This window comes from Aquidulcibacter paucihalophilus, from assembly GCA_030285985.1.
Taxonomy (GTDB): Bacteria; Pseudomonadota; Alphaproteobacteria; order Caulobacterales; family Caulobacteraceae; genus Brevundimonas.
On the sequence record CP127384.1, the window covers coordinates 1,667,835 to 1,723,215 of the forward strand.

General features: G+C 65.2%; 58 protein-coding genes, 2 tRNA genes, 1 other RNA gene and 2 pseudogenes (2 of these 63 only partly in view). 28 read left to right on the forward strand and 35 right to left on the reverse strand.

Going from position 1 to position 55,381, the window contains the following annotated elements; genetic code table 11:
* Positions 1–616, forward strand: partial view of an MATE family efflux transporter gene (locus KB221_08015; GenBank protein WIY68057.1) — the end only. The gene continues 758 nt to the left of window position 1, outside the view; 616 of the gene's 1,374 nt are visible here — the last part of the coding sequence; its start codon lies beyond the left edge, outside the window; the stop codon is at positions 614–616.
* Between the two features lie 84 nt (positions 617–700).
* Here KB221_08015 and KB221_08020 read toward each other — a convergent pair whose 3' ends face one another.
* From KB221_08020 to KB221_08035, 4 genes are read right to left on the reverse strand one after another with little or no spacing between them, the layout of a single operon-like run.
* Positions 701–1,081 (reverse strand): GFA family protein, encoded by a 381-nt coding sequence (locus tag KB221_08020; protein WIY68058.1) that lies wholly within the window; start codon positions 1,079–1,081, stop codon positions 701–703.
* A gap of 25 nt (positions 1,082–1,106) precedes the next feature.
* Positions 1,107–3,224 (reverse strand): DNA topoisomerase IV subunit B, encoded by a 2,118-nt coding sequence (parE, locus tag KB221_08025; protein ID WIY68059.1) that lies wholly within the window; start codon positions 3,222–3,224, stop codon positions 1,107–1,109.
* On the reverse strand, positions 3,190–4,542 hold the full coding sequence (locus tag KB221_08030; protein ID WIY68060.1) for an O-antigen ligase: 1,353 nt from the start codon (positions 4,540–4,542) through the stop codon (positions 3,190–3,192). The genes parE and KB221_08030 overlap by 35 nt, the downstream gene beginning before the upstream one ends.
* A 49-nt stretch (positions 4,543–4,591) precedes the next feature.
* Positions 4,592–6,928: a UvrD-helicase domain-containing protein gene (locus KB221_08035; protein WIY68061.1), complete on the reverse strand. Its 2,337-nt coding sequence runs from the start codon at positions 6,926–6,928 to the stop codon at positions 4,592–4,594.
* A gap of 119 nt (positions 6,929–7,047) precedes the next feature.
* On the opposite strand from KB221_08035, the gene KB221_08040 reads away from it, so the two are divergent.
* Together KB221_08040 and KB221_08045 are read left to right on the forward strand one after the other, a co-directional pair.
* Positions 7,048–7,251 (forward strand): hypothetical protein, encoded by a 204-nt coding sequence (locus KB221_08040; GenBank protein ID WIY68062.1) that lies wholly within the window; start codon positions 7,048–7,050, stop codon positions 7,249–7,251.
* Positions 7,252–7,254: 3 nt separating this feature from the next.
* The gene (locus KB221_08045; protein ID WIY68063.1) at positions 7,255–7,569 is read left to right on the forward strand and encodes a hypothetical protein; all 315 of its coding nucleotides are present in this window, start codon (positions 7,255–7,257) and stop codon (positions 7,567–7,569) included.
* A 3-nt stretch (positions 7,570–7,572) separates the two neighbouring features.
* Here the strand turns inward: KB221_08045 and KB221_08050 are convergent, their stop codons facing one another.
* Both KB221_08050 and KB221_08055 read right to left on the reverse strand, forming a co-directional pair.
* A complete protein-coding gene (locus KB221_08050; GenBank protein WIY68064.1) occupies positions 7,573–8,295 on the reverse strand; it encodes an SIMPL domain-containing protein in 723 nt (240 codons plus the stop codon).
* A 48-nt stretch (positions 8,296–8,343) separates the two neighbouring features.
* Entirely contained in the window at positions 8,344–8,580 is a 237-nt protein-coding gene (locus KB221_08055; protein ID WIY68065.1) for a ribbon-helix-helix domain-containing protein, read from the reverse strand.
* A 113-nt stretch (positions 8,581–8,693) separates the two neighbouring features.
* On the opposite strand from KB221_08055, the gene KB221_08060 reads away from it, so the two are divergent.
* Both KB221_08060 and KB221_08065 read left to right on the forward strand, forming a co-directional pair.
* Positions 8,694–9,449 carry a Coq4 family protein gene (locus KB221_08060; GenBank protein ID WIY68066.1) on the forward strand — a complete coding sequence of 252 codons (756 nt, stop codon included), beginning with the start codon at positions 8,694–8,696 and terminating at the stop codon, positions 9,447–9,449.
* A gap of 90 nt (positions 9,450–9,539) precedes the next feature.
* The gene (locus KB221_08065) at positions 9,540–10,478 is read left to right on the forward strand and encodes an EamA family transporter (GenBank protein WIY68067.1); all 939 of its coding nucleotides are present in this window, start codon (positions 9,540–9,542) and stop codon (positions 10,476–10,478) included.
* Here the strand turns inward: KB221_08065 and KB221_08070 are convergent.
* The gene (locus tag KB221_08070; GenBank protein WIY68068.1) at positions 10,475–10,636 is read right to left on the reverse strand and encodes a hypothetical protein; all 162 of its coding nucleotides are present in this window, start codon (positions 10,634–10,636) and stop codon (positions 10,475–10,477) included. The two genes, KB221_08065 and KB221_08070, sit on opposite strands and share 4 nt — an antisense overlap.
* A 2-nt stretch (positions 10,637–10,638) precedes the next feature.
* Positions 10,639–10,815, reverse strand: coding sequence for a DUF4169 family protein (locus tag KB221_08075; GenBank protein WIY68069.1), 177 nt, complete (start codon positions 10,813–10,815; stop codon positions 10,639–10,641).
* Between the two features lie 75 nt (positions 10,816–10,890).
* Between KB221_08075 and KB221_08080 the strand changes: the two genes are divergently transcribed.
* Positions 10,891–11,196 (forward strand): DUF2171 domain-containing protein, encoded by a 306-nt coding sequence (locus KB221_08080; GenBank protein WIY68070.1) that lies wholly within the window; start codon positions 10,891–10,893, stop codon positions 11,194–11,196.
* A gap of 38 nt (positions 11,197–11,234) precedes the next feature.
* Positions 11,235–11,633 (forward strand): YccF domain-containing protein, encoded by a 399-nt coding sequence (locus tag KB221_08085; protein ID WIY68071.1) that lies wholly within the window; start codon positions 11,235–11,237, stop codon positions 11,631–11,633.
* On the opposite strand, the gene KB221_08090 is transcribed toward KB221_08085, so the two are convergent.
* Entirely contained in the window at positions 11,634–12,365 is a 732-nt protein-coding gene (locus KB221_08090) for an AAA family ATPase (protein ID WIY68072.1), read from the reverse strand.
* A gap of 1 nt (position 12,366) precedes the next feature.
* Positions 12,367–13,758: a class II fumarate hydratase gene (fumC, locus tag KB221_08095; GenBank protein ID WIY68073.1), complete on the reverse strand. Its 1,392-nt coding sequence runs from the start codon at positions 13,756–13,758 to the stop codon at positions 12,367–12,369.
* A 91-nt stretch (positions 13,759–13,849) separates the two neighbouring features.
* On the opposite strand from fumC, the gene KB221_08100 reads away from it, so the two are divergent.
* The gene (locus KB221_08100) at positions 13,850–14,488 is read left to right on the forward strand and encodes a peptidylprolyl isomerase (protein WIY68074.1); all 639 of its coding nucleotides are present in this window, start codon (positions 13,850–13,852) and stop codon (positions 14,486–14,488) included.
* Positions 14,476–14,841, forward strand: a complete 366-nt coding sequence (locus KB221_08105; protein WIY68075.1) for a RusA family crossover junction endodeoxyribonuclease — start codon at positions 14,476–14,478, stop codon at positions 14,839–14,841. Before KB221_08100 ends, KB221_08105 begins: the two co-directional genes overlap by 13 nt.
* On the opposite strand, the gene KB221_08110 is transcribed toward KB221_08105, so the two are convergent.
* From KB221_08110 to miaA, 5 genes are all read right to left on the reverse strand, one after another.
* Positions 14,838–15,602: a C13 family peptidase gene (locus KB221_08110; GenBank protein ID WIY68076.1), complete on the reverse strand. Its 765-nt coding sequence runs from the start codon at positions 15,600–15,602 to the stop codon at positions 14,838–14,840. The two genes, KB221_08105 and KB221_08110, sit on opposite strands and share 4 nt — an antisense overlap.
* 60 nt (positions 15,603–15,662) lie before the next feature.
* Positions 15,663–16,154, reverse strand: a complete 492-nt coding sequence (locus KB221_08115; protein WIY68077.1) for a ClpXP protease specificity-enhancing factor SspB — start codon at positions 16,152–16,154, stop codon at positions 15,663–15,665.
* Positions 16,155–16,337: 183 nt separating this feature from the next.
* Positions 16,338–16,704, reverse strand: a transfer-messenger RNA (tmRNA) gene (gene ssrA / locus KB221_08120).
* Positions 16,705–16,724: 20 nt separating this feature from the next.
* The gene (locus KB221_08125) at positions 16,725–17,318 is read right to left on the reverse strand and encodes a hypothetical protein (GenBank protein WIY68078.1); all 594 of its coding nucleotides are present in this window, start codon (positions 17,316–17,318) and stop codon (positions 16,725–16,727) included.
* A gap of 134 nt (positions 17,319–17,452) precedes the next feature.
* On the reverse strand, positions 17,453–18,322 hold the full coding sequence (gene miaA / locus KB221_08130; protein ID WIY68079.1) for a tRNA (adenosine(37)-N6)-dimethylallyltransferase MiaA: 870 nt from the start codon (positions 18,320–18,322) through the stop codon (positions 17,453–17,455).
* 87 nt (positions 18,323–18,409) lie between these two features.
* Here miaA and KB221_08135 point away from each other — a divergent pair, with 87 nt between their 5' ends.
* Both KB221_08135 and KB221_08140 read left to right on the forward strand, forming a co-directional pair.
* On the forward strand, positions 18,410–19,474 hold the full coding sequence (locus tag KB221_08135) for an Mrp/NBP35 family ATP-binding protein (protein ID WIY68080.1): 1,065 nt from the start codon (positions 18,410–18,412) through the stop codon (positions 19,472–19,474).
* Between the two features lie 59 nt (positions 19,475–19,533).
* On the forward strand, positions 19,534–20,631 hold the full coding sequence (locus tag KB221_08140; protein WIY68081.1) for an NADH:flavin oxidoreductase: 1,098 nt from the start codon (positions 19,534–19,536) through the stop codon (positions 20,629–20,631).
* 95 nt (positions 20,632–20,726) lie between these two features.
* Here the strand turns inward: KB221_08140 and KB221_08145 are convergent, their stop codons facing one another.
* The 7 genes from KB221_08145 to KB221_08175 form a co-directional block, all read right to left on the reverse strand.
* A complete protein-coding gene (locus KB221_08145; GenBank protein ID WIY68082.1) occupies positions 20,727–21,044 on the reverse strand; it encodes a YbjQ family protein in 318 nt (105 codons plus the stop codon).
* A gap of 2 nt (positions 21,045–21,046) precedes the next feature.
* Positions 21,047–21,562 (reverse strand): dihydrofolate reductase, encoded by a 516-nt coding sequence (locus KB221_08150; GenBank protein WIY68083.1) that lies wholly within the window; start codon positions 21,560–21,562, stop codon positions 21,047–21,049.
* A gap of 57 nt (positions 21,563–21,619) precedes the next feature.
* On the reverse strand, positions 21,620–22,288 hold the full coding sequence (locus KB221_08155) for an aquaporin (GenBank protein WIY68084.1): 669 nt from the start codon (positions 22,286–22,288) through the stop codon (positions 21,620–21,622).
* 74 nt (positions 22,289–22,362) lie between these two features.
* Entirely contained in the window at positions 22,363–22,683 is a 321-nt protein-coding gene (locus KB221_08160; protein WIY68085.1) for a phosphoribosyl-ATP pyrophosphohydrolase, read from the reverse strand.
* The gene (locus tag KB221_08165; protein ID WIY68086.1) at positions 22,683–23,540 is read right to left on the reverse strand and encodes a thymidylate synthase; all 858 of its coding nucleotides are present in this window, start codon (positions 23,538–23,540) and stop codon (positions 22,683–22,685) included. The genes KB221_08160 and KB221_08165 overlap by 1 nt, the downstream gene beginning before the upstream one ends.
* 82 nt (positions 23,541–23,622) lie before the next feature.
* A complete protein-coding gene (locus tag KB221_08170; GenBank protein ID WIY68087.1) occupies positions 23,623–23,883 on the reverse strand; it encodes a hypothetical protein in 261 nt (86 codons plus the stop codon).
* A 3-nt stretch (positions 23,884–23,886) separates the two neighbouring features.
* A complete protein-coding gene (locus tag KB221_08175) occupies positions 23,887–24,438 on the reverse strand; it encodes a DUF924 family protein (GenBank protein WIY68088.1) in 552 nt (183 codons plus the stop codon).
* Between KB221_08175 and ilvC the strand changes: the two genes are divergently transcribed.
* Positions 24,437–25,453 (forward strand): ketol-acid reductoisomerase, encoded by a 1,017-nt coding sequence (ilvC, locus tag KB221_08180; protein ID WIY68089.1) that lies wholly within the window; start codon positions 24,437–24,439, stop codon positions 25,451–25,453. The two genes, KB221_08175 and ilvC, sit on opposite strands and share 2 nt — an antisense overlap.
* Positions 25,454–25,504: 51 nt before the next feature.
* On the opposite strand, the gene KB221_08185 is transcribed toward ilvC, so the two are convergent.
* Positions 25,505–25,581 (reverse strand) — tRNA-Pro (locus tag KB221_08185).
* Positions 25,582–25,737: 156 nt separating this feature from the next.
* Here KB221_08185 and KB221_08190 point away from each other — a divergent pair.
* From KB221_08190 to KB221_08200, 3 genes are all read left to right on the forward strand, one after another.
* Positions 25,738–25,811, forward strand: a tRNA-Gln gene (locus KB221_08190).
* 86 nt (positions 25,812–25,897) lie between these two features.
* Complete coding sequence (locus KB221_08195; protein ID WIY68090.1) at positions 25,898–27,556, forward strand: site-specific integrase; 1,659 nt, start codon at positions 25,898–25,900, stop codon at positions 27,554–27,556.
* A gap of 127 nt (positions 27,557–27,683) precedes the next feature.
* Positions 27,684–28,202: a hypothetical protein gene (locus KB221_08200; GenBank protein ID WIY68091.1), complete on the forward strand. Its 519-nt coding sequence runs from the start codon at positions 27,684–27,686 to the stop codon at positions 28,200–28,202.
* A 33-nt stretch (positions 28,203–28,235) separates the two neighbouring features.
* Here KB221_08200 and KB221_08205 read toward each other — a convergent pair whose 3' ends face one another.
* The gene (locus KB221_08205; protein ID WIY68092.1) at positions 28,236–29,366 is read right to left on the reverse strand and encodes a hypothetical protein; all 1,131 of its coding nucleotides are present in this window, start codon (positions 29,364–29,366) and stop codon (positions 28,236–28,238) included.
* 386 nt (positions 29,367–29,752) lie between these two features.
* On the opposite strand from KB221_08205, the pseudogene KB221_08210 reads away from it, so the two are divergent.
* Positions 29,753–29,942 (forward strand): annotated as a pseudogene (locus KB221_08210) (hypothetical protein).
* A gap of 18 nt (positions 29,943–29,960) precedes the next feature.
* On the opposite strand, the gene KB221_08215 reads toward KB221_08210, so the two are convergent.
* From KB221_08215 to KB221_08235, 5 genes are all read right to left on the reverse strand, one after another.
* A complete protein-coding gene (locus KB221_08215; protein ID WIY68093.1) occupies positions 29,961–30,452 on the reverse strand; it encodes a MucR family transcriptional regulator in 492 nt (163 codons plus the stop codon).
* 1 nt (position 30,453) lies between these two features.
* Complete coding sequence (locus KB221_08220) at positions 30,454–30,876, reverse strand: hypothetical protein (protein ID WIY68094.1); 423 nt, start codon at positions 30,874–30,876, stop codon at positions 30,454–30,456.
* Positions 30,877–31,357: 481 nt separating this feature from the next.
* Positions 31,358–33,841, reverse strand: a complete 2,484-nt coding sequence (locus tag KB221_08225) for a hypothetical protein (GenBank protein WIY68095.1) — start codon at positions 33,839–33,841, stop codon at positions 31,358–31,360.
* 202 nt (positions 33,842–34,043) lie between these two features.
* Positions 34,044–34,361: a hypothetical protein gene (locus tag KB221_08230; GenBank protein WIY68096.1), complete on the reverse strand. Its 318-nt coding sequence runs from the start codon at positions 34,359–34,361 to the stop codon at positions 34,044–34,046.
* Between the two features lie 948 nt (positions 34,362–35,309).
* Positions 35,310–35,879: a hypothetical protein gene (locus tag KB221_08235; GenBank protein WIY68097.1), complete on the reverse strand. Its 570-nt coding sequence runs from the start codon at positions 35,877–35,879 to the stop codon at positions 35,310–35,312.
* A gap of 4 nt (positions 35,880–35,883) precedes the next feature.
* On the opposite strand from KB221_08235, the gene KB221_08240 reads away from it, so the two are divergent.
* The 4 genes from KB221_08240 (at position 35,884) to KB221_08255 (ending at position 37,792) form a co-directional block, all read left to right on the forward strand.
* Positions 35,884–36,498 carry a recombinase family protein gene (locus KB221_08240; GenBank protein WIY68098.1) on the forward strand — a complete coding sequence of 205 codons (615 nt, stop codon included), beginning with the start codon at positions 35,884–35,886 and terminating at the stop codon, positions 36,496–36,498.
* Between the two features lie 190 nt (positions 36,499–36,688).
* Entirely contained in the window at positions 36,689–37,114 is a 426-nt protein-coding gene (locus tag KB221_08245; GenBank protein WIY68099.1) for a tyrosine-type recombinase/integrase, read from the forward strand.
* A 6-nt stretch (positions 37,115–37,120) separates the two neighbouring features.
* Positions 37,121–37,315: an integrase gene (locus tag KB221_08250; protein ID WIY68100.1), complete on the forward strand. Its 195-nt coding sequence runs from the start codon at positions 37,121–37,123 to the stop codon at positions 37,313–37,315.
* A 114-nt stretch (positions 37,316–37,429) separates the two neighbouring features.
* A complete protein-coding gene (locus KB221_08255) occupies positions 37,430–37,792 on the forward strand; it encodes a hypothetical protein (protein ID WIY68101.1) in 363 nt (120 codons plus the stop codon).
* Positions 37,793–38,155: 363 nt separating this feature from the next.
* On the opposite strand, the gene KB221_08260 is transcribed toward KB221_08255, so the two are convergent.
* The 4 genes from KB221_08260 to KB221_08275 are packed head-to-tail and all read right to left on the reverse strand — an operon-like array spanning position 38,156 to position 43,138.
* The gene (locus KB221_08260) at positions 38,156–38,539 is read right to left on the reverse strand and encodes a DUF302 domain-containing protein (GenBank protein WIY68102.1); all 384 of its coding nucleotides are present in this window, start codon (positions 38,537–38,539) and stop codon (positions 38,156–38,158) included.
* The gene (locus KB221_08265) at positions 38,536–38,880 is read right to left on the reverse strand and encodes a metalloregulator ArsR/SmtB family transcription factor (GenBank protein ID WIY68103.1); all 345 of its coding nucleotides are present in this window, start codon (positions 38,878–38,880) and stop codon (positions 38,536–38,538) included. Before KB221_08265 ends, KB221_08260 begins: the two co-directional genes overlap by 4 nt.
* Positions 38,877–42,107: an efflux RND transporter permease subunit gene (locus tag KB221_08270; GenBank protein WIY68104.1), complete on the reverse strand. Its 3,231-nt coding sequence runs from the start codon at positions 42,105–42,107 to the stop codon at positions 38,877–38,879. Before KB221_08270 ends, KB221_08265 begins: the two co-directional genes overlap by 4 nt.
* Positions 42,104–43,138 (reverse strand): efflux RND transporter periplasmic adaptor subunit, encoded by a 1,035-nt coding sequence (locus tag KB221_08275; GenBank protein WIY68105.1) that lies wholly within the window; start codon positions 43,136–43,138, stop codon positions 42,104–42,106. The genes KB221_08270 and KB221_08275 overlap by 4 nt, the downstream gene beginning before the upstream one ends.
* Before the next feature lie 165 nt (positions 43,139–43,303).
* Here KB221_08275 and KB221_08280 point away from each other — a divergent pair, with 165 nt between their 5' ends.
* The 7 genes from KB221_08280 to KB221_08310 all read left to right on the forward strand — a co-directional run bounded on the left by KB221_08280 (position 43,304) and on the right by KB221_08310 (position 49,339).
* A complete protein-coding gene (locus KB221_08280; GenBank protein ID WIY68106.1) occupies positions 43,304–44,617 on the forward strand; it encodes an FAD-dependent oxidoreductase in 1,314 nt (437 codons plus the stop codon).
* The gene (locus KB221_08285) at positions 44,614–44,817 is read left to right on the forward strand and encodes a DUF2892 domain-containing protein (protein ID WIY68107.1); all 204 of its coding nucleotides are present in this window, start codon (positions 44,614–44,616) and stop codon (positions 44,815–44,817) included. Before KB221_08280 ends, KB221_08285 begins: the two co-directional genes overlap by 4 nt.
* 468 nt (positions 44,818–45,285) lie before the next feature.
* The gene (locus tag KB221_08290; GenBank protein WIY68108.1) at positions 45,286–45,924 is read left to right on the forward strand and encodes a helix-turn-helix domain-containing protein; all 639 of its coding nucleotides are present in this window, start codon (positions 45,286–45,288) and stop codon (positions 45,922–45,924) included.
* A 103-nt stretch (positions 45,925–46,027) separates the two neighbouring features.
* Complete coding sequence (locus KB221_08295; protein WIY68109.1) at positions 46,028–47,458, forward strand: PAS domain S-box protein; 1,431 nt, start codon at positions 46,028–46,030, stop codon at positions 47,456–47,458.
* The gene (gene fixJ / locus KB221_08300; protein WIY68110.1) at positions 47,451–48,050 is read left to right on the forward strand and encodes a response regulator FixJ; all 600 of its coding nucleotides are present in this window, start codon (positions 47,451–47,453) and stop codon (positions 48,048–48,050) included. Before KB221_08295 ends, fixJ begins: the two co-directional genes overlap by 8 nt.
* Positions 48,051–48,169: 119 nt before the next feature.
* On the forward strand, positions 48,170–48,508 hold the full coding sequence (locus KB221_08305) for a response regulator (GenBank protein WIY68111.1): 339 nt from the start codon (positions 48,170–48,172) through the stop codon (positions 48,506–48,508).
* Between the two features lie 126 nt (positions 48,509–48,634).
* A complete protein-coding gene (locus tag KB221_08310; protein WIY68112.1) occupies positions 48,635–49,339 on the forward strand; it encodes a sensor histidine kinase in 705 nt (234 codons plus the stop codon).
* Positions 49,340–49,784: 445 nt separating this feature from the next.
* Here the strand turns inward: KB221_08310 and KB221_08315 are convergent, their stop codons facing one another.
* Entirely contained in the window at positions 49,785–50,321 is a 537-nt protein-coding gene (locus KB221_08315) for a hypothetical protein (GenBank protein ID WIY68113.1), read from the reverse strand.
* Between the two features lie 423 nt (positions 50,322–50,744).
* Positions 50,745–54,809: an autotransporter outer membrane beta-barrel domain-containing protein gene (locus KB221_08320; GenBank protein WIY68114.1), complete on the reverse strand. Its 4,065-nt coding sequence runs from the start codon at positions 54,807–54,809 to the stop codon at positions 50,745–50,747.
* Positions 54,810–55,250: 441 nt separating this feature from the next.
* Between KB221_08320 and KB221_08325 the strand changes: the two are divergent.
* Positions 55,251–55,381 (forward strand): annotated as a pseudogene (locus tag KB221_08325) (hypothetical protein); it runs 136 nt beyond the window's last position.

Consider the following 55,381-nt stretch of genomic DNA (forward strand, 5'->3'; position numbering starts at 1 on the left):
GTTCGTCACCATGGGCGTGGTCTATGCCGTGATCCGCAATTTCGGCAGCGAGGCCCAGGCCGGCTTCGGGGTCGGGTCGCGTGTGATGCAGGCGATCTTCCTGCCGGCGATGGCCATCTCCTTCGCGGTGGCCCCGGTCGCCGGCCAGAATTTCGGCGCGGGCCTGCCGGACCGGGTCCGCAGGACCGTCCGCGACGCCGCCCTGATGAGCTCGGCCCTGATGGCCTGCCTGACCCTGCTCTGCCTGTTCGAGTCGCGCTGGCTGGTCGCGCCCTTCGCACCCGACCCCGCCGTGGCGGAGGTGGCGGCGACCTATCTGCGCATCGTCTCGCTGAACTTTGTGGCTACGGGCCTGATCTTCACCGCCTCCGGCACCTTCCAGGCCCTGGGCGACACGCGGCCCGCCCTCGTCGGTGGCGTGCTGCGCCTGGTCTTCTTCACCTCGGCAGCCTTCTGGCTCTCGGCCCAGCCCTGGGCGCGGCTGGAACACCTCTGGTGGGCCTCCGCCGCCTCGGCCCTGCTGCAGGCCGGCGTGGCGCTTCTGTTCCTGAGAAGCCAGCTGAACCGGAAACTGGCGGGTCTGGTGCCGCGGGAGGCCGTCCCGGCAGGCGTCTGAGCGCCTTGCTCTGTCCTCCGGAACGGTCGGCTTCGGGTCTGTTCGGCAATGGCAAGCTACAGGATCGCCCGCCGAAGGGGCGGCTCAGTCGGGTTTCTGCGGAAGACCATCCGCGATGTCATAGTAGTCGCCCTTGTCCGCGACGAAGATGTGCACCCCGAGCCGGGAGTTCGTCGGAGTGTCGAAGGCCCCCATGGCGACCCCGATCCAGTCCCGGAAAACCGGGTCCCAGAACAGGGAGGAGCCGCACGTCGCGCAGAAGCCGCGGCGCACCTTCTCGGAGGATTGGTGCCAGGCCAGACGGTCTTCGCCCTCGACCCTGAGCGCGGACTTCGGCACGTCGGTTGATGCGAAGAAATGGCCCGAGTGCTTCCGGCATTTCCGACAATGGCAGGCGTCGGGAGCGGCGAGTGCGCCTGAAACCTCGAATGTGACCGCTCCGCAGAGGCAGGATCCCCGGTGCATCTTCGAACTCCCCGGTTGGCCGGCGTCAAACGTCCAGATCGGCCACCGCGAACTGGGCGTTGTCCTGGATGAACTGGAACCGGGCCTCGGCCTTCTTGCCCATCAGCCGCTCGACCAGATCCTCGATTTCGTCCTCGGAGGCCGGCACCGTGACCCGCGCGAGCGTGCGCTTCTTCGGGTCCATGGTGGTCTCCTTGAGCTGGGAGGCCATCATCTCGCCCAGGCCCTTGAACCGCCCGATCTCGGTCTTCTTGCCCTTGAACACCGTGGCCAGAAGCTCGTCGCGGTGGGCGTCGTCGCGGGCGTATTCGGACAGGGGGCCGGCACTGATCCGGTAGAGCGGAGGCAGGGCCATGAACAGCCGGCCCTGACGGATAGTCTCGGGCATCGACCGGTAGAAGAAGGTGATCAGCAGGGCCGCGATATGGGCACCGTCCACGTCGGCGTCGGTCATGATGACGATGCGCTCATAGCGCAGGTCCTCGATGTTGAACCGGCTGCCCGGCTGGACGCCGAGCGCCAGCGCCAGGTCGGACAGTTCGATATTGGCGCGCAGCTTGTCGGCCGTGGCCGAGGCGACGTTCAGGATCTTGCCGCGCAGGGGCAGGATGGCCTGGGTGGTCCGGTCGCGCGCCTGTTTGGCCGAGCCGCCGGCCGAGTCGCCCTCGACGATGAACAGTTCGGTGCCGTTGGCCGACTGGCGTGAACAGTCCGACAGCTTGCCGGGCAGGCGCAGCTTGCGCGTTGCCTGGGCCCGCTGGACCTCCTTGTCCTTGCGCCGCTTCAGACGGTCCTCGGCCCGCTCGATGACGAAGCCCAGCAGGGTGTTGGCCTGTTTCGGACTTTCCGTCAGCCAGTGGTCCAGCGGATCGCGCATCAGCTGTTCGACCAGCCGCTGGGCGTCCGGGGACGACAGGCGGTCCTTGGTCTGGCCCTGGAATTCGGGGTTGCGGATGAACACCGAGATCATGGCCCCGGCGTTGGCGATGACGTCCTCGGCCGTGATCAGTCCGGCGCGCTTCTCGTTTGTCAGCTCGCCATAGGCCTTGAGCCCCTTGACCAGGGCCGCGCGGAAACCGGCCTCGTGCGTGCCGCCATCGGGCGTCGAGACCGTGTTGCAGTAGGAGGAGACGAAGCCGTCGGCCTCGCCGAACCCGATCGGCGACCAGGTCACGGCCCATTCGACCGCTCCGGCCTCGCCCTTGCGCTCGACGCGGCCCGAGAAGGCGGGGGTCACGGTTTCCAGCTCGCCGATCCGCTCGGCCAGGGCGTCGGCCAGTCCGTTGGGGAAGTGGAACACCGCTTCCGTCGGGGTCTGGTCGGTGATCCGCTCGGCCGCGCAGGTCCAGCGGATCTCGACACCGCGGAACAGATAGGCCTTGGACCGCGCCATGCGGAACAGGCGGGCCGGCTTGAAGGCCGCGCCGACGCCGAAGATTTCCTCGTCCGGTTTGAACCGGATCAGGGTGCCCTTCTTCTTCGAGGCTCCGCCCTGGACGATCGAACCGAGCGGCAGGCCGCGGCTGAAGGACTGGGTCCATTCGAAGCCGTCACGCCAGACGGTGACGTCCAGCCGTTCGCTCAGCGCGTTGACGACCGAAACGCCCACGCCGTGCAGACCGCCCGAAGTTTCGTAGGCTTTGCCGGAGAATTTCCCGCCCGAGTGCAGGACCGTCATGACCACTTCCAGCGCCGACTTGCCGGGATGTTTGGGGTGCGGGTCGACCGGAATCCCACGGCCGTCATCCTTGACCGACAGCCAGCCCTCGGCGTCGAGGTCGACGGTGATCAGTTTCGCATGGCGGGCCACGGCCTCGTCCATGGCGTTGTCCAGCACCTCGGCGAACAGGTGGTGCAGGGCCCGCTCGTCGGTGCCGCCGATATACATGCCCGGGCGTTTGCGGACGGGCTCCAGCCCTTCCAGCACCTCGATCGAGGAGGCCGAATAGCTGCCGGGCACCGGCGGGGCGGACGGGGCGGGGGCGGCGCGCGCGGGCGCGGGCTCAGGACGCGGGGCCGCGGCCTGCGGGGCCAGGGCCGGTTCGGGCGGGGTCACATCGTTCGAGGGCGGCGCGGGCGTCGGCGCCGGGCCTTGCGGCTCGGGCAGATCATCGAACAGGGAAGGCGCGGCGGTGGGACCCATAGGGATACTGTGAAACGATTCGGGGACCGGTCTGGTAGGCCCGGCGGCGCTTCTCCACAAGCGGCGCGGCCACCGGCGCCGGCGACGGCAACAGGGTGCGCGTCAGCACCGCCATGAACAACACCCAGGGCAGGCCCTGGTGCGCCATGAGAATGCTCTCCGACAGGCTCAGCACGAAGAAGGCGGCCAGGAAGCCGATACCCCACCACCCCTCGCGCAGGCCCGAACCCATGCAGCGCAGGACGGCGATCAGGGCCGTCCCGGCCATCAGGGCACCGACCAGCACCGCCCCCGGCCAGCCCAGCTGGACCAGCAGATCGATCCAGCCGTTGTGCGCCGAGGGCACGATCCAGCCCGTCTCCTTGCGGACCCAGTCGGCGGGCGGCGACTCCCCGATCCGGCCCCAGAAGGCACCATAGCCGTAACCGGTCCATGGCCGGTCGGCGACCTTGCGCATCAGGCTGTCCCAGATCTCGGTCCGGCCGGTCAGCGACGGGTCCTTGCCCAGCGCCTCCAGCACCGCCACCGAATGGGTGTCCCAGATCCAGATGCCCAGGCCCGCCAGCACGACCGCGCACCAGATGGCGATGACGGAGAAGGCCGCGCCGCCGCGTCTCAGGGCCCAGAAGCCGCCGATCAGGCCAAGGCCCACCACCAGACAGAGCAGGGAGGTCTTGGACTGGGTCGCCAGCACGAGGCCGCTGGACAGGACCAGGGCGGCAGCCGGCAGCAGGCGGCGCGGATCGGGCGAGGCGAGGCAGGCGGCGGCGGCGGTCGCGCCGATCACCATCACCGCCCCCATCTGGTTCTTCTCGTACCAGAGGCCGCGCCACAGGCCGGCGTTGTCGAGCTGGTGCACCCCGATGGAAGGGAAGGCGAAGACCATCACCAGACTGCCCACCGCCATGACCAGCGCCGTATGCATCAGCAGTCGCGGCAGATGCGGCCCCCGGAAGACGGCGCCGAGATAGAGGGCGAAGCCGCAACTGATCGCGAGGGCGATCACCCGGCGCATGGTGGTGGCGAAATCAAGCGACCAGTAGCGCGAGGCGAAGGCCAGCCCGACCAGCGCGACGATGGCGATCATCGCCGGCCAGGCCCGCCACAGCCGGTTGATCCGGAACAGCAGCAGGCCGACAATGGCCGCATAGGCCGGTAGCCAGACCAGCCGCAGCACCGGCGTCTCTTCCTGCATCGGCGCAAACACCGGCCCGATCAGGGCCCCGGTCAGCATGGCGATGATCACGCCGCAGATCACCCGCTCCCACAGGCTGGGGGCTGGTTCGGTCAGGGCGTCGGCGGGACGGGATTCGTGCACCCTCGCAGGGTCGGCGAACGGGCTTAACGAAGGGTTGGCTTTCCCGCCGTCACGCCTTCTCCACGAACGTATCGATGACCTTCTTCTCGCCGGCCTTTTCGAATTCGATCAGCAGTTTGTTGCCTTCGATCGCCTTGACCGCGCCGTAGCCGAATTTCTGGTGGAACACGCGCTGGCCCAGCGACCAGTCGCCGCCCGCCTTCGGGTCCGCGGTCGCCAGCAAGCGTCCATCCCCCTCGATCAGCGTATGCCGTGCCGGCTTGGCCGCCGGAGCCCGGCCGGCGGTGAACGACTGCGCCCGTTTCCATCCCGGCGACGCATAGCCGGCCCCGAAGGTCGGCATCTCGTCCCAGCGGGACTTGGCGTCCTTCATGCCCGGGGTGACGCCGTAGTAGCCCGTGTCGCTCTCGGCCTCGACGTGGTCGATCGGCAGTTCATCGACGAACCGGCTGGGCAGTTGCGAGGTCCAGCGGCCGTAGACCAGCCGGTTGGCGGCGAACGAAATCCGCGCGTCCGACTTGGCCCGGGTCACGCCGACATAGGCCAGGCGGCGTTCCTCCTCGAGGCCCTTCTCGCCCTTCTCGTCGATGCTGCGCTGGCTCGGGAAGACGCCTTCCTCCCAGCCCGGCAGGAAGACCAGCGGGAACTCCAGCCCCTTGGCCCCGTGCAAGGTCATGATCTGCACCGCATCGTCCGAGCCGCCGCGGTCCAGATCCATGACCAGCGAGACGTGCTCCAGATAGGCGGGCAGGGTCTCGAACTGCTGCATCGACTGCGTCAGTTCCTTGAGGTTATCCAGCCGGGTCTGGCCGGTGGCCCGGTCGGCCTTCTGCATGTCGGTATAGCCGCTCTCCTCGAGCACGGTTTCGGTCAGCTCCCAGTGGGTCGTGGTCTGGGCGAAGGCGCGCCAGCGGTCGATGTCGCGCACGAAGTTCGACAGGGCCGTCCGCGTCCGCGCCTGCAGCTCGTCCGAGACGATCAGGTCGCGCACGGCGCTCATGGCCGAGACGCCGGACAGCCGGGCGATCTGCAGCACCTTCTGCACCGAGGTGTCGCCGAGGCCGCGCTTGGGCACATTGACGATCCGCTCGAAGGCCAGGTCGTCGTCTTCCGACAGGATCAGCCGCAGATAGGCATGGGCGTCGCGGATCTCGGCGCGTTCGAAGAAGCGCGGGCCACCGATCACCTTGTAGGGCACGGCCAGCAGGACGAACCGTTCCTCGAACGCTCGCATCTGGAACGAGGCGCGGACCAGCACCGCCATGTCCTGATAGGGCGTGCCCGCCCGCCGCGCCGTCTCGATCTCGTCGGCGACCAGCCGCGCCTCGGCCTCGCCGTCCCAGACGCCGCGCACCCGGACCTTGTCGCCGCTGGAGTCCTCGGTCCACAGCGTCTTGCCCAGCCGGTCGCGGTTGGCCGCGATCAGGCCTGCGGCCGCGCCCAGAATATGCTGCGTTGACCGGTAGTTGCGCTCCAGTCTTACGACCTTGGCGCCGGGGAAATCCCGCTCGAAGCGCAGGATGTTGTCCACCTCGGCCCCGCGCCAGCCATAGATCGACTGATCGTCGTCCCCGACGCAGCAGACATTGCCGGTCGAGGATGTCAGCAGCCGCAGCCACAGGTACTGGGCCACGTTGGTGTCCTGATATTCGTCGACGAGGATGTAGCGGAACCGGTGCCGGTATTCTTCCGCAATATCCGCGTGTTTGGCCAGAATCGTCAGATTGTGCAGCAGCAGATCGCCGAAGTCACAGGCGTTCAGACTGACCAGCCGGGCCTGATAGGCGGCGTAGAGTGCGTGTCCCTTGCCGTTGGCGAAATCCTCGGACGGCGGCAGCTTCTCCGGCGTCCAGCCGCGGTTCTTCCAGTGGTCGATGAGGCCGTTCAGCGACTTGGGCGTCCAGCGTTTGGTGTCGAGCCCCTCAGCTTCCAGCACCTGTTTGCAGACCCGCTCCTGGTCGTCGGTGTCGAGGATGGTGAAGGTCGACTTCAGCCCGACCAGTTCCGCATGCCGCCGCAGGATCTGCGCGGCCACCGAGTGGAAGGTCCCCAGCCAGCGCAGGCCCTCGGATGACGGCCCGATCAGATGAGTGATCCGCTCGCGCATCTCGCGCGCGGCCTTGTTGGTGAAGGTGACGACCAGCAGCTCCCACGGCCGCGCCCGCCCGGTGGCGAGTATGTGCGCCAGCCGGGTGGTCAGCACCCGTGTCTTGCCCGTGCCCGCCCCGGCCAGCACCAGCACCGGTCCATCCACCGTCTCGACCGCCTCGCGCTGTTCAGGGTTCAACCCCGCCAGATAGTCGGCGGCGGGCGCGGCGACGCCGCCGGGTCCGCGCGAGCGGGCGAGGTCTGAGATGCGCGGGGCAGGGGTGTCGGGGAGACTCATCGGGAGAACATAAGGGGCACGGAGCGTGATGTCAGCGGTCGCGTGTCGGCGGCCTCGCGGAACCGGCAAGCGGCGCCGTCGTTCCGGCAGCATCGACAGCCCGGGGAAGGGATCATTCCATGACCGACAACAACACGAACAACACCGGCAGCGGCGGCGGCAACGCAGGCCTGGCCTTCATCGTCGGCGGCATCGTCGTCGTCCTCGCGATCGTCGCATATTTCGTCTTCGCCCGCGGCGGGATGGCTCCGGAAAGCAAGGACATCAACGTCGATGTCAATCTGCCGGAAGTCTCCGCCCCCGCCGTGCCGACGGTGAACTGAGCCATGACCGATCCCAACCTTCCCCCGCCCGAGCGGCCGGAAGTCGTCCATCACACCACGATCAACAACCCGCCCCGCAGCGGCGGTGCCAGCTGGCTTGGCCTGCTGGTCGGCGGTCTGGTGGTGATCGTGATCATCATCGCGGTCGTGGTCTTCTCGAACCGCGGCGCAATCGAAGCGCCGGACGGCACGGATGTCTCGGTGGACATCGATCTGCCGCGCCCCGCACTGCCGGATGCGCCGAAGATGCCGGACCTGCCGGACGTTCCGTCCGTCAATCCGCCGACCCTGCCGCCCGAGCCGGCACCCGGGACCTGAGCCTCAGCGCAACTGGTAGCTGACCGTCGCGACGACGCGCACCCGCTTGTTCAGCGAGGTCGTTTCGCTGTCGATATCCTCGCGGGCGAGGATCTCGAACGAGCCCTGGGTCGCCTGGCGGATCGGGCCCAGTGGCGCGCCGGAGTCCTTGGCGAACTGTTCCGCGCCCGAGCGCGCCGACGCCGTCGCCTCGGCGATCATCGACGGTCGCACCTCATTGAGCTTGGTGAAGACATAGGTCGGGGCGGCGAAGTCCAGTTGCACGCCCTCGCGCACCAGATCGTTCAGCGCCCGCTCGGTCTGGGCGACGCGCTGGACGTCCGTCGTGCGCACCGTCACGCCCTGGCTCAGGATGTAGCGCACCACATTGTCGGTCGAGCCGTATTCCCGCGCCCGCGTGTCAGTCACCTGCAGACGGCCGATGGTGATGTGCTCGGCCGGATAGCCCTGCCGCGTCAGGAAGGCCCGGACCAGCGCCAGATCCCGGTCGATCTGGGCCTGGGCGACGGGCAGGTCGTCATTCGCGGCCTTGAAGCTGAGCGTCAGGACGGCGAGGTCCGCGACCACATTGCGCTCGGCCACGCCGCGCACGGTCACCTGCCGGTTGCCGACCTGGGCGTTGACCACGCCAGAGCCGATAAAGGCTCCGGCACCGATCAGTCCGATGGCGATCAGCCCCCCGAACAGGGCGGGCGGGATCAGGGTCTTGTCGATCTTGTCGAACACGGCAGTTTTCCTTCTGGGATACTGACCATGCGCCAACCCTGTCGGCTGTCAATCGGTCGAATCCTGTTCGATGAAAGACCGATCGCCGCTCGCCCACGACAGCGCCAGAAGCCGGCAGGCCGAGGCCAGGGGCGTGCGCCCGCGGCGCTCGTCGATCCGCTTCATCAGCCCCGCCTGCGACAGCCCCCCGGCCGCCGCGACCGCATCCAGCACGGTCCAGAACTCGGCCTCCAGCGCCACCGAGGTGGCGTGGCCGGACAGGGAGACTGAGCGTTTTTTCAACATCGGCCGGACCCTAGCGCGGGCACCGGCACTGCCGCCATGGGGTGCGACGTGAACACCGTTCACTTGCGTTGCGCTTCAGGCTATTCTCCGGGGCGATCTCACAGGGCCTGTCCATGACCGCCACCGCCGATTTCAACGAGTTCGACCGTCTGCGTCCCCAGCGTCTCGAGCCGCTGAAGGCATTCCGCGCCTTCCGCAGACTGGCCCGCAACAAGGAAGACACCAGCCAGGTGTTCGAGATCATGCGGGCCCTGTCCGGGCGCTCGATCGGTCGGGGCTACAATCGGATGCTGAAAACCTTCGAGGGCGGCCGTCAGGCCTTCCTGCGCGAGGAACTGGCACACAAGCTGGACGATCCGGTCTGGCTGGCGCGGTTCGGTCCGGGGACCGTCGGCGCGGCCTATCGGGAGTTTCGCGAAGCCCGTGGCTTCACGGCCGAGGGTCTGGCCGACGAGGCCCGCAAGGTGGCACCGCTGGTCGACGCCCAGCACCCGGTGATCTGGTACTCCCGGCGAATCCGGGACGTCCACGACGTCTGGCATGTTCTCACGGGCTACGGCACCGATGCCCTGGGCGAGGCCTGCGTCGTCTCCTTCTCCTATGCCCAGACCCGCAACCTGGGCTTCGCCTTCATCGGCTGGGCCGCGGCCCGCGAGGTCCAGCGCGAGGTTCGCTCCGTGCCCGCGCGCCGGGCTGTCTGGCAGGCGTACCGCAACGGCAAGGCCGCCCGCTGGCTCCCGGCGCTGGACTATGAAGTCCTGTTCGAGCAACCGCTTGAGGCGGTCCGCGCTCGCCTCAACATCCGCCCGGCCGATGTCTACCAGGCCGTGCCGGCCGAGGTTCGCGCCGGGCTGAAGCTGCGAGGCTGACGGCGGCTTTCGGCCGCCATAAGCCCGCCTTGTGTCGCCCGGCCGAAAACCCTGCTTGCTCCGCCGGTCGCCATCCTCCACTTGCCGTGCGTGACCTCCCCCGATTCCCTTCCCCCCGCGGTCCGGCCGCCGCTCTCGCGGGCCACCCTGCTGGGGATCGGCGGGGTCCTGATCTGCGCCATGATCTGGGGCACGACCTGGTACGCTATCACCCTTCAGCTCGGGACCGTGCCGCCGCTGGCGTCGATCGTCTGGCGCTTCGGTCTCGCCTCGGCGCTGCTGTTCATCGGCTGCCTGATCGCCCGCCAGAACCTGCGGCTGACCCGGGCCCAGCATCTGGCCGCCCTGGGGCAGGGCGCCTTCGCCTTTTCGATCAGCTACAGCTTCACCTATGCCTCGGAGGCGCACGTCGCCTCGGCCATCGTCGCCGTCACCTTCGCCTCCCTGACCTTCATCAATCTGGTGCTGTTCCGGCTGGCCGCGGGTCAGAAGGCGGCGGCCGCCTCTTGGGGCGGAGCCATTCTCGGCGTGGTCGGGGTTGTGGTTCTGTCGGGCAGCGAGGTCCTCAGCGCGGGGTTTGACCGCGGCGCGGCGCTCGGCGTGGGCCTTGCCCTGGTCGCGGTCACCGCCTCGGCCTTCGGCAATTTCTTCGCCTGGAAGGGCCAGCAACACGGCTCGACGGCCATCCCCTCGACCGCCTGGGCCATGGCCTATGGCACGGGCCTTCTGGCGCTCTACGGCCTCGCCACGGGTGTGGAGTTCACCCTCGATCCGACCTTCACCTATGTCGGATCCCTGCTCTATCTGTCGGTGTTCGGCTCGGTGATCGCCTTCGGCCTGTATTTCACCATCGCGCGGACGATCGGCTACGCCATGGCCAGCTACGTCTCGGCCCTGACACCGCCCGTCGCCATGCTCGTTTCGGTGCTGTTTGAGGGTGCCCATTTCGGCTGGTCAGCCCTGGCCGGCCTGCTGCTGGTGTTGTCGGGGCAGGCCCTGATGATCCGCGCCCCGAAGGTCTCGACCTAGCCGAACCAGCCGCGCTTCTTCTTCGGCTTCTCCGGCGCGGCTCCGGCCTTCTTCGCCGCCTCGGCCTCCCGACGCTTCCGTTCGGCCGTGACCCGCATGGCGACGAGCACGGGGATGAGGCCGTGTTTGATGCGGGGGTCCTGACGCGGGTCAGCCATGTTCAGTCCTCCAGCTTCGATCCATCGAGAAGACGCGCGGCGCGCTCGCGCTCCGTCTCGGCCCGGGTCCGGTCGGCCTTCGTCCGCCCGTGGGCGGCGCGGTTGGCACTGGCCGTTGCCTTCGCCGCGGCCTTCGCCCGGTCCTTGCGCACCCGGTTCAGATTGACCACCTCGCCCATGCCGACCTCCGCCGTATGCAACCTGACCCGCGGTCAGGCGGTTTTCCTCGCCCGTAGCAACCGGCAGGAGTCCGTATGGTAGACCCGTCCCAAATCCGCGAACACCTTGAAATTGTCGGTTCCGACGGCGAGCATGTCGGTCGCGTCGACCACGTCGTCGGCGACCAGATCGAACTGGCCAAGCTCGATCTCGCCGGCGGCTTCAAACACCACATGATCCCCGTCCGCTGGGTTCATCATGTTGACGAACACGTCCATCTCAATGTGACGAAGGACGAGGCGAAGGCCCGCTGGACCGGGAAACCGCACCAGGCCCGTCGGCAGCTTACTGCGAATTCACGAAGGCCCCGCTGTCGCAGGCGGGGCCTTCGACCTATGTGAGTCCTGCGTCGGCTCGCGACGTGCACGGAATGACGCCCTTGATCCGCCTGATCCTCAACCTGCTCTGGTTCGTTTTCGGCGGCTGGCTGTCCGGTCTGCTCTGGCTGTTCGGCGGCGCGATCCTGGCCCTGACCATCGTCGGCCTGCCCTGGACGTTCGCCGCCTGGCGGATCGCCAGCTACTCCTTCTGGCCCTTTGGCCGTGAAGTGGTCTGGCGCGACGAAATGGGCCAGGTCGACGTCGGCACGGGCCCGCTGGGCCTCGTCCTGAACATCATCTGGTTCATCTTCGCCGGCTGGTACATCGCCCTGTCGCACCTGCTGATCGCCGTCGCCGAGTTCGTCACCATCATCGGCATCCCCTTCGCCCTGAAGGATCTGGAACTGGCCAAGCTGGCCCTGGCACCGATCGGCCGGACAATCCGCGACAAGCCCTGATCAGTCCTCGGACAGCAGGACGTCCAGCATCATCTCGCGCCGGGTCAGGAAATTGCGCGTGACCTGATAGTGGTCCGTGTCCTCGTAGTCGACGCGGTCCACCCCGTGTTCGGACACCTGGTAAATCCACGCGTTCGGATAGCCGAGGATGATCGGTGAATGTGTGGCGATGATCAGCTGTGACCGCGCCAGAACCAGCTCGTGCATCTTGGCGAGGAAGGACAGCTGCCGGGACGGCGACAGCGCCGCCTCGGGCTCGTCGAGAATATAGAGGCCGTCGCCGACGAACCGGTTCTCGAACAGGGCGAAGAAGCTCTCGCCATGCGACTGTTCGTGCAGGGATGCGCCTCCGTATCGACGGCCACCGACGGACTCCAGATAACTGGCCGTGGTGAAGAAGCTCTCGGCCCTGAGGAAGAAGCCGTCCTGCAGCCTCTGCGGCGATCTGATCGGCCGCACGAACCGGTGCAGCGGCGAATGCGAGGCGCGGGTCTCGAACCGGTGCTCCCGCCCGCCGCCCTCGGCGTTGAACCCCCAGGCCACCGCCAGCGCCTCTATCAGGGTCGACTTGCCCGAGCCGTTCTCTCCGACCAGGAAGGTCACATTGGGGTGGAACGCCAGACTGTGCAGCGTCCGCACCGCCGCCAGGTTGAACGGATAGACCGAGTCATCCCACCCCTCGCGCCGCTCGAACTGCGCCTCGATCCAGTAGGGACGGGTGAGGGCGGTCATGTCACCCCGGCGAGATCATCTTCTCGGGCCGCACGGCCTCGTCGAACTCGGCGTCGGTCAGATAGCCGCCGCCGACGGCTTCCTCGCGCAGGGTCGTGCCGTTCTTGTGCGCGGTCTTGGCGATCTTGGCGCAGGCGTCATAGCCCAGCTTGCCGTTCAGCGCCGTCACCAGCATCAGCGAGTTGTCCAGACCGCGCTTGATGTTGTCCTCGCGCGGCTCGATCCCGACCACGCAGTTGTCGGTGAAGGACACCGCGGCGTCGGCCATCAGCCGGACCGACTGCAGGAAGTTGTAGGCCATCACCGGGTTGAAGACGTTCAGCTCGAAATGCCCCTGCGAGCCGGCGAAGGTCACGGCGGCGTGGTTGCCGAACACCTGGACGCAGACCTGCGTCAGGGCTTCCGACTGGGTCGGATTGACCTTGCCCGGCATGATCGAACTGCCCGGTTCATTCTCCGGCAGCGCCAGTTCCCCGAGGCCCGAGCGCGGGCCTGAACCGAGGAAGCGGATGTCATTGGCGATCTTGAACAGGCTGGCGGCCACCGTGTTGATGGCCCCGTGGCTGAAGACCATGGCGTCATGCGCGGCCAGGGCCTCGAACTTGTTCGGCGCCGTGGTGAAGGCCAGGCCGGTGATGGCGGCGATCCGCTCGGCCACCTGTTCGGCAAAGCCGATCGGAGCGTTCAGCCCGGTGCCGACGGCGGTGCCGCCCTGGGCCAGTTCCATCAGTTTCGGCAGGGTCTGCTCGATCCGCTCGATGCCGTTGGCGACCTGCTGGGCATAGCCGCCGAACTCCTGACCGAGGGTGAGCGGCGTGGCGTCCTGGGTATGCGTCCGGCCGATCTTGATGATGTGGTCCCAGGCCTTCGCCTTGGCGTCCAGCGCCGCGTGCAGATGCTTCAGGGCGGGCAGCAGGTCGTTGACCACCTGCTCCGCGCAGGCGACGTGCATGGCCGTCGGGAAGGTGTCGTTCGACGACTGGCTCATATTGACGTGGTCGTTCGGATGGACCGGCTTCTTGGAGCCCATCTCCCCGCCCAGCATTTCGATCGCCCGATTCGAGATCACCTCATTGGCGTTCATGTTCGACTGGGTGCCCGAGCCGGTCTGCCAGACGACCAGCGGGAAATGGTCGTTGAGCTTGCCGTCGATGACCTCATTGGCCGCCGCGATGATGGTCTCGCCCAGTTTCGGGTCCAGCTTGCCCAGCGCCATGTTCGTTTCAGCGGCCGCCCGCTTGACGATGCCGAGCGCCCGGACGATCGGCAGGGGCTGTTTCTCCCAGCCGATCCTGAAATTGCCCAGCGACCGCTGCGCCTGGGCACCCCAGTAGCGATCCGAGGCGACCTCGATGGGGCCGAAGGTGTCGGTTTCAGTGCGGTGGGTGGTCATGGGTCTGGGCTCTTCGGCTTGGCTCTCGGTGCGCGCGGGGTGTAGCACGGGCTATGGGCCGAACAAGCGGTTGAACAGGGAGAGCAGGGGCATGGCAACGTTGATCCGGCGGACGGGTGCGGTCCTCCTGTCGCTCACCCTGTTGATCGGCGCTACCGCGGCAGTGGCCCAGACTCCGCCGCCGCCAAATCCGATTCCTATGGTCGTCATCCGCACCAGCCATGGCGACATCGGTCTGGGTTTGAATATCTATCAGGCGCCCGTCACGGTCTGCAATTTCCTCCGGTACGTTGAGGCGGGCCACTACGTCGGCGGCCGCTTCTTTCGCACCGTGGTGGCCCGGACCAATGACAACCCCAACCCGATTGATGTCATCCAGGCCGCGACCCCTGCAGGCAGCGACGACGCCGGTTTCGGCCCTATCCCGCTCGAGCGCACGCGGGACACAGGCCTGACTCACAGGGTCGGGACCATCTCCATGGCGCGCGACGCGCCCGACAGTGCGACCTCCAGCTTCTTCATTGTGGTAGACGACGCCCCGGCGCTGGATTTCGGCGGTGCCCGAAACCCGGATGGGCAGGGCTTCGCGGCCTTTGGATTTGTCGCCGGCGGTATGGCGGTCGTGCGCGCCATTCAGGCACTGCCCGCCACGGACGAGGTCATCGACACGCCGGTCATGATCCTCAAAGTCGAACTGACCACCCCGTTTCCAAACCTGTGCCGACCGTGACGCCCGGCTGGATCGGCACAGGCAAGGTCCGCGCCCGCGAGACCGGCGACACGGTCGAGCTGACCATCGACGGCCTGACCACCCAGGCCAAATACTACAAGCCGCTCGTCTATGAGTTCATGCGCAAGGAGTGGTCCTCGCGCCCGTCATACGGCGACTACACCGTCGAGATCCTGATGGAGCACGTGGGCGATCCGCCGTGGATGGACCTCGACAATCTGGCCAAGGCCCTGCTGGACGCCATCAAGGGCTATCTGTTCCACGACGACGCCCAGGTCGCCCGGCTGCTGGTCGAACGTCGCGAGGGCGAGCGCGAGCGGATCACCATCCGGGTGTTCCCGCGTCAGACCTAGGACGGCGCAGGACGGTTGAAACGCAGTGTCGGCAGCCGCAACTGCATCTCCGCGCCGACAAACAGCTGCGGCTCTGAAGGCAGCCGCACGCCGCGCTCGGTCTCCTTGCGGGTCACACAGGCGCGGGCTCCCGCCGCCAGGGCCAGAAAGTCGGTCGCCGTCGGCAAGGTCTCAAGGATACAGCCGTCGAACCAGGGATAGGTCTCATCCGCGCCGCAGCCGAACGACGTCCGCTCGCGGCTGGCGGCCGTCAGAACCATGCGGTTCGGCGCCGACAGGGCGTTGATGAAGATTCCGGAATAGCAGGCGGAGACGATCACCACCGTCGGCCGTGTCCCGCACGCCGAGCGCACGATATTGGCCATCATGTCAGGCGTCATGCGCGGCGCCTCACCAAACACCATCGCGTTCGGCACGCCGTGCGAGGTGAAATACAGCAGACAGCCCGAGGTCCCCCGCGCCGCCGCCGCATTGATCCCTTCCAGCACGGTCGAAGCAGACACCGGCTGCGGGACATCCGGGCGCAGGCTGTAGTCGACCATATTGCTGCGAGGAAATCCGGCGGCGAGGAAGCCCGTCACAAGATCCCGACGGGCGTTGTCGAAAGCCTGGATCGGCCGGTCGGCGCCGTCGCGCCAGTCCGCCGCAACGATCGCCGAGGTCCAGTTGGCGAACCGGCTGACAGGCGCGGCGGTCTGGGCGTGCGCGGATGCGGCAAGGCCCAGCACCATCGCCAGAACAATGATCAGACCCCGACCCATGCGCTCCCCCAAGCTCAAGCCGGGGCTGAGACTAACCGAAGGCGCGGCGAGGGAAAGACCCTACTTCTTCCGGAACTGGTCCAGCGACACGACCTTGGGGCCGTCGTCATCACAGGTGTGCACGGGTGCGCGGGCGGGCTCGGAAGCGGCCACCTCGGCGGCAATTTCCTCGACCGTGGTCGGGGCCTCGAACTGCAGCAGGAACTGCACCGACGGATCATAGAAGCGGGTCACGGCGGTGTAGGGCATGGCCAGGACTTTCGGCATGCCGCCGAATTTCAGCATGACCGAGAATCGCGCCTGTTCGACCTTCAGGTCCCAGTACTGGTGCTGCAGGACGACCGTCATCTCGTCGGGGTATTTGGCCAGGATGTCGGGCGGCACGCTCACGCCCGGCGCGCGGGTCTTGAACGTGACATAGAAATGGTGCGCGCCCGGAATGCCGTCGGGCAGGGCGGCCCGTTCCAGCGCCGAGCGGATGACGCCTCGCAATGCATCCTGAGCCAGTTGCTCATAGTGCATCTCGTCGATCGGGGGCGTCTCTTCGGCCATGGGTCGCCTCGGTTGTTCGCGCGAACTGATAGCTGTGCGCGACGGCCGGCGAAAGGTGGCGACAGGGTGAAAACGACGGGATTCCGACGCCAGACCTGCTGATTTTCCGGAAAGTGCCAGGGGTTCTGTTGGCGGGCCCCCCACATCTTCCAAAAGCAACAGGAGGGCGCGTCACTGGAGGTAGGTGGAGGGCTTCTGTTGGCAGGCGCCCTCCGGGCCCCGCCCCAGGAACTGATCCCTGAGGACTTAAGTGTTCGAAATCACCCGAACCGCTTATGCGGCGAGAGCGACTTCTCCAGCGAAGTTATCGTTCGCAGTTAGAAAATGGCCCGATACGGTGGGCCAGGACGGGCGAAAGCAGTCTTCTTTACACGTCCGTCGATGCTAGTCGGCCCCATGCTCGCTCCGCCGATAACGCGGGGAAGAAATGGTGGAGCCGCCGGGAATCGCACCCGGGTCCGGTCCGCTTATTACAAGCGCGTTTATCGCCATATCCGGAGCAAGCCCCGGCAAGACCAATATAGGGCCTGACCGGCCCCCTTCCAAGGTCTGATGTATGCGGCGCGGATATCAGTCCTTGCCCGCTTCGCGCAGCGCACGGCGAGACGCCTCCAGCGCCGCGCGATAGCCCTCGCCGTCGCCGAAATCGTCGAATCCGGCATAGCGACCATGCGCCCCCAGCAGCCGCCGGGTGTGTTTGATCGGGCACCAGAATTGTTCGGTGCGCGCCGCCACCTCGCGGACATAGGCGATGACGCCGTTCACATAGGAGCAGAAGGCGCAGTTCAGCTTCTCGACCGCGTTCAGATACGGCAGGCCCGTGCGGTCGAAGAGCATGTAGCGGCCCCTTGCCACCTGCGGGATGCCGTAGACCCGGAAGCAGCCCGCCTGGTAGATCGACACCCAAAGATCGACGACGACGAAGGGCAGGATCAGCGAATAGATGACCGGGGCCGAAAGCACATACAGCACCGGCGCGCCGAGAACGTATTTCAACAGATGGACGCGGCGTTCCTCCAGTCGGCGCACCGCCTCCTCCTCGAACCGGGCCCGGCCGTGCTCCAGCCCGAAGCGGAGGCCGGACCGCTGCCGCGAGAATTCGGCCGCCAGTTCATGCTCCAGCTCGCGGATCTGGTGGATGAGGGAATCGACCTGGCTGGTCATGGGCTCTCTCGAAACGTCGCGCGCGCCGGATCGGTCCGGTCGCGTCGCGGGCTGATGCGATCCCCGCACCCGCCCTTGCATAACACCCGTCCCGGCCGGCGTCCCAGCGGGTGGACGAGGGGGCGTTGGTCCGGTCAAACCCGGGCCCATCCGGGCGTCTGGTTCCTGAACCAGGTCAGCTGCCGCTTGGCGTAGTTGCGCGTGGCCTGTCGCGTCGCCTCGACGGCGGCCGCCAGCGTCGTCTCGCCCGTCAGATGGGCCGCGAACTCACGCACCCCGACGGCCTTCATCGCGGGCAGGGCGGGGTCCAGCCCACGCGCCATCAGCGCCCTGACCTCGTCCAGCGCGCCTGCCTCGACCATATCCGCCACCCGCAGGTCGCAGTTGGCGTACAACGCCTCGCGCTCCGGCTCGATCACCAGGCCGGTCCAGGATCCCGGCGCCAGCAGGGGCGTCGTATCCGCCGTCCAGTCGCTGAGTGCCCGCCCGGTATGCTGTGCGACGGCCCAGGCCCGCGTGAGGCGCTGGCGGTCCCCCGCCTTGATGCGCGCCTCGGCCGCCGGATCGACCTCGGCCAGCCATCGCCGGAAGGCCGTCTCGCCATCGGCGTCAAAGGCCGCCGCGGCCGCGTCCCGCACCCCGACCGGCACATCCGGAATGTCCGCCAGCCCCGTGGTCAGGGCCGTGAAATACAAGCCTGTCCCGCCCACCAGCAGGGCCGGCCGCCCCTCGGCCGCCAACTCCGCCAGCACCGGCATGACGGTCCGGGTCCAGCGCCCGACCGACCAGGCGTCGGCGGCGTCGGCCACGCCATACAGCCGGTGCTCCGCCAGTGCTTCTTCCCCGGCCGAAGGCCGGGCGCTCAGCACGCGCAGATCGGCGTAGAGTTGCTGGCTGTCGGCGTTGACGATCACGGCCCCGGTCCGCTGCGCCATGTCCAGCGCGCGCCGCGACTTGCCCGAGGCGGTCGGGCCGGCCAGCAGGGTGATCAGGGGCTCGGACAAGACGGGGACTCGGATTTTCGACCGGACAGGACGGTGCGTTCGGCGATAGAACGCGCCACCCGACCCCGCAACCCGCAGGATCCCTCCGTGCCAGACCGCGAAACCGTCCTCGCCGCCCTCGACTCCGTGATCGACCCGAAGAGCGGGCAGGGGCTGGTCGCAGCCGGTCTGGTGCAGGGGCTGGTCGTCGCGGATGATCGCGCCGGCTTCGCCCTTGAGGTCAAAGCCTCCGACGCCGCCCTCTACGCCCCCGTCCGCGACGCCGCCGAGGCCGCGCTGAAAGCCTTGCCGGGCATGACCCGCGTCGCCGTGGTCCTGACCGCCGAGACCGTCGCCGCTGCCCCGCGCCGCGCGTCCCTTTCGCCCCAGGCGGTCGATCAGGGCCGCCCCAAGGCGCCCGTCGCCACCGCCCGGCCCGCTCACGTCCGTCGCGTCCTCGCCGTGGCCAGCGGCAAGGGCGGCGTCGGCAAGTCCACCGTCGCGGTCAATCTGGCCGCGGCGCTTGCCGCGCGCGGTCTGTCGGTCGGACTGCTCGATGCGGATGTCTACGGCCCGTCCCTGCCCACCATGCTCGGCATGTCCGGCAAGCCGGAATACCGGGACTCCATGATGGAGCCGCACGTCGTCCACGGCCTCAAGGCCATGTCGGTCGGCCTGCTGACCAAGGCCGACGACGCCATGATCTGGCGGGGTCCCATGGCCTCCCAGGCCCTGACCCAGATGCTGACCCAGACCCGGTGGGGGACAGAGGAGGCGCCGCTCGACATCCTCGTCGTCGACCTGCCGCCCGGCACGGGCGACGTCCAGCTGACCCTGGTGCAGAAGACCCCGCTGGACGGGGCCGTCATCGTCTCCACCCCGCAGGAGGTCGCGCTCGCCGACGCCCGCCGCGCCCACACCCTGTTCCAGAAGGTCGAGACGCCGACCCTCGGCCTGGTCGAGAACATGTCGGGACCGGTCTTCGGACGCGGCGGGGCCGAGGCGGAGGCCCGTCGGCTGGGCGTGCCCTATCTCGGCGACCTGCCACTCGACGCCGCCTTGCGCGAGGGTGGCGACGCCGGCGTGCCGGTCGTGGTCAGCGACCCCGACGGCGAGATCGCGACCCGGTTTGCGGGGTTTGCGGCCGCGCTTGTGGAAAAACTCGGCCTTTAGGGTTTTCAAACGCAACCCTGATCGCCACCTTGTCGGTTCCAGTCACCCGAGAACCGCCCATGTCCGTCGACGCCCTGTTCCGTCCCTTCCAGGTCAAGTCCCTGAAGATGCCCAACCGCATCGTCATGGCCCCGATGACGCGGTCCTTCTCGCCGGGCGGTATCCCGACCGAGGATGTGGCCGGCTACTATCGCCGCCGCGCCGAGGGTGACGTTGGCCTGATCATCACCGAGGGCACGGTCGTCGAACGCCCCGCCGCGCGCAATGACGCGAAGGTGCCGGTCTTCCACGGCGAGGCCCTGCCGGAATGGAAGAAGGTGGTGGAAGAGGTCCACGCCGCCGGTGGCCTGATCGCGTCCCAACTCTGGCATGTCGGCGCTGCACGGGGCCAGGGGGCCGACTGGGAGCCCCTGGGCAAGGTCGACAGCCCCTCGGGCCTGACCGGCCCGGGCAAGCAAAAATACGAGCCGATGACCGAAGAGGACATCGCCGACACCATCGCCGCCTTCGGCGCGTCCGCCCGGGCTTCGCGTGAGCTGGGCTTTGACGCCGCCGAGATCCACTCGGCCCATGGCTATCTGATCGACCAGTTCTACTGGAACGGCCTCAACGCCCGCGGTGACCGCTGGGGCGGCCCCTCGATCGCGGAGCGGGCCCGGTTCGGGGTCGAGGTGGTCAAGGCCGTGCGCGAGGGACTCGGGCCCGACATTCCGCTGATCATCCGGCTTTCCCAGTGGAAGCAGCAGGATTTCGACGCCAAGATCGCCCTGAACCCCGACGAAATGGCCGAATGGCTGCTGCCGCTGTCGGATGCCGGCGTCGACGTGTTCCACTGTTCCCAGCGCCGCTTCTGGGAGCCGGAGTTCGACGGATCGGACCTGAATTTCGCGGGCTGGGCCAAGGTCATCACCGGCAAGCCGACCATCAGTGTCGGCTCGGTCGGCCTTGATGGCGAGTTCATCGCGGCCTTTGGCGGGGCCGGGTCCCGCCCGGCCTCACTGGATGGCCTGATCCAGCGCATGGAGCGCGACGAGTTCGACCTCATCGCCGTCGGCCGCGCCCTTCTGGCCGATCCCAACTGGGTGGTGAAGGTCCGGGACGGCCGTCAGGACGAGCTGAAGGATTTCGAGCGGTCCGCGATGATGACGCTCAGCTGAAGCGGGTGATTGGTGATTGGTGGTTTTGCGCATCACCGGCGCGGGCCGTTCATCACCGGCAGGTGAGCCGGCAATCACCAATCACGAACCACCAATCACCCTTCCACCACCACCGCCGTGCCATAGGCCAGCACCTCGGTGACGCCTTCCATGATCTCATTGGCCTCATAGCGCATGCCGATCACGGCGTTGGCGCCCATGGCCTGCGCGTGTTCGACCATCTCCTGCAGGGCCTCCGCGCGCGAGGCCTCGGCCAGTTTGACATAGGTCTCGACCCGGCCGCCCAGCATCGACTGCAGCCCGCCGACCATGTCGCTGATGGCGTTGCGGGAACGCACCGTGATGCCCCGCACCAGGCCCAGGGTCTTCACCACCCGATAGCCGGGCGCGTCATTGGTGGTCACGATCAGCATGGTCATTTCCTTTCGAGAACCCGGAAGACGAACCCGTGGTCGTCCTTCTCTCCGGCCGGATGCGCCTCGGAGGATACCTCCGTCCATGCTCCCTCGTCGAACGCCGGGAACAGCACGTCGCCCTCGGGCTCGGCCTCGACCTCGGTGAGATAGATGCGCTTCGCCCGCGGCAGGGCCTTTTCGAACAGGGCCACGCCGCCGATGACGCAGATCTCCGCGATTCCGTCATCCTCGGCCGTCTCGCGCGCGATCTCTACCGCCTCGTCCAGCGTCGTACAGACCACGGCACCGCGCGCCGTGAACGACTCGTCGCGCGAAAGGATCAGGTTCAGACGGCCGGGCAGGGGCTTGAGCGGCAGGCTCTCCCAGGTCTTGCGGCCCATGATGCAGGGTTTGCCGAGAGTGATGGCCTTGAACCGCTGCAGGTCGCTGCGCAGCCGCCACGGCAGGTCGCCGTCCCGTCCGATCACGCCGTTACGGGCGCGGGCGACGACGAGAACGAGTTGGGGCAGGGCCAAGCGGACCTCGGAAAAAACAGGCGACGGCCCGATCGGCCGCCGCCCGTTCTTACAGCGTCAGGCGTCGGGTTCCAGCACCTTGAACCGGAACAGCAGCGCCCCGAGCACGGCACCGACGGCGGGTGCGACGAAGAACAGCCAGACCTGGCTCAGCGCCTCGCCGCCCTGCAGCACGGCCGGACCGAAGCTGCGGGCCGGATTGGCCGACACCCCGGTCACCTGGATGCCGACGATATGGATCACCGCCAGCGTCAGGCCGATGGCCAGACCCGCGAAGGCACCCTGGCCCTTGGGCCCCGTCACCCCCAGGATGACGATGACGAAGATGGCCGTTGCCACGACCTCGAAGACCAGGGCCGCATGCAGGCCGTAGCCGCCCGGCGATCCGGTGTCGAAGCCGTTGGCCCCCAGGTTCGTAAAGCCCGTCTGGGCGATCTGGCCGAGGATGGCCGCGCCCGCGACGGCACCGAGAATCTGCGCCACCCAGTACAGCCCCATGTCCTTCAGCGACATCCGCCCGGCCACGAAGGCCGCCAGACTGACCGCCGGATTGACGTGGCATCCCGAAACCGGCCCGATGCCATAGGCCATGGCCACGATGGCCAGGCCGAAGGCCATCGACACCGCCAGCTGGTCAAACGGGGCCGGCCCCAGCACCGCCGCCCCGCACCCGAACAGAACCAGCACCATTGTGCCGATGAACTCGGCTGAAAGCTTCTTCACCATGGCAACCTCCCCGTTGCTACGGCCCCGCCTTGCGCGGGGTCGAGCCGGAGCGTGGGCCGAGTCTTCAGGTGAGGCTAGGTTGGCGGAACGGCGGTTTCCGACGCCAGCCAGTGCAGCCATTTCCGCTGCATCGCCGCCTCGATGTCGATGCCCGCACGGTCGCAATAGATCAGCAGCATCCCCAGCACATCCGCCGCCTCGTCGCCCAGCTTGCCGGCGTCAGCGACACCGCGCGCCCGCCCGCTCATGCGCAGATGCTCGGCCGTCAGCTCGCCCAGCTCCTCCTGCACCTTCAGCAGGGCCCAGTCGCCGGAGCGGTCGATGTTGTGCTCGCGCGCATAGATGTCGGAGATGCGCAGGACGTCGGCCTGCAGACCCTTCAGGTCGAGGCCCATCAGACCGCGACCGGCGCCTTGATATGCGGCCAGGGCTCATAGCCCTCGAGCACGAAGTCCTCGAGCGTATAGGCGAACAGGTCGTCGCGCGGGGTGATGGTCATGGTCGGGGCGGGCAGGGGGGCGCGGGCCAGCTGGGTCTCGGCCTGTTCGACGTGGTTCAGATACAGGTGGGCGTCACCGAAGGTGTGGACGAACTCGCCCGGCTTCAGCCCGCAGACCTGGGCCACCATCATGGTCAGCAGCGCATAGGAGGCGATGTTGAACGGCACGCCGAGGAAGACGTCGGCCGACCGCTGGTACAGCTGGCAGCTCAGCTTGCCGTCGGCGACGAAGAACTGGAACAGGCAGTGGCAGGGCGGCAGGGCCATGTCGTCGACATCGGCCGGGTTCCAGGCCGAGACGATGTGGCGGCGGCTGTTGGGATTGGTTTTCAGCCCCTCGACCAGTCTGGTGATCTGGTCGATCATCCGGCCGTCCGGCGCGGCCCACGACCGCCACTGTTTGCCATAGACCGGCCCCAGCTCGCCCTCGGCATCGGCCCATTCGTTCCAGATGCTGACGCCGTTGTCCTTCAGCCAGCCGATATTGGTCTCGCCGCGCAGGAACCACAGCAGTTCGACGATGATTGAGCGGAGGTGCAGCTTCTTGGTCGTCAGGACCGGAAAGCCCCTGGACAGGTCGAACCGCATCTGCCGACCGAACACGCCGAGCGTCCCCGTGCCGGTCCGGTCGTCGCGCCGGCTCCCGTTGTCGAGAATGTCGCGCAGCAGGTTGAGGTACTGCCACTCCGGATGATCGGCCGCGACGGCGCCGGTGCGGGCGTGGAGATCAGCGAGCGAGGCGACGGCGTTCATCCGGCCACAGTGCGTCTGATTCGCTCGCCTTGGCAGGCGTGACCTCGGCTTGCTCACAGAAACGTGCCGGCCTGTGGGCGGATCAATCGCGCATTCTGTCCCGGCGCGCCTGGGCAAGTTTGGCGCGGTTCTTCACGGCCCAGTCCCGCTTGACCGTGATGGGCTTGGCCGCGCCCGCGGCGAGCGGCTTGCGCCGTTTCACCCCGGGCTGGATCAGGCCATAGCGCCGCCGCGAATAGGCGCGCGCGCAGTCCATGCAGTGGCGGTAGGTCCGCGCCGCATAGGAGGCGTGCCAGTTGCGTCCCTCCTGCAGGACCGTTTCGCATTCACGGCAGCGGTGCATGAGTCAGCCGCGGAACCCGTCTTCATCCAGAAAGGCCCGCTCCTCCGGCGTCGTCTCCCGGCCCAGGGCTGCGTTCCGGTGCGGGAAGCGGCCGAAGCGGGCGATGACGGCGTGGTGGTGCCCGGCCCAGTGGTCGTCCGGCTTGCGGTCCATCCGGGTCTGGAACAGTTCGACCTGGCGGTCCTGATCGGCGAGATCCTCGGAATGCTGGAACGGCAGGTAGAAGAACCGGCGGATATCACCCTCGACCTGCCGGTCGTGCCCGGCTTCCAGCGCGCGGCGGGCGACCATCCGCGCCAGCGGATCGGTGGCGAAGGCATGCCCCGAGCCCCGGAACACATTGCGCGGAAACTGGTCCAGCAGGATGAGCAGGGCCAGCGAACCCTCCGGCGTCTCTGCCCATCGGTCCAGCTCGCGACGGGCGGCGGCGAAATGCGCGTCCCCGAAACCGCGCCGGAAGCGGGAGTCGAAGGCGTCATCCTTGGCGAACCATTTGCCGGGGCCGGCCTCTTTCCAGAAGGCGACGACGGCGGAAGGCGTTATGTCTGTGGTCATGACCGATCCAATAGCCGCGCCGCTCCCCGTCTTCCATGACCGCGACTGCGATCTTTCGATCATTCGAGGCAAGCGGGTCGCCGTCATCGGCTACGGCAGCCAGGGCCGGACCCACGCGCTGAACCTGCGCGATTCGGGCGTGACCGACATCGTCGTGGGCCTGAAGGCCGGCTCGGCGACCCGCGCGAAGGCCGAGGCCGACGGCTTTAACGTCCTGACCGCGGGCGAGGCCGCCGCCTCGGCCGATGTCGTCGCCGTCATGGTCTCGGACGAGGCCCACCGCGACCTGTGGCGAGACGAACTGGCCCCGGCGATGAAGCCCGGCGCGGCGCTGATCTTCGCCCATGGCCTGTCGGTTCGATTCGGCCTGGTCGAGCCGCGCCCCGATCTCGACGTCATTCTTGCCTCGCCCAAGGGCATCGGACCGCGCATCCGCGACCTCTATGAGGAAGGGCAGGGCGTCTTCTGCCTGTTCGGCGTTCATCAGGACGCCTCGGGCGGAGCCCATGGGCTGGGCCTGTCCTATGCGGCGGCGCTGGGTTGCGGCCGCAAGGGGATTCTCGAGACCACCTTCGCCGCCGAATGCGAGAGCGACCTGTTCGGCGAACAGGTGGTGCTGTGCGGCGGGGTGGCTGAACTGGTCGACGCCGCCTTCATGAAACTGGTCAAGGCCGGCTATCCGCCCGAGGTGGCGTGGTTCGAGTGCTTCTATGAGGTCAAGCTGGTCACCGACCTGATGTACGAGCGCGGCGTTGCCGGGGCCTTCACCCGCATCTCCAACACCGCCGAATACGGGGCCTATCTGACCGGCCCGCGCATCATCGGCGAACCGTCGCGGGCGGCGATGGACACGGTGCTGGCGGAGGTCCAGTCCGGCGATTTCGTGCGTCGCCTGATGGCCGACTATGACGCCGGCTCGCCCGATCTTCTGGCCCGGCGCAAGGCGCTGGCCGGCCGCACGATCGAGGCCGTGGGCACGCATCTGAAGGCGGTGGCGGAGAAGGCGGGGGATTGAGGCCGGGAAACCTCGGGCCCCGAAGGGCTGTCTCTTCTTTCCGGAGAAAGATGGTCGGAGTGAGAGGATTCGAACCTCCGACCCCTGCGTCCCGAACGCAGTGCTCTACCAGGCTGAGCCACACTCCGACTTGAGGAGGGGGCTTATAGCCACGGCCTTTCCCGCCCGCAAGCGCCGTTTTGCGGTGCGGTGAAATAGTCTCGAAAGCGGTTCTTGCATCGCCCGCGGCCTTCGCGTATCTCGACCGCCTTCCGGCGCTTCGGCCCCGGATGCGCCGGACCTGCTGGGGAATGGTGTAATGGTAACACTCCGGTTTTTGGTACCGTCATTCTAGGTTCGAGTCCTAGTTCCCCAGCCATCGTCCGCTGAAACCCTGACAGAGCAAAGGATGCCCGCCTCGTAAGGGTTTGAGGGCCATGTCACCGATGCACATAGGTGATACACATGGCCGTTATGGAAAATGTCGTCAGGGTTGGCAAAACCTACAAGGTCAGGAAGCGAATTCCGGCTGATTGCCGAGCCGCGTTCGGCGTCAGTGGTGAGTTCAAGACGGTCTCCCTAAACACCACGAACAAGCGCGAGGCGCAGGAAAGGGCCGTGCCTATCCTGGCTGAGATCGATGCGAGGATTGCCGAAACACGGGGCAGGGCCTTACCCCCTGCTCTGGATCAGCGCCTGAATCCGGGGAGGGTAGAGGAACTGATCCGGGACTGGCGCTTCCGTGAGATCGATCGTGCCTATCATGACACCTACAACGGTCAGCGAGACAATCGCGACCCCATCGCCACGTCGCAGCAGCGCTACGCTCTCCAGCATTACTCCACCATCGACCGGATCGCCGACTTCAGCGCCCGCATGGCATCCGTCCTTGGCGTCACGCCACTGCACCCCGTCATCAGTCGCACCGACGAACGCGAGCGGTTCCGGATGGCCTGGAACGACGTCGAGACTTTCACGGCCCGATTCCCGACTGACCTAACGGGTTGGCCAGAGGAACAGGATGCGCCGCTCATCCCGGCGCCTGGGCCGTCCACGCCGGCCACCCTGGCCGGGATGAAATTGTCCGAGTTGCGCGATGCATGGGACGGCGTGAAGCCACTCGAGGCCCGGCAGAAGGGCTATATCCGCCGCCTGATCGAATTCCTTGGCGACGTGGACATCGCCACCGTTCAGCCGCTCGACATGGACCGGTTCTTGATGGAGTTGAAGCGGTTCCCACTGACTAGGAAACCGTCAGACGAACAAGTTCCCTTCGCTGCTTTGATCGCGGCCTACGAGGGGACCGATCAAGCTCGGCTCCACACCAAGACGATCTGGAATTGGACTGTAGTCTTCAAGGGTATGTTCGCCTTCGCCGTATCGCGCCGACTCCTCGCCCATAGCCCCGCCGCCTACATGATGAAGAAGCCGTCGGGCGAGGAAGCCAACAACCGAAACCCCTATGCGGAAGTCCACCTCGACTACATCTTCACCCGGCCGCTTTTCGTGGGGTTTTCTGGTCCGGCCGACAAAGGATACCGCGACGAGCCGGGCGAGAACGTGGTTGAGGATGCGAAATACTGGCTCCCGATAGTGGCCCTCCACACCGGGATGCGACTCGAAGAGTTGGCCTCCCTCAAGACGTCGGAGATCATCGGCGACCGCGATGTACTGGCGTTCGATCTCCGCCAGCGCCCGCTCAAGGGAGCCGAAAGCGTCAAGAACGCGTCCGCCCGGCGTGTCATCCCTGTTCACAAAGGACTGTATGGCTTGGGCTTCGTCGATTGGATGCTGGCCCGCGCCGATCAACAGACACATGTTTTCGCTGACCTGACGACAGATGGCCAGGGCAAACGAGGGTCGCAGTTCAGCAAGTGGTGGGGGCTGTGGTGCCGTGCGAATGCCGAGACGGCGAGAGAGGGGATCGATGACCCCTCGCTGACCTTCCACTCCTTCCGGCACTCCTTCAAACGCGCCGCCCGCCAGAGCCCGGTCAAAGAGGAGGTCCATGACCTTCTGACCGGCCATCAACAAGGCAACAGCGTCGCGCGAGCATACGGGGCCGGGGTGGATCTGGTGACCCTGAAGACCGCCATGGATCAGATCAAAATCCCCTGGCCGTGAAGAAACCGGCTTTGATTGATCCCCGTCTTTCCAAACGGACGTTCTCGGCTTTTGCAACGACTATCCGCGCGGCCTGATCGCCTAATGTTAAGGTGTAGGTGGCCTTAGCTGACTGGGGAACAACGACATGTGGATTTCGCTTCCGAGCCTCGGACGGGTCGCGGTCGCCGCATCTTTGGTCGGCTTGGCGAGTCCCGTCCAAGCTCAAGAAGCCAGTCGGATAGAGAGCCGCTTCTCGTCGATCTGGCCGCACGACTGCACCTACACGGACGACGGGGCGGCCGAGGGGCAGGACTGGGTGAGCTACCGGTGCGAGGGTGAGGGCGGAATCGCAATCTTCCTTGGCTACAGTGACGGCGTAAGATTGAGCCTCGGGTTCGGTGCGGAAAATCCCATGATCGGCTTCTTCTCTGCAGACCGTGAGCCAATCTGGCCCGTCGAATGGCGAGGCCGGGTCATCAATGGACGGTTCGTTCCCCACGGCGCGATAGCTCGCATGAAGACCCGTCGTGAGGACGATACGGTGACCTGGAATTCCGAACTCGTCGTGTTCGGATTGTCGGGTCGAGCCTGCGTCTTGGGGGAGGTCCATGGGGCTCGCGAAAATGAGCGAGCCCGCCAACTGGCCGATACCGGAAGCTGCTGACTGCGGACTCTGCCAGGTGCCCGCGATTGGGCGTCAACCGAATTCGTCCATTCCTTCCCACCTGAACTCAAGATCATCGACCCGCGAGAACGCCCCCGACACCAGTGCGATGTCACCCTTGGGGCGCGCCGGAATAATGCAAAGGACACCCAGTTGAGTCAGCGACTCCTTGACCGCCTGTAGGACTTCTCGCGACACCCGGCCGTTGGCGTGGGTATAGACGCCATTGAGCATCCAGCCCACATCTGTGAGCCGCAGGACTACGATCACCGCCAAGCTCTCAATCACGAAGAACGCCAAGGCCCCGGCCGCCATCTCGTGAGAGTATCCTGATAGGCAGTTCCTATAGCGACGACCCCATTTTTCGGCTTGCTCCGGACTTATCCGAATGATGCCCGGTGCATGGTCAATCGGCAGTCCCAACGGTTCGAGCCGGTCCGCCTTGCCGAGCCACGAGCGAACGAACTGACCTGCATTGAACCGGGTCCCCAACGCGTGGGCGGATTCTTTAAGGGCCGCGTCACTGGCCGTGCTGCACATCTTTCGGATCAGGCCCAGTCTGGCGTTGAGACGGTGACATTCTGCAGTGCTGCTGATTTGGCTGACGACGGTCGGGCTGAGAATGGCGAGGTCCAGAATCTGCACAGTTTGGAGCACGGGGTCGTCGGTCAAGCGGCAGTCGTTGATCTGCTCCAGCACTCGACGACGAGTCCGTCCCTCGGCAGTCTTGGAGCCCAGCATTTCGATCAGACGGCGGTATCCATCGGGCGTCGAAAGAGGCTCCCAGCCGATCTTCCTCAACGATCCACAAAGAGACGGCGGCACCTCATCGAGAGCGGCCTCAACGATCTGCTGAGGCTTCATCTTCTGGATTGCCAAGGCGAACTGAGCACGGTCAGACTCAGCCCGGTCCTCATCGAGATTGCCGTAGGCCCTGAGCAAGAAAGTATTGGGGTGGTCGAGGGCTCCAGTTGCCAGTGCGACTGCCACGGCGTTCCGCCACAGACTTTTGGATTTAGTTGCGAACAGCAGGGTGCCAGGCGCGTCTTCGTCAAGACTCACCAAGGCACTGAGCAGCCACCCCGACAACGGATAGAACCAGTCGCGACCGGGCACGCCCTCAGTAGGGTGCGGCCGGAAATGCGGATGGGGAATCTGGGTCATGTCGCCTCAGGCTCGAGAGAGGCGGTGGCACGATGCTCAGCCGCCGGATCGGCTCTCGGGTAAGGGCTGGGCGACCATTCACGAGCTAATACCTGACTCGGATTCGTGAACTCAAGGAAAATCGACTGGCTGTTTCTAACCGCACCGAAAGCAGACTCTCTGGATGTCGGCAAAGGGTGGTGGCCTCAACCGGTGACCGCAACACGCTAACCATTCTTCGGAGATGGAGCGTGGGTCATGAAGCAGCGGCGGCGGATCAATTATTCGGCGGCCCAGCGGCTGAGGTATGGGATCGCTGGAAGGCCGACGAAAACCCTCTGGAGATTGCAGCAAAAGAGAGAAATGGTGCGGCGTCTTCCGGGAGATCCACCTTGGCTAGAAGCCTGGCGGCGCGACTATAACGAAGCCCAGCCGCACTCGAAGCTTAGCTGGCTGACCCCGGAGGCCTACGCCCGGGCGCTCACCGCGCAGATCGGCCGGTCTGCTGCGCCGGTTAATGGCAGCGCAGGCCGGCCTCTTGCCAACCCCACCAATCTTGGCTCAGATCAACCAAGGACACTCGTTATGGCTGGATGAGAAACGGGGTCACTTCACCTAGTCGAGATCTTTTCGAGCAGCAGCGCGCCTTCCCTTGGACACTCTTGGTCGACGTCCAAACCCATTTTGCTTAGCTATCTGGGACCGTTTCGCGCTGTATGAAGGGTGCAGGGTGGGATAATCCGGCGGCAAATTCCATTTCTCTCGATACTGTTCTGGGGTCATCCCATGCGCGTCAAGATGGCGTTTTAGATTCTTGTAGTGTCGACCATTCTCAAAGCTTATGAGTGTGTCCGCGCCAATCGAATTTTGGATATCGAGCCACGTCAGTGATCGAACCGGCTGCCCCTCGGGCGGCAGATTAGCGGGCGACTGACGTAGACTCAGCAAGGTCCCGAAAATATCCCGGATCCGACTATTCAGGTCTTCGCCGCTCAACTGCGTAGCGGAGTTCGAGAGAAGAGCACTGACGAGTGCAATAGTTCCATCCCACGCTTGGTCTTCCAGTGCGGTCCAAGCTTTGTCGGTCCGTTCTTCAACATTCTCCATCTTACTCTCCATCAGGGGTACAAGCGGCCGTAGGACCGCTATGGTCGGGGGGCGGACAAGCCTGCAAATAGTCCGCGACGGCTGGTTTCTGGCCATAGTAGGCGAGCGCCCTCGCGAGTGCCGCAGTGGTGTCGGCCTCATCGAGGTCATCGCCTTGGTCATGCCCTTCTAAAGCTGCCTGCTCGGGCGATCCGCAGTTCCAAACCTGCACTAAGCCGTAGCAGCCGCCCTTGAAGCCGGTGTGTTCGCCAAAGCGCGTTGGCTGTGGGTATGCAACAATCATTCGCCCGGCTCCGTCGACCAGGTTCATCTCATCGCGGGGCTGTTCGGGGTCCCGAGCGGCGCGGCTCCAGCCTTGAGATTCGGCGAGTGCGAGAAACTCGCGCATGAGCATAGGCTCGCGACTAGTGTCGTAGCTGGACATTGTGGTCTCCTTGCCGCGTAGCGCTGGCGATGTGGATGGAAATTATGTGAGGGAGCAGCCCCAGCTCGGGCTGTGCTCTCCGTTGGGCGTGGCGACACGCGGTTGGAGGGGGAGGCCTGCAAGGGCCAAAATATACCGACCTTCGTGTTCTAGGCCTGCCGCTCGTCGGGGAGACGCGAGACCCGGCTTAGCGGCTCGCTGGTTAGTGTAGTCCTGATCTCCCGGTAGCCCCTGAGGACGTAGGGCTGTACGGTCCGAACATCCGCCCGACTAACCACTGAGCGATAGGGCAGCGGCATCTACGAAATTGGAGCACCACAAAGGCCAGACGTCGAATCTGGATGGTCGTAATCACGACCAAGCGGCGCTCAAATTAGGCTCGGTCGGCGTAGTTCTTGGGATGTTGGGGGCCGCATGACGACGCACACAGCGCGTCCTCGGACGGCCTGCGAACACCGAGATCCATCAGCGCCAGTGAGCGTCAACTCAATCGACGGACGATTCGTGTTATGTCTCTCCGCCGCTCGCTCGCATTTTCGGCGTACACTGCCTCATCGTAGAGAGTGTCCACTAAGGCCCGGCCGTTTAGGCCTGCTCGTTTGAGAGCGACCGCTAGGCTGTAGAATGCTCGGTTACCGGCGCCGATGCCTTGGCCGGCCGACCGCCAACCGTTGATGGCCGCGGCCCTCTTGGACTCGCTTACCCCAGCATTCGCACTCGCCGGTCGTACAACACGCAGCTTGTCGGAGCCACCGCCGCAACTCAACGCACTGCTTTCATTGGGATCAGCGACTGGACGATCAGGAGCTTCTCCGATGCCGTGCTCAACCGCCCATTTAATCCAGTTCGCGGGCTCAAGCGGGCTACGCTCATCTCCAGTGAAGTCGCAGAAAAACGAACCTTTGGGATGGGCGGCCTGAGACGGGAGATAGAAGAGGCTGGACGCAGTGAGTTTTGAAAGATCGAAGCCGTGAGTAAGCCTTTTCATTACCCTCGGCCGCGCCGCCAGTTCATCCGGGGTCCAGTAGCCAGCCCTGTTTAACCGATAGAGTATTTCCCCCAAAACCAGTCCATAGGCCTCCTTCGACATCGCCTCAGTGGTCGGAATGAAGGCTCTCCACCGGGGGCGATCTGGCGTAGACGAGAAGGTGTTCCAGACCACGACCCTCTGGCGCGGCATCAGTAGGGCGAACTCCTCGGGAGTGAGATCGCCGCCGTCGTTGTCTAACCAGATTCCCCTCAAGTGACGGACATTTTTAAGTCCACGGGACGTTCTTTCGTCCATCTCGGGATCAAAATGGGCGGGGCTAATTAGACCCGCCTCTTCCTTCCTATCGAGCCGTGTCTGATGAATGGCGCGGAGGCCCTGGATGAAGGAATCCGCATCCGTGTAATCGATGTGGGCCAACGGTTCGGATTCGTAGATCGAGGCAAATGCAGTCCCACCAGATTGAGACACGGTACTGCCCCCACCTGCCAGGCTGCGGACTTCAGCCGCAAGATCAGGGTAGTCCGCCGCCAGCACGTCGTTGCCGTTGAGCACCCCTTGTTGGATCAGGAGGTCGATTCCGCGTTTGCGGCGACTGGCCTTCTGCCGTTCCACCTGATTGTCATGGAGCTTGGGTCGGCCCGGCTTGCCTTTTCTGGTCGCGAGCGGGGTGCCCGTCAGCGGTGCGACCGTGGCACCAGGGAACTTTGCGGCCAACCAATGGGCGGTGTCGGAATCCATAACGATGACGCGCTTTGGCTCACGGCAGCTGGGGTCCCGGATCGATGACCGCATCACCGCCTGATAGACGGCTGACCAGTAGTGGTTGGTCCTGACCGCCGTGCCGTCGATGCCCCGTTCTTCCAAGAAGGCGAACTGGCAGCTTCGGGGATTAAGGGCCGAGAGAACTACGGTCGTGTGGACGTGCTGAAACTGGTTCAGCCCGTGGGTCGAGTTGGGCAGTCGCGTCGCGCGGGAAGCGGGGAAGAAATCGTCATCGAGATCGTTGTTGCCCAGCCAGAGGAATGCCTCGTCACCCACGACTTGCTCGACACAGCGGCGTACGTGATCGAGCACAGTTCCATCGCCGCCGTTCTCATCGACGGCACGGCTGCGGAAGCGCTTCGACCACGGCTCGTCGCTCACGTAGTTGATGGTAATTAAGCCCCCGCCATCGTGGGTTTGGTATCGAAGTGGGAGGTTCTTCATCGGCTGGAAATCGACGCCTTGGTCCTTCCACAGCCGGTACAGGAGCGACTCCTCGAAGCACGCGCCCGCCATGATGACCTTCCCGAATCCTTCGAAGATCGACGGGCGCAGCAGTGAGAACGCCTGGAGGCGTTGGCGATCACGGGCGCCGGCCCGCATCTCTTGGAACTGTGTGTCGAGCACCCAAGTGTCCCAATGGGGCGAGATCACGCGCTGACAGAAGGATTGGAAGACCCTCCAGATGTCATCGCCGTGCTTGTTCTCCGCCATCGCCGCCAGCGTCATCCTGGCCGCCTCGTCTACGGGCCTAATCAGCGCGTAGCGCCCATCGTCCACGCAGTCGGCCGTGACCAAGGGGAAGAGGCATCTAGCCGTCTCAGGGAGGGCGAATTCGTCGAACGCATCTACGTGCGGGATTTCATCGACGATGAGAGTCCAGTCCTGCTTGCGCTCGAAATACGGCAGGCGGAGCAACGCCTGCTGGGTCACCAGGAGTACCTCGCCGCGATCCCCCGCATGCTCCGAATGCGCGATGATCGACGCGACGGGTGAATCGCAGTTTCCGCCATGGATGGGCCGCAGGGGAATCTCGGGCAGGGTGCCGAACTCATCCGCGACAGTGTTGTCGATCAGGAGTTTGGATGGCTGGGCGATGACGATCTTGGCACCCTGCATGGCGCCTTTATGGGCGTAACGGCTTAGCCGATAGGTCTTCCCAGCCCCCGCTAAGGCACCGAGGTAGTCGATGATCTTGTGTTCTGGCTGCATGATGCCCCTTGATGAAAAATACCCGCCAAGGGATGGTGGTGCTGACGGGCATTCTCAGAAGATTCATGCGTTTTAGTAGACGCAGTTGGTCGCGATAACTTCCTTGCCAGACACTGAACCATCCGAGTCCGCGTCAGGTTCTAACCACAACTTGGCCTCAGTAGTATTTATATCATCCCGGCTATGTCAGGACCTAAATGTTTTATATGATTAGATGGGATACTTGATTAGCGTCCAGGGATGCGATCACCTCGGCCCAGGCGAGCTTGAACATCACCGCGTCCAAGTGATCGGGGATCAGGATGAGGACGTTGCTGTGTGAATTATCGACGGCCACAAGTGCCCGCTCGCTCGGCAGGTTGTCGGTGAGCCGGTCATCAATCTGGTCCAACAGGTCTCGCTTCCACTTATGGAAGGTGCCGGGAGTCTGGTCGTTCCGGTAGCCACGGATGGTGAAGACGGACGATCCCGGCACCGCGACCAGAGCGGCCCAGGGGCGGCTGCGCGACACTGACATCATGAGACATGATCCGGGGCGTGGGTGCTGCAAGGTGACCTCGCGAAGCGGTCTGCCCGGCCATACGAACAGGCACGGCTCAAGCGCAGCCTTGAGAACGGGTTGTAGAGTATTTACGATTTCAACGTCCCACCGTCTTGTGTGGGCTGAGGTAGGGCAGCGTATGAACTCACGGAATCCGACCGTCAACAGGTTTTTTGAGAACGCGGAATTGCGCGTCAAGCAATAAGTCCTACAGTTATCTGTTCTGCGAGTGCCCGTTTGCAGAAACGCGCGATCCAACGTCTCAAGACGACTGACATTCTGTGTAGGCTAAGCGGCTTCCCCGGTCCGCCGGGTCTCTGCCACCAGTTGCGACCACATCGAAATTACCCTCGAACCCTTCCAGCGGCAGGAACGTGTTCACCAGCCCTTGGCTGTGAGTCGGTTGTTTGCTGACCTCGGATTTGGAGACGTGTGATGTTGAAATTTCGGTCACGAAATCCCTCTCTATAAGGGGATTACGTCGCAAGAATTTGGGGTTCGTTTGGTCGGAGCGACGACCTCAACTACGTCTTGGCCGCCACGCTGTTTCTGAGAACGCGGCGATGTCTCGGCAGGGCGAGGACCGCAGCGCAGCGAGGACCGCAGGCCGTCCGCCGGGGCGTCGAGGCAGGTGGGCGCGCGAACCGGACGGCATGCCGTCCGGTGCAAGCGAACGCCTTGAGATGATCTGGCACCATTCGACGACCCGGCTTCGGCACCATGTCGGGCAGCCTAATCGTCCGCCGGCACTGTCGCCGGTGCCGTCGTCGCCGCCTTCGTCGCCAGCCGACCCGCGGCAAGTCTAAAGGGGTGTTCTTCCAAACCCCCCGAAAACGCGCCCCGCAAACCCAGTCGTGGCGGGACCGCCTTACCCCCGTTTTTCTCGTTCTCGACTTCATCCGTTTGCAGGGACAGGTTAATCGCGCCTCAGCCGAGGTAGGCGATGGGATCGAACTCCGGTCCTCTGAACGAGATCGAGTTCAGGTAGGCGTGGCCCGGAGTGATCCAGCGCGCGTTCGCGCCCATCGACGTGATGGTCCCGGCCGCCATAGCCGTGCCCACCTGCCAACACACCTCGGGCGGCAAGAAGCCGCCGACCTCGAACCTGCTCTTGGTGGCCTGGATGCTGCCCACGGCCAAGACGGGCTCGGGTGGCTTCCGACAACGCGCGTCACTGCCCGCCGCCAGGCTGTCACGCGCGAAGAACATGGCCTCGGCCTCCCGACCCTTGAAGAGATCCGGCGATATGCATTCGACCAGGAAGCTAAGCGACTGGTGCTCGTCGTAGGGATCTTCGATCCGCCGATCATGCTGGAGGCTGAACGTGTAGGTGGCCGAAGGACGGCGCACCCAGAAGACGAACTCGTCGTAGCGAACCGTGGGTGCGCGGGACCGGCCAGCCATCATCACCTCTCCATGCCAGTTCTCGTTGACGCCCTGCCGAACTGTGAGAGTCTGGCGTTCTTCCAACAGCCAATAGGAGAACGCTCTGACCAAGCGGGTGGCAATCTATGCTCGTGTCTCGACGGCCGACAAGAACCAGACCGTCGAGAACCAACTCCGCGATCTCTTGGCCGTGGCTGCGCGCCAAGACTGGGAAATCGTCGCCACCTTCACCGACGAGGGCATCTCGGGTTCGAAGGGCCGGGACAAGCGCCCTGCGTTCGATGCGCTGTTGAAGGGCGTGGCTCGGCGCGACTTCGATCAGATCTTGACGTGGAGCGTGGACCGCCTCGGCCGGAGCTTGCCTGACCTTGTGACCTTCCTGAACGACATTCAGTCCAAGAATGTGGACTTGTATCTGCACCAGCAGGGGGTCGACACTTCGACCCCCAGCGGCCGCATGATGTTCCAGATGCTTAGCGTCTTCGCCGAGTTCGAGCGAGCCATCATCCGTGAGCGAATCTTGGCTGGGCTTCGCAGGACCAACCGAAAGAGCGGTCGCAGACCGATGTCGGACGACCGTGTCAAGGCGATTAAGGCCTCGCTGCTCAGCGGCCAGGGCATTCGCGCCACCGCTCGGCAACACAGCGCGTCGACGACAACCGTCACGTCGATTAAGCGCACAATTTGTTCCTTTGATGTACAGCAAGTTGCCGCTGATGTCTTCGGCTAGGCCTCAAACGACAAGAGTGCCTCTGGACCGCTGGGAGCGGGCATGATCGTCCGTAATTGACTCATAGCGGCGGTTGGGAACGTCCGCTCTCAGGCATCTGCCGTGGGTGGTCCGGCCGAACCTCTATTGGCGCATTCCGGTCTCGGGAGATGTAGAGTGGATAGCGGGGCCTCTTTCGTGGGAGGTGGCCATGGGCCAGCCCGATCTATTCCGAATGCCCCGCAAACCTTGGAACGCTGGCCGCATGACTGGAGCGAAAGCTCCCCTCAAGCCGAAGCATATTTGGGCGATCCGCCAGCATTTGAAGTCGCTCGGGTCGGTCCGGGACCTGGCGATGTTCAACACCGCTCTGGACGCAAAACTCAGGGGCTGCGACCTCGTCAAGCTGCGGCTCGCCGATATCGCCCACGGCGGCGTCATTCGTCAGCGCTCCACAATCGTCCAGCAGAAGACCGGTCGACCCGTACCGTTTGAGATCACAGAGCCAGCGAGGGAAGCGCTGACGCAATGGCTCGACCTCCGGGGTCGGCGGCCGGACGAGTGGCTGTTCCCAAGCCGCAGCCACGCCGGCCGACATATCGGAACGCGCCAGTACGCGCGCCTCGTCGATCGCTAGGTTCGCATGATCGACCTCAACCCGAGTGGGTACGGCACGCACAGTCTGCGACGAACCAAAGTGGCGCTGATTTACAAGAAGACCGGAAACCTCCGCGCCTGCCAGCTGCTCCTAGGTCACGGCAAGCTGGAAAGCACAGTCAGATACCTCGGCATCGAGGTCGACGACGCTCTGGAGATTTCCGAGCAGATCGATCTGTAGGCCGCGGTGGGTCCGTCAGAAAGCGGACCCACCAAGGGTCTCTTTCGGGGGGGAAGCCGACATTCGGCCTGCTACTCCTTTGGGGTGCACTGTGCGCTTGGGAGGACTGACGGGATGCTTGTCGTTTCGGTTGTGCCGTTCAGTCCGGGCGATGAATCTGCGGTCGTGACGGTGACCGACGGAATCCACACCTGCAGAGCTTTTTGTTGGCCCTGCGACCTTCAATCAGGGTCGGAGGTGGTTGAGCCACTCCAGTTTTTTGATGAGAGCGGGCTGATGTTCACGTGGGAAACGGAACCTCGGCTGGAAAGCACGAGCGGCGAAGGCTTCGCTCACCGAGGCGTCGCTCAGGTTGTTGATGCGCGCGCGGGGCTATTGGCGGTGGGCAACTTGGCTCTGCAGACCGATCATCTCCCCGCAGGTATTTCGTCCGGAGATATGGTCGAGTTTGAGTGCGTGCGTATTGACCTGCGCTGATCGACGGCCGCGCGACCGAATGTCCGCAATGGGTCGGGAGCCGCCGGTCGGCTGAAGGTGGTTAGCGGACGTCCTCTACTGGGTCAGTCGTGACGCCAAACCTGCCAGCAAGATCATGAGCAGTGGAATGACCAACTGCAAAACGAGGGTCCAGCCTTGGCGGGCCTCCCCCGTCGCCTCGTGGCGCAGTGAGGGCGTTTCCCAAGTTGCGCGCGTTAACGTGGGAAACGCGGAAATATTGACCTGCGCCATACCTGCAAACCCGCTGCAGGAGCGCTGCAGCAACCCTCTCGTTGCAGCCGTTTGTCGGGTCAATTCCCGAAACGCCACCATCACTTCGAATTCCGCGCGCGCTGGCAGAACTCAGACCTCGTCAACGGCCGCTCGAAGATGCTCACCCACCCTTCGCGCGTGGCCCAGCAATTCGGCATTGTCGATCGCGCTCATCGAAGCCGCGGGATCAACGGCGAAAACCTCGACGCCGCCTTCGGTCTGCTGGACGACCACATTGCAGGGCAGCATGACTCCGACATGGGGCTCCATCTTCAGGGCCTCATGCGCCATGACCGGGTTGCAGGCACCAAGGATCCGGTAGGGGCGGAAGTCCTCTCCGATCTTCGCCTTCAGCGTGGCATGGATATCGATCTCTGTGAGGACTCCGAAGCCGTGCTTCTGAAGCGCTGCGCGGGTGCGCTCCACGATGGTCTCGAAGTCGCCAGAAATCAGGCGGGCATGGAAATAGCTCATGATGTCCGGTCCTCGGGCTTGTCGCGGTAGATGTCGCAGAGCAGGGCGATAATGCGGGCCGCCGCCGGATCGGAGATGCCGTAGTAGATCGTCTGGGCGTCACGCCGCGGGGCAATGACACCGGCGTCACGCAGGCGGGCGAGATGCTGTGAACAGGCCGACTGCGACAGGCCCGCATAGGCGGCCAAATCTCCGACCGCGCACCCGCCCTCGCTGAGCCGGCACATCAGCATCAACCTCTGTTCGTTGGCGAACAGCCGCAGGAGCCGGGCGGCCGGAGCCGCGCTGGCCTCGAGTTCGGCCAGGGCGGCGGCGTCCGGCGTGGGGAGGGCATCGCTCATGGCGTCTCTTCCGCAGGTCCGGGCACGGCCAGGGGGCGGCCGTCGTCCTTCAATGCGATATAGATGGCCGGGATCACCAGCACCGTGAGAATCGTCGAGGAAATCAGGCCGAACAGCAGGGAGAGCGCCAGCCCCTGGAAGATCGGGTCGAACAGGATCACCGCCGCCCCGATCATGGCCGCCAGCGCCGTCAGCAGGATCGGCTTGAAGCGGATGGCACCGGCCTCCAGCAGGACCTCACGAAGGGGCCGTCCGGGCGTTCGGGCGTGGCGGATGAAGTCGACCAGCAGGATCGAATTCCGGACGATGATCCCCGCCAGGGCAATGAAGCCGATCATCGAGGTGGCGGTGAAGGGCGCGCCGAACAGCATATGGCCGATGACGATGCCGATCAGGGTGAGAGGGATGGGCGTCAGGATCACCAGCGGTATACGGAAGTCCTTGAACTGGGCGACGACCAGAACATAGATCCCCAGAAGGGCCACGCCGAACGCGGCACCCATGTCGCGGAAGGTCACCCAGGTGATCTCCCATTCGCCGTCCCACAGGACGGTGGGGACGGTCTCGTCCGTCGGCTGACCGTTGAGCCGGACCTCGGGGCGCGGCAGCCCTTTCCAGTCGTGGGCCTTGATGGCCGCGTCGATGGCGAGAATGCCGTAGATCGGGGCCTCGAACTGGCCGGCCAGTTCGGCGGTGACCATTTCAGCGGCGCGGCCGTCGCGGCGGTAGACGGGCCAGCTGGCCAGTTCATGACGGACCTCGACGATCTCGCCCAGTTCGACCAGCCGCCGGCCGCCGTCGAGCGTTGTCACGGCCACAGGCATGACAGCCATCTGTTCGCTCCAGGTCCGGGCCGACTGGGGCAGGCGTACGGCGATCTCCAGCGGAGTCCGCTCATCATCGCGCGCGGCATAGCCGAGAATCTGGCCACCCATGACGGCGGCGATGGAGTCGTGCACCTCGCGCTCGGAAAGGCCAAACCGCTCGATCTTTTCGCGGTCCGGGATCAAGCGCAGGACCGGGCGGCGGACGCCGTAGCTGTTGTCCACGTCGACGACCGAGGATTCGGCCCGGAACAGGGTCTCCAGCTCGGCGGCCACCGCGCGACGGGTGGCGGGATCGGGGCCGTAGACCTCGGCCAGCAGGGTCGCCAGCACGGGTGGTCCCGGGGGGGCCTCGACCACCTTGATCGACGACCCCGCCGGCAGCGGCAGATCGGCCAGGCGGCGGCGCAGGTCGAGGGCGATGGCGTGACTGCTGCGCCTGCGCTCACCCTTGGGGGCGAGCATGACCGTCAGATCGCCCTGTTCCGCGCCCGCGCGCAGGAAGTAGTGGCGCACCAGACCGTTGAAATTGAACGGCGCCGCGGTCCCGGCGTAGCTTTCCAGTGACTCCACCTCGCGCAGCGTTCCGGCCACGGCCGCAGCCCCGGCCAGGGTGCGCTCGGTGACCTCGAGACTGGTTCCCTCGGGCATGTCCAGCACGACCTGGAGCTCGGACTTGTTGTCGAACGGGAGCAGTTTCACCGGCACGGCCCGGAAGGCGAACATCGACATCGACAGCAGGGTGGCGAGGCCGACGACGATCAGGAAGATCCAGGCGCTCCGGCGCGAGCGGACGACTGGCGTAGCGACCTTGCGATAGAGGCGGCCCAGCTTTCCCTCGCCGTGCTCGTGACCGCGGCCAGCGACAAGGGTCTTTCGCGCGAACCGGATCATCAGCCACGGCGCGATGACCACGGCCACGAAGAACGAGAAGATCATGGCGGCGGAAGCGTTGATCGGGATCGGCGCCATATAGGGCCCCATCAGGCCCGAAACGAACAGCATGGGCAGCAAGGCGGCGACCACGGTCAGGGTGGCGACCACGGTCGGGTTGCCGACCTCGGCCACCGCCTCGACGGTGGCCTGGGCGCGGCTGCGGTCGTCGTTCATGGCCCAGTGGCGGGCGATATTCTCGATCATCACGATGGCGTCGTCGACGAGGATGCCGATCGAGAAAATCAGCGCGAACAGGCTGACACGGTTGATGGTGTAGCCCATCAGGTTGGAGGCGAAGAGGGTGAGCAGGATGGTCGTGGGGATCACCACCGCCGTCACCCCGGCCTCGCGCCAGCCGATGGCGAAACCGATCAGGATGACGATGGAGACCGTGGCGAGGCCGAGGTGCATGAGCAGCTCATTGGCCTTTTCATTGGCGGTCTCGCCGTAGTCGCGGGTCACGACGACCTCGAGTCCATCGGGGATCAGCGTCCCCTCCAGAGCCTCGACGCGCTGCATCACCCCGTGGGAGACGAGCACGGCATTGGCTCCCTGGCGCTTGGCTACCGCCAGGCTGACGGCCGGCGTGCGGCTCCAGCCGTCGCCGACGCGGGCGTAGTGGGCGGCGCGGGCCTGATCCTCCCGCGGGGCCTGAACGATGGTCGCCACGTCGCGCAGATAGACGGGCTCGCCGGCCATCGAGCGGACGGTCAGCAGGGCGGCGTCGTCCGGCGCGGCCAGCCGCTCGCCCGAGCGCAGGGCCACGGCCTGGCCCTGGTCGCGGAAGGTACCGGCCGGGAAGCTGCGGTTGGCATGGGCGACGCCTTCCAGCTCGGCAGACAGGGCCACGCCGCGCGCGGCCATGCGGGCGGGATCGGGCTCAACCCGAATCTCGGACGGGCGGCCGCCGACGATGAAGGTCAGGCCGACGTCCTCGACCTTGCTGATCTCGGTGCGCAGGCGGGCGGCGACATCGTACAGGGCCTGGTCGCTCCAGCGCCCGGCCGCGTCGGCGCGCGGCGTCAGGGTCAGGACCATGGCGGGGACGTCATTGATGCCCCGGGTGACGATCTGCGGCTCCGACACCCCGACGGGAATGGAATCGTAGTTGGCGCGTACCTTCTCGTGCACTCGAACCGCCGCATCGTCGGGGTCCGAGCCGACCAGGAACCGGGCCGTGACCATGACCTGGTCGTCCTGCACCTGGGTGTAGACGTACTCCACCCCGTCGATGCTGCGGACAATGGCCTCCAGAGGCTTGGCCGCCAGTTCTGTGGCGTCGGAGGCGCTCATGCCGGGCGCGGCGACCATGATGTCAACCATAGGCACGCTGATCTGTGGCTCTTCCTCGCGGGGGATCGACAGCACGGCCATCAGGCCCACGGCGATCGCCGCCAGCAGCATCAGGGGAGTCAGGGGCGAATTGAGCGTAGCTTTCGTCAGCCGTCCGGACAGGCCGAGGTTCATCGGGCGCGCTCCGGAGCCAGGACGACATCGCCGACGGCGAGCCCCGACAAGACCTCGACACGATCCGTGCCGACAGGACCCGCCAGCTGGACCGGTGCCTCGCTGACGCGACCGGCGCGGTCGACGGTCCGGACGAAATCGATGCCGTAGCGGGTGGAGACGAAGCGGCGCGGCACGACCAGCGCGCGCCGCTGGCCCACGGGAACCTGCACGGTCACGCGCTGGCCCACCCGCTCGCTGGTCAGGCCGGCGACGGAGATGTCCGCCGTGGTCCGCCCGGCGATGGACGCGGGATAGACTTGGGTGATGGTCCCGACGCCGGCACCGGGCAAATCCCCGGGGGAGGCCACGACAGTCTGGCCGACCCGCAGGTTCCGACCCTGGGCCTCCGGCAGTTCGAGGCGCAGGACGAGGGGGCCCGCGGTGATGGTCGCGACCGACTGACCGGCGCTGACCACCGAGCCGGAAGGCACATCGGCGGTCAGGACCCGCCCTGAGGTGGGCGCGAGGATACTTCCCTGGGCGCCGGTTTCGGCGCTGGCCGAACGCTGGGCCCGCGCGGCACGGACCTGGGCGTCGGCGGCCTGGGACGCGGCCTGGGCCTGATCGAGCCTGGCTTGGGCGTAGAAGCCGCGATCAAAAAGGCTCTGCACGCGCGACAGGTCCCCCCTCGCCCGCACCGCCTCGGCCTCGGCCACCGCCACCTGGGCCCCGAGGGCGGCGGTCTCCAACCCCACGCGGGCATCGACGACGACACCGATGACCTGCCCCTGACGGACCATGTCGCCCTCGCGCACATTCAGCCGCACGAGCGTGCCGGGGATGCGCGCCCGGGCCTCGCCGAGATCGCGGGAGGCGACCACGGCCGAGGCCGGCTTGACCGCATCGATCGTCTGTTCAGCGACCGTCAGACGTTCTCCCCGCGCGGGCGCGGTCGGCGCGACCTCGGGCTCGCCGCCGCAGGCCGACAGTCCACCGACCAACAGGGTGGCGGAAGCGAAAGCGGCGAACAGGGCCTTGGGCGTCTTCATCAGAGAAACCTTATGTAAGACTGCTCTAATATTAGTTCATGCTAATATGATTGCAAGCCTTGGAACTGTGCTCCCGGTGCCGGCCTCCAGCCTTGATCCCGATCAAGGCGCGGTCGCCCCGGCGGCGCAGGATCAGATCTTCACGACGGCTCAAGGAGATCGCGCATGGATCGGCCCACCATCGTCATTCTGGGCGCAGGCCTCGGCGGCACCATCGCCGCCTATGAGCTGCGCCACGTCCTCGGCGACCGCGCGCGGATCGTCATGGTGTCGAAAGGCGACATCTTTCATTTCACGCCCTCCAACCCCTGGGTGGCGGTGAGCTGGCGCAAGCGCGAAGCCATTGAGGTCAGCCTGCCGGAGGTGATGAAGCGCAAGGGCGTGGAGTTCATCAACGTCGCAGCCACCGGCATCCGCCCCGCTGAAAAGGACGTCGACCTAGCCGATGGCCGGTCGCTTCACTACGACTACCTGGTCATCGCTACCGGGCCTGACCTGGCCTTCGACGAAATCCCGGGCCTCGGCCCCGACGGACATACCGTCTCGATTTGCCATGTCGACCATGCCGTGAAGGCGGCCGAGGCCTTCGACGAATTTGTCAGGAACCCCGGCCCGATTGTGGTCGGGGCGGTCCAGGGTGCCTCCTGCTTCGGTCCCGCCTATGAGTTCGCCATGATCCTCGATACCGAGCTGCGCCGCCGGAAGGTGCGCGACAAGGTGCCGATGACCTTTGTCACCTCGGAACCCTACATCGGCCACCTCGGCCTCGACGGGGTCGGCGACACCAAGGGGCTGCTGGAAAGCGAAATGCGCCAGCGCCACATCAAATGGGTCACCAACGCCCGGGTGAAGAGTGTCGAGGCCTGCCTGATGCACGTCGAGGAGATCGGCGAGGACGGCGCGGTCAAGGCAAACCATGACCTGCCCTTCGCCTACTCCATGATGCTGCCGGCCTTCCGCGGGATCGAGGCCGTGCGTGGGATCGAGGGACTCACCAATCCGCGCGGCTTCATCCTCGTCGACAAGCACCAGCGCAATCCGACCTGGCCGGACATCTTCGCCCTCGGCGTCGGCATCGCCATTCCGCCGACCGGCCCCACGCCGGTGCCCGTCGGCGTGCCCAAGACTGGCTTCATGATCGAGAGCATGGTCTCGGCCATCTCGGCCAATCTGAAGCAAATTCTCGACGGTCGGGAGCCGACGTTCGAGGCCAGCTGGAACGCCATCTGCCTGGCCGATTTCGGCGACGGCGGCGTCGCCTTCATGGCCCAGCCGCAGATCCCGCCCCGCAACATCAACTGGTCCGCTAGCGGCCGCTGGGTGCACGCCGCCAAGGTCGCCTTCGAGGGCTACTTCCTGCACAAGGTCCGAAAGGGCCAGGCCGAGCCGCTCTACGAGAAGCTGGCCCTCGATCTGATCGGCGCCCACAAGCTGCGCCCGACCACCCGGTCCACCCCCGCAAAGGAGCCCAGGGCATGAGCCTCGATCGCGCCGTCATGATGTTCGCCGGCTTTATGGTGCTGGTCAGCGTGGCGCTGACCCTTTGGGTTCATCCGGCCTGGATGTGGCTGACGGTGTTCGTCGGCCTCAACCTGCTGCAGGCTTCGATCACCCGGTTCTGCCCGGCCGCCATGCTGTTCCGGAAGCTGGGCGTGCGGCCGGGCACGGCCTTCCGGTAAGCCGGCCATCGCAAGTGGGGTTTGAACGGCCGCTGCTGGCGTTCTCGTTGTCGGATCGGCAGGCGGGAGTCCTCAGACGTCACGGAAACCCAGCCTGAACCGCAAGTATAGTCACGCGGCATGACGGATCACGTCCGCCGGAAACTGGTGGCGCTTGAACGAAATCGGCGTCACGAAAAATCATCCCCATCAGCGGAATAGGCCGCCCTAAGTGGAGACAAGTTAGTGTTAGACTGACAGCATCTACTGCTCAAAAATCCGGTCGAGGCGTCCTGCTAACAGGGGAAATTACCAGATGTTCGCTGCGGGTGGAGGCTTTCGCATTGGAGACGGATTGTTGAATGACTGACAGCACCCTCCATTGCATCCGTATCCGTACTTAGTGGCACGTCCTTAGGGACCGAACCTGAATGATCGGGGCCGGCGGCCCGGCCTATGTTTCGCTCCGTCCACTGATGGGGTTTGGCCATGACTCAGCTTACGTCCATTGTTCCTGCCGGCCCGGCAACCTTCGCCGGGGACTGGGCTGGTGCCGTGCGCCTGACCTTTCGTCCGGGCGAGGAAATCTACGCGCAGGATGAGGATGCGGATCTGGTCTATCGCGTGATCCGCGGCTCGGTGCGGACCATCCACCTACAGTCGGATGGCCGTCGCCAAGTGGGTGATTTCTACTATGAGGGCGACATGATCGGCGTTGATGTCGGCGCTTCGCATCGATTCTCGGCCGAGGCGCTGACTAACTGCGAGGTTCTGGCGCTTCGTCGATCCGGTTCGGCGGCCTATGAAAAAGGCCATGTTGAGCGCGTGATGTGGGCGGCTACGATCAGCGAATTGCAGCGGACCCAATCCCATTTGCTCCTGCTGGGTCGGGCGACAGCCTGTGAGAAGGTGGCCCGGTTCCTGATGGACATTGCCAACCGATACACAGGTGAATTCGTCATACTGCCGATGAGCCGGCAGGATATGGCCGACTATCTGGGCCTGACGATCGAGACCATCTCTCGCATGCTGAGTCGTCTGCAGGCCGCTGGCGTGATCGAGTTTTCGGGCGCGCGCAAATATCGGATCCGGAGTCCAGGTTGCCTCTCGGGCATGGCTGCCACCTAAAGTAGCTTCGGCTCGGGCTGCTATGCTAAGCTTGTCTCGTGATCGCTACCCGCGGTCGAGCCGAGAGGTGCCGGTGTATCTGCGATCTTCCGTTCTGGAACCGATGTCGCGCCGCAGGGGCTATATCGCCGTGGGCGTCGGAACCCTGGTCGCAGTCTTCGTGAGGCTCGGCCTGAGCCTGCAGTTCGACGATCGCACCTTTTTCGTCATTTATGCCCCGTTCGTTCTGGTAGCGGCCTGGCTGGGCGGTCGAGGGCCCGCGCTCCTGGCGACGATGATCGGTCTCGGGATCAGCGCGGCGACGCTTCAGGAGAAGCTCTGGCTCAGCCCGGCCAATATGGTCGACGCTGCCGCCTTTGTAATCCTCGGCACCTTCATTTCAGTCGCCGGCGAACGTCTGTGGCGCAACAGCATGGAGGTTGAAACCCGGCAGGCTCACCTGCACTCCATCCTAGAGACGGTACCCGAAGCCATGATCGTGATCGACGCCGAGGGAAAGATGCAGTCGTTCAGCGCGGCCGCCGCCCGCCTTTTCGGATGGACTCCCGAGGAAGCCATCGGATCGAATGTCAGCATCCTGATGCCCGAGCCGTACAGGTCGGCGCATGGCCGCCATCTGGCCCGCTATCTCAACACAGACGAGCGGCGGATCATCGGCGTCGGACGGGTTGTGGTCGGCGAGCGGAAGGACGGTTCGACCTTTCCCATGGAGCTGGCGGTGGGCGAAGCCCGCGCACAGGGCGGCCGCCACTTCACCGGATTCGTCCGCGATCTGACCGAACGGCGCGACCAGGAGCGCCGGATTCAGGAGTTGCAGTCGGAACTGATGCATATGTCGCGCCTGACCGCCATGGGGGAGATGGCGTCATCGCTGGCCCATGAGCTGAACCAGCCCTTGTCCGCCATCGCCAGCTATATGAAGGGGTCCGTCACCCTGCTGGAGTCCGAGCAGCCTGATCTGCCCAAGCTTCAGGTGGCGCTTGATCGCGCGGGTGATCAGGCCCTGCGCGCCGGTGACATCATCAAACACCTGCGCGAGTTCGTCGCCAAGGGCGAGACCGAGCACACGCTCGAGGATCCCGCCAAACTGATCGAGGAAGCCAGCGCCCTGGCGCTGGTGGGCGCCAGGGACAAGGGCGTCCGGATCGATCTCCGGCTGGACCGGAACCTCGGCCAGGTGGTCGTGGACAAGGTCCAGATCCACCAGGTCGCCGTGAATCTCATACGCAACGCAATCGACGCAATGGCAGATGCACCCGACCGGGAGCTCGAGATCGCGGCCCGGTTGGATGACCCACGTACCATAAAGGTCAGCGTCGCCGACAGCGGACCTGGCCTTGAACCCTCGGTCCGGGAGCGTCTGTTCCAGCCTTTCGTAACCACAAAGGCCCAGGGGATGGGGATCGGATTGTCTATTTGCCGGACCATCGTCGAGGCTCATGGTGGGCGGATATGGGCAGAAGATAGACCCGGCGGTGGTACGATCTTCAACTTCACCTTACCTCGGGCCGATGGGGAGATCGCCAATGACTGAATGCCTTCATGTCATCGATGACGATGCCAGGTTGCGCGAGGCGCTCGCCTTTCTGCTTGAGGTCAATGGGATCAAGGCGCGCTTCTATGAAACGGGCAATGCCTTTCTCGACGCCCTGCCCGTCGAGGAAGGATGTCTGCTGACGGACGTCCGGATGCCGGGCATCACCGGGCTTGAGCTTGTTCGGGAGTTGAAAAGGCGCAGCATCGACCTGCCCGTTATCGTCATGACGGGCCATGGAGACATTTCCCTGGCCGTGGAGGCGATGAAGGCCGGCGTGAGCGACTTCATTGAGAAGCCCTTCAACGACGAGGTTCTGATATCCGCTCTTCATGCGGCCTGTGAGCGCCGGAAGGATAAGACGGGGCCAGACGCCGCCCGGCAGGCGGCGGAGTTGCGGTTGGCCTCGCTGTCGCCCCGCGAACGTGAGGTCCTGACGGGCGTCGTCGAGGGAAAACTCAACAAGATCATCGCGTTCGAACTCGACATAAGTCCGCGCACCGTCGAGATTTACCGCGCAAACCTGATGTCGAAGACCGGCGCTCGAAACATCTCCGAACTGATGCGGATCGCGCTGGCGGCCGGCTACTGAATTGTCCTGGATCAATGCGCGATACCGCAGCGCCTCCAGAGTCGCGACGCTGTGTTAGTTTAGCCTCCGATTTGTGTCACATGGCCCCTTCACATAGTTTCCTTCCTGTCCTGCTGATCGTGGACGACGACAAGGAGGTGTTGCGCTCTCTCGCCTTCATGGCGGGGACGCGCGGCTATGAAGTGATCAGCTGCGCCACCGCCGCCGAGGCGCTGGTCGCACTGGACGGTTCCATCGCATGTTTCATCATCGACCAGAACCTGCCTGATGTCCCGGGCATCCGCCTGCTCAAACAGATTCGCGACGCCGGAAATCAGGCCCCGGCCTTGCTGATGACAAGCAGCCCATCCTCGCTACTTCGGGGGCAGGCGGCTGCCGCAGGCGCGCCTATCGTGGAGAAGCCCCTCCTCGACGAGAGTCTGTTCGAGCAGATCGAAAAACTCATCGTCCGCCCCTGACCGGGGTAGCCCCATGGGCGTCGCCAAACGTTCCGGAAAGCCGGATTGGCTCAAGCAGCCTATGACATAAGTCAAGGACAGGCGCTGTCCCGGACCTAATCTTGACTGCGGTCCAGGGAATTCCTCATGTCTCAGATGTCGAACGAAGGTCGGGACGCCGTCCGGGCCGTTCACCACCAGATCGGCAACAGCCTTCAGTCGGTCGCCAGTCTCCTGAACCTCGAAAGCCGGTCGGCACCTCCGGAAGCTGCGACTGTCCTGAGCGAGGCCGGCCGCCGTGTCAGTGCGGTGATGCGGCTGCACCAGCGCCTGCAGGAAACCGACGGCGACTTTGTTCGGCTGGACGATCTGCTCGCCGACATCTGCCGCGATATCGCCGAGCTGGACGCCGTGGACCGCGAGGCCGAGATCCGGGTCGATCTCCAGCCCTATTGCGCCACACCCAGACTCGCCGCCGCCATGGCCATGATCACCGCCGAGCTGGTCGGCAATTCGCTTGAGCATGGCCTGGCTCGCCGGGCTGGAACCGTCGAGGTCCGTCTCGCGCCTACGGACGACGGCACCTGCCTCGTCGTCCAGGACGATGGCGAAGGCATTCCCGATGGAAGGCTTGGCCCGGGATTCGGCCTCACGCTCGTGACCCGTCTGGCGCGCCAGCTCGGCGCCAAGGTCGAAAAATCGTCAGGCCCCGCCGGGACGTGTTTCGAAATGACATGCCCGGGCCTGTGGCTGGATCCGACAGGGTCGGCGCAGCCCACGAAGGTGCCGGCACGGGTTTCGACATGCTCGCCCTTCTCGACGCAGAATCGGCGGATAGATGACCCTTCTTGAATCCGCGTACTACAGCGTTGAAAATCGGCTAAAATTGCGATGCCTATCTACAGAGTATGAAATACTGCTGTTATTGTACGAACTAGGCTACAGTAAACCGACCGTATTATTGACGATGCAGAAATCCTCTAGCAGTACATTTTACAACTGTGTTGGTAAACTTCATCACAACGGCCTGATCAATATCGATGTGGACGGTAATGATCGCCGTCAGTCCCTATACTCTCTGACCGCCTTCGCGCGGGGCGTCCTGGATGAGAATTGGGACAAGATCCAGGCCTGGACGAGAGGACGAGGAGCAGGCGAGTCCGGGACGCTGTCGGAACCCTGAAGTCTTAGGGTTGAGGGAGGCGATCAAAAGCAGGGGGCGGGCGTCAAACGCCCGCCCCCTTTTGAATCATCGTATTCGGCATCGCGTGAAGTCGACGGGCGTCGCTGAACCCGCCTAGCCCGGACGTCGGACGGTCGGGCCGAGGCGTTCGACCACCTGGCGGGCGTTGAACACGCCCCTCTCATCTTGCGGCATGGGCAGGCGTCCCATGACAATTTCTGCGGTGGCTTCGAAATGCTCAACGGTTTGCATGTCGGCCCTTGATGCCCAGAAGGGGTCGCTGCTCCAGGGGTACCAGGACTGCCAACCGGTTCGGCTGCCATAGTAGCGCCAGGACGGACGCCAGTGGGGGTATTCCGGTCCGTACCACGGGCGGTAGAAGGGGTCCGGAACGAGATCGCGCCGGATTTCGCGTTCCGTTTCGCGCTCGATCACCCGGAACCAGTCGTAGCCTTGCTGCAGGGTCAGTTCGGCCGATCTGTAGAGCAGGTAGCCTTCAACCGTGTCGCGGGAGGTAAATGCATCGCCGGCAAAGGTGACTCGGTAGCGATCGGCCGCCAGCAGCCTCTCCGAATAGCCCTCCAGACCATGCACGCCAGGCTGGACGGGATGATAGGGGGCGTCGACTGTGGCGCAACTGGCGAGAACCATGACCACTCCGGTGCAGATGGACGCGCCGAAGGACCGTCTTGCGGCGGTGGCCCCTCCGGAGGTCCTGTTATTCAATATTCCGGTTTGGTTCACGACATCTCTCCTATTCCAATATTTGCATATTAAATTCTAACATATTGCTCCCGCACCCCAGTTGATATTCGTCAAGTGATTGTTGTTATAGACCAATTCTGTTCATCGGAATATATCGTCAGGATATGGTCGTCGATCGAATATCGCCGTGAACGCGCATGGGCCCAGAACGTCCTGATCAGAAGTCTCGATCTGCTATCAAGCGGGGTTCGCAAATTTGACCCTAAGGATGGCTCGCCACGACGTCCGGCACCATGTCCATGCGGCATACGGTGAAAGGGGCAGGCATCGCTGCCGGCCCCTTCCGCTTTTGAGTTCAGGAGCTCGGGATTATTGAGCGCCGGCGCCGAACCTGATGGTCACGCTGCCGTAGACAGCCTGGTCATCAATGCCGTCGCCGAAGCGACCCGAGTAGCCGATCCTCCCGGTCACCCGGTCCGAGAAGGCGCCCGTCAGACTGAGACCCGCCAGGAACGAGCCGCGCTCAACGGTCGGCGACTGAACGGTGAAGTCGCTGCCCGCTGGAGCATCCGCGAACCGGGCCATCACATCGAACTCCGCGTCGCCCAGGTCACTGCGGTAGGCGATGCGGGCCTCGGGGATGATCGACCCCATGCGGCCCGTCCACTTCACACCGGCCAGAAACGACGTCTGGGACGCCGACTGGTCTGCGTAGGCGAGATTGGCTCCGGGCACGCCGGTTTCGGTGAATGCGCCCAACTCGGTGTCGGAGTAGTCCAGGGCAACGAACGGCGTCAGCCATGTGCCCTGCACCGGTATGCGGGCACCGGCTTCGGCGTAGAGTGAAAGGGTGTCGGTGTCCGGCGTGCCCGCTGCTGTTCCGACCGTGCTCAGGATGCCGATGGACCGGATGCTGGCACCGCTCAGCTGCGTGAAGTTGCCGATGCCACGCAGATAGTAGGCACCATTATCATATGACGCCCGCAATCCGAGCAGCCAGCCGTCAGCTTCGATCCGGCCATTCTGGCGGTCAAAGTCGACCTCCAGGTCACGATAGCCGACGTATCCGCCGACCCTGGTGTCGTTCATGACATGGTCCAAGCCGACAATCGCGAACTGTTGCTTGGCATCGGACCCCGGCGCGTTGGCGTCGCCATCAAGGTTGGCGCTGTTGAGGCCGCCAACCGTCCAAAGTCGGAACCCGGCTTCCGGATTGCGGCAGCCATCGATACCTTCAGGGCTGTTCAGGCAGTCCGACTGATCGGCGATGGCGGTGTTCAGTTGCTGGCTGCCGTTCCGCAGTGACTGGAGATATCCCGCCGTCTGGGCGCCGGTGAGCTGGTCCAGCGCCAAGGGGTAGTCCGTGGCATCCAGCAGGAACAGGTTTGCGAGCATGCCGGCGAACGGGCCCGTCAGCGCCGGGTTGTAGACTGCCTCGATACCGCCGCCGACCGCGGCCTGATTGCCCGTCAGGCCCGATACGGCGCCGAACCCGATACGCGTGATGGTCAGGTCGACGTTGGCTCCGCTGTCATAGACGGCTACCGGAACCAGCAGGGGGCTGCCCGTGTTGGTGACGACGCTCGAGAAGGTTCCGTTGAGCACGTTGGCATCGATGATGTTGTCGAAGCTGTAGAAATTCCCGAACAGGCCGTTTGATGTCGACAGGTTGAGCTGCAGCGTTCCAGCCAAGGTGACCGTATTGGCCGCAATCACCTGGATGGGCGACGGGATGGCCAGGGCGCCGAGCAATCCCGAGGGTGCCCCGGAGCCGCCGAACGACAACGGCATGTCCAGCACAAGCGTGCCACCCGACGCGACGGTGAAGGTATTTACGTAACCACCGGCAGGACCGTCATAGGATGGGTTGGTGATGCGTGGATTCACAAGGCGCAGCGAGCCGCCGCTGGCGATGGTCAGCGAACCCTCATACTCCCCGTTCGGATTGATCACACCGTCGAGAATGGTCGTGCCGCCTGCGATGGTGATGCTGTCATCGGCCGAGATATCGATGTTTCCGTAGATGGAGCCGCTGCCGAGGAGGCGGATGTCGACCGCGTTCGGGGCGAGGGTCGTGTCGATCGCCAGCCCGTGTGTCCAGGTCAGGCCGCCGTCTGTGCTCTCGCGGGCGGTGATGGAGCCGCCATTGTTGATGATGGTGAAGACTGCGCCCGGCGGCGGCACGATGGGGGAAGCGTCGAAGTCCCGCACCAGGATGCCCGTGGCCGAGGCGGCGCCGACATTCGTACGCGCCGACACGGTGATTGAACCGGTGTTGGTCAGGGTGGCGGTGTTAACGGCCGACATAAAGTCCATGCCGACCGCCGTGGCGCCCAGGGGCAGTTCGTCGAGCGAGCCAGGAATGGCCAGGCTGGCCGCGGAGGCGTCCATCAGGATTGAGCCCGTGGCGCTTGCTGTGACGGTCAGGCTGCCGGAGTTGGTCACAGCGCCGGACAGGCTGTTGGCGGCCTCCTCTTCCCAGACGACCGGACCTTCTTCATCCGAGCCATGGCCGCCGTTAGTGGGGCCGCCGTGACCTTCGGTGCCGCCATGGCCGCCGCCTTCATCGCCCTCGACCACTGCGGTCGGATCGTAGGTGCCGTAGAAGCCAAAGCCGAGCGCCCCGGCTGTCGCCGGGCCGGCGACCTGGGCGTCAGCACTGACAACCACGGTCCCGCTATTGGTCACCGCCAGCGTCAGCGGATCGCCAAACGCTGTGTAGCCGATCGAACCGGCCGATGCTGAGCCGCTGGTCTCGCCGAACATGCCGGCGGTCGATTGGACCCTGAAGGAACCCGTATTGGCGAACGTCGCCAGGGCGGTATTGCCGGTGACCTCCTGCTCGACGCCAATCGCGCCAGCCTCCACCGTTCCCGAAAGTCCGGTCGCAGACGCGCTGCTGCTGGCCAGGAAAGAGCCGGCGTTGGTGAAGGTGGCGCTGGCGGCGCCTGTGGTCGTGGCCTGCTGCAGCACAGCCGGATGCAGATCCGAGCTGGCGTTGGCGAGCTCGCCGGTCGCCGAGGCGGACCCGATGACATTGATCACGCCGCTGGCGCCGTTGGTGAGGGTCACGCCTGCGATGCGGTCCTCGATCTGGGGAGAGCCTTCAGCCTCGGCCACCTGCAGAATGGCGGATTCTATGGTTGCGATGGCTCCGGACTGGGAGCCTTCGCCCTGGGAACTCGCCACGCTCGTGGCGCCGAAATCAATCCGGCCGTTGTTGGTGGCGGTGGCGATCGAGATGCCGCCGTCCGAACCGTTGGACTGGACCTTGGTGACGAGCAGGCTGCTGGCGACCGCATTGCTGTTGGCGAGGGTCGTGCCGTTGGCGGTCGCGATGGACGTCCCGGTGATGCGGCCGGCAGCGGCGTTGGTGAAGATCACGGTGGAGCTGTCGTCCCCCGAACCATTGGACGCGGTCCGCAGGTGGAACAGGCCATGTTCGCCGCCGCCCAGTGTGGACTCGGCGGTCGCCGCACCCGCGCTGGACGAGGCCAGGGCCGTCGCGCCAGCCGTCAGCGTTCCGCTGTTGGAGAAGGTGGTGCTGGTGACGCCGTCGCCGCCGCCATTGGCCTGGGCCCGCATGAACAGGGCTTCGCCGGCCGTAGCGCGCGCGAGCGCGTCTCCGACCGAATTGGCCGTGGCGGTGCCGTTGAACAGGATGGTTCCGCTATTGGTGATGGACGTGCTGGCGGACCCGCCGCCGCCGCCTTCGACGGTGGCTTCCTGATGCAGACCGCCGACGGCGCTCGCCGTGGCCCGCGCGGCGATGTCGCCGTGGAAGTCCGTTCCCGTCGCGCTTGCGCTCGCGCCGAGATCAAACAGACCGGTATTGATCAGCGAGGCCGAGACGGTTGCATTTGGTGCCGTCGCAATCTGTGTGACCGCGTCCAGAAGATCGGCGTTCGCGATCGCCTGCCCTTCGTCGTTGGTGGCCGTGGCCAGGGCCCTGATCGACACCGAGCCGGCATTTGCGATGGAAATGATGGCGTCAACGTCGCCCGGCGCGGCGCTTGGGTCCAGAATCGACAGCGGCGACGTCTCCACTTCACCCACGCTCAAGCGTTGCACGATGGTGCCGCTCGCGGTCGATGCGACGCTGGCGGTGGCGGCCGGCGTCCCGGCGTCCGTGACGCCGAGTGTGAGCACCTGGCCGGCGTTGATGACGTACACCGGATCGACGTCCAGTCCGGGGCTGACGACCGGTTGGGCCAGAATCGACAGCGGCGTCGTCGCCATTTCGCCAACGCTCAGACGTTTCGCGATCTCTCCTTGCTCGGTCGTTGCGACAGCGGCTGTAGAGGCCAGCGTCCCACCGTCGGTGACGCCCGTCAGGGAAACCGGGTCAGCGGCGGCGACGAATTCCGGGTCGAAATTGAGTCCGGGGCTCACGATCGCCTGGGCCAGGGCTGGCGAGGCGATGATCAGCGCCAAGGCCGACACGCCGACGGACAGGCGAAGGTATCTTGAATGCTTGGGCATCTTGTTGTTCCCCCTCTTTCGAGATTGATGGCGCGACACTGTCGCGGACCCCGCCAACCACTTAAGGTGTTGACCGGTCGATCAGCCGTTACGAGTCGGCGAGGTCGAGCTCGTTGATTTTGGTCAAGACCTCCGGAATTCGGAGTTATCTGGCACAGCCATGAGTTTTCCCGGCCGTGCGTCCTGTGCCTCTGCCAGCTCGCACTCATGCCGCTGACCAGCCAGGTGCCCAGCCTCGCGCCTGTCGCGAAATCGACCAACTTGTTCCGGTAGATTCCACAGCCTCACGCCATGCCGGATAGGCACGATTTCGCCGCACCTTCATCTTCGCTCGGCTGCCCCCGTGTGAATCACCACGGGCTTGTTGGGGGCTCGAGTTTCAATGCCGAGGCCTACTTCTGCGATCCTCGGTCACCGTGGCAGCGCGCCTCTAATGAGAACACCAGCCCGCTGCTGCGCCAGTACCGGCACCCTGGAACCGACCTTCCGCTGCAAAGCCAAGCCCGACTCAGCGGCATCGCCCA

What these genes read in the sequence shown, in the direction of transcription:
- KB221_08020 (WIY68058.1), bottom strand. Translation starts at nt 1,081, where the DNA reads ATGCACCGGGGATCCTGCCTCTGCGGAGCGGTCACATTCGAGGTTTCA.
- parE (WIY68059.1), bottom strand. Translation starts at nt 3,224, where the DNA reads ATGGGTCCCACCGCCGCGCCTTCCCTGTTCGATGATCTGCCCGAGCCG.
- KB221_08035 (WIY68061.1), bottom strand. Translation starts at nt 6,928, where the DNA reads ATGAGTCTCCCCGACACCCCTGCCCCGCGCATCTCAGACCTCGCCCGC.
- KB221_08040 (WIY68062.1), top strand. Translation starts at nt 7,048, where the DNA reads ATGACCGACAACAACACGAACAACACCGGCAGCGGCGGCGGCAACGCA.
- KB221_08045 (WIY68063.1), top strand. Translation starts at nt 7,255, where the DNA reads ATGACCGATCCCAACCTTCCCCCGCCCGAGCGGCCGGAAGTCGTCCAT.
- KB221_08055 (WIY68065.1), bottom strand. Translation starts at nt 8,580, where the DNA reads ATGTTGAAAAAACGCTCAGTCTCCCTGTCCGGCCACGCCACCTCGGTG.
- KB221_08060 (WIY68066.1), top strand. Translation starts at nt 8,694, where the DNA reads ATGACCGCCACCGCCGATTTCAACGAGTTCGACCGTCTGCGTCCCCAG.
- KB221_08070 (WIY68068.1), bottom strand. Translation starts at nt 10,636, where the DNA reads ATGGCTGACCCGCGTCAGGACCCCCGCATCAAACACGGCCTCATCCCC.
- KB221_08075 (WIY68069.1), bottom strand. Translation starts at nt 10,815, where the DNA reads ATGGGCGAGGTGGTCAATCTGAACCGGGTGCGCAAGGACCGGGCGAAG.
- KB221_08080 (WIY68070.1), top strand. Translation starts at nt 10,891, where the DNA reads ATGGTAGACCCGTCCCAAATCCGCGAACACCTTGAAATTGTCGGTTCC.
- KB221_08090 (WIY68072.1), bottom strand. Translation starts at nt 12,365, where the DNA reads ATGACCGCCCTCACCCGTCCCTACTGGATCGAGGCGCAGTTCGAGCGG.
- fumC (WIY68073.1), bottom strand. Translation starts at nt 13,758, where the DNA reads ATGACCACCCACCGCACTGAAACCGACACCTTCGGCCCCATCGAGGTC.
- KB221_08100 (WIY68074.1), top strand. Translation starts at nt 13,850, where the DNA reads ATGGCAACGTTGATCCGGCGGACGGGTGCGGTCCTCCTGTCGCTCACC.
- KB221_08110 (WIY68076.1), bottom strand. Translation starts at nt 15,602, where the DNA reads ATGGGTCGGGGTCTGATCATTGTTCTGGCGATGGTGCTGGGCCTTGCC.
- KB221_08115 (WIY68077.1), bottom strand. Translation starts at nt 16,154, where the DNA reads ATGGCCGAAGAGACGCCCCCGATCGACGAGATGCACTATGAGCAACTG.
- KB221_08125 (WIY68078.1), bottom strand. Translation starts at nt 17,318, where the DNA reads ATGACCAGCCAGGTCGATTCCCTCATCCACCAGATCCGCGAGCTGGAG.
- KB221_08140 (WIY68081.1), top strand. Translation starts at nt 19,534, where the DNA reads ATGTCCGTCGACGCCCTGTTCCGTCCCTTCCAGGTCAAGTCCCTGAAG.
- KB221_08145 (WIY68082.1), bottom strand. Translation starts at nt 21,044, where the DNA reads ATGCTGATCGTGACCACCAATGACGCGCCCGGCTATCGGGTGGTGAAG.
- KB221_08155 (WIY68084.1), bottom strand. Translation starts at nt 22,288, where the DNA reads ATGGTGAAGAAGCTTTCAGCCGAGTTCATCGGCACAATGGTGCTGGTT.
- KB221_08160 (WIY68085.1), bottom strand. Translation starts at nt 22,683, where the DNA reads ATGGGCCTCGACCTGAAGGGTCTGCAGGCCGACGTCCTGCGCATCTCC.
- KB221_08165 (WIY68086.1), bottom strand. Translation starts at nt 23,540, where the DNA reads ATGAACGCCGTCGCCTCGCTCGCTGATCTCCACGCCCGCACCGGCGCC.
- KB221_08170 (WIY68087.1), bottom strand. Translation starts at nt 23,883, where the DNA reads ATGCACCGCTGCCGTGAATGCGAAACGGTCCTGCAGGAGGGACGCAAC.
- ilvC (WIY68089.1), top strand. Translation starts at nt 24,437, where the DNA reads ATGACCGATCCAATAGCCGCGCCGCTCCCCGTCTTCCATGACCGCGAC.
- KB221_08175 (WIY68088.1), bottom strand. Translation starts at nt 24,438, where the DNA reads ATGACCACAGACATAACGCCTTCCGCCGTCGTCGCCTTCTGGAAAGAG.
- KB221_08195 (WIY68090.1), top strand. Translation starts at nt 25,898, where the DNA reads ATGGCCGTTATGGAAAATGTCGTCAGGGTTGGCAAAACCTACAAGGTC.
- KB221_08200 (WIY68091.1), top strand. Translation starts at nt 27,684, where the DNA reads ATGTGGATTTCGCTTCCGAGCCTCGGACGGGTCGCGGTCGCCGCATCT.
- KB221_08205 (WIY68092.1), bottom strand. Translation starts at nt 29,366, where the DNA reads ATGACCCAGATTCCCCATCCGCATTTCCGGCCGCACCCTACTGAGGGC.
- KB221_08215 (WIY68093.1), bottom strand. Translation starts at nt 30,452, where the DNA reads ATGGAGAATGTTGAAGAACGGACCGACAAAGCTTGGACCGCACTGGAA.
- KB221_08220 (WIY68094.1), bottom strand. Translation starts at nt 30,876, where the DNA reads ATGTCCAGCTACGACACTAGTCGCGAGCCTATGCTCATGCGCGAGTTT.
- KB221_08225 (WIY68095.1), bottom strand. Translation starts at nt 33,841, where the DNA reads ATGCAGCCAGAACACAAGATCATCGACTACCTCGGTGCCTTAGCGGGG.
- KB221_08230 (WIY68096.1), bottom strand. Translation starts at nt 34,361, where the DNA reads ATGATGTCAGTGTCGCGCAGCCGCCCCTGGGCCGCTCTGGTCGCGGTG.
- KB221_08245 (WIY68099.1), top strand. Translation starts at nt 36,689, where the DNA reads ATGGGCCAGCCCGATCTATTCCGAATGCCCCGCAAACCTTGGAACGCT.
- KB221_08250 (WIY68100.1), top strand. Translation starts at nt 37,121, where the DNA reads ATGATCGACCTCAACCCGAGTGGGTACGGCACGCACAGTCTGCGACGA.
- KB221_08255 (WIY68101.1), top strand. Translation starts at nt 37,430, where the DNA reads ATGCTTGTCGTTTCGGTTGTGCCGTTCAGTCCGGGCGATGAATCTGCG.
- KB221_08260 (WIY68102.1), bottom strand. Translation starts at nt 38,539, where the DNA reads ATGAGCTATTTCCATGCCCGCCTGATTTCTGGCGACTTCGAGACCATC.
- KB221_08265 (WIY68103.1), bottom strand. Translation starts at nt 38,880, where the DNA reads ATGAGCGATGCCCTCCCCACGCCGGACGCCGCCGCCCTGGCCGAACTC.
- KB221_08270 (WIY68104.1), bottom strand. Translation starts at nt 42,107, where the DNA reads ATGAACCTCGGCCTGTCCGGACGGCTGACGAAAGCTACGCTCAATTCG.
- KB221_08275 (WIY68105.1), bottom strand. Translation starts at nt 43,138, where the DNA reads ATGAAGACGCCCAAGGCCCTGTTCGCCGCTTTCGCTTCCGCCACCCTG.
- KB221_08280 (WIY68106.1), top strand. Translation starts at nt 43,304, where the DNA reads ATGGATCGGCCCACCATCGTCATTCTGGGCGCAGGCCTCGGCGGCACC.
- KB221_08285 (WIY68107.1), top strand. Translation starts at nt 44,614, where the DNA reads ATGAGCCTCGATCGCGCCGTCATGATGTTCGCCGGCTTTATGGTGCTG.
- KB221_08290 (WIY68108.1), top strand. Translation starts at nt 45,286, where the DNA reads ATGACTCAGCTTACGTCCATTGTTCCTGCCGGCCCGGCAACCTTCGCC.
- KB221_08295 (WIY68109.1), top strand. Translation starts at nt 46,028, where the DNA reads ATGTCGCGCCGCAGGGGCTATATCGCCGTGGGCGTCGGAACCCTGGTC.
- fixJ (WIY68110.1), top strand. Translation starts at nt 47,451, where the DNA reads ATGACTGAATGCCTTCATGTCATCGATGACGATGCCAGGTTGCGCGAG.
- KB221_08310 (WIY68112.1), top strand. Translation starts at nt 48,635, where the DNA reads ATGTCTCAGATGTCGAACGAAGGTCGGGACGCCGTCCGGGCCGTTCAC.
- KB221_08315 (WIY68113.1), bottom strand. Translation starts at nt 50,321, where the DNA reads ATGGTTCTCGCCAGTTGCGCCACAGTCGACGCCCCCTATCATCCCGTC.